A 57,671-nucleotide genomic window follows, 5' to 3' on the forward strand; every position below is an offset into this window, starting at 1 on the left:
CGCAGTGTTACGAAACGTTTCTCAGACTCAACCCAGAAACGGTGAGAGTGCAGGTTTGGCAAAAAACGACGTTTGGTCGCGTTTAATGCGTGTGAACGGTTGTTACCGCTCATTGGACGCTTGCCAGTAACTTGGCAGACTCGTGACATGTCTATTCTCCAAAAATCTAATCAGCTCGAGCTTTTTTGTTCTGGGTATGGCCGCCTCGTCAGGCTTAGGAGCCCATCTCAGCAAACTTTCATTGACTGAAAAAACCGTTGATACCTAAATAAAGATTTACTTTACTAAAACGTAAAAATTTACTGAGATAGGCCCTTCTCGCCAAACCCAAGATCCTTAAAGGTGGCGTAGTATACGCTTTCCATCGTTTTCACTCAAGCCCAACGCAAAGAAAGTTGTCATTTTTTAGGCAAAAAAATAATTTTATAGCCATCCTCGCTCCACAAATGACACACATTGCTTATGGCCAACGACAAAATGGTCAAGCAGTTTAATCCCCATAATAGTACAAGCACGTTGGATACGCTCTGTCACTTGCCTGTCTGCTACGCTTGGTTCCGGGTTACCTGATGGATGGTTATGGGCGAGTATAATCCCGTTTGCGTTCATTTTTATGGCAAAGCGAATGATTTCTCTGGGGTGAACTTCAACTTTGTTTAAAGTACCTTTAAACAACTCTTCATGACAAATAATTTGATTTTTATTATTTAAAAATATCACGACAAAAACTTCACGCTCTTGCCCTGCAAATAAATCCAACAACTTTGCTTTCAACTGCTCAGGCCCAGTCATCACATCTTCATGTAAAAATTGTTCAGAGAAAAAACGGCGAGCTAATTCACTCACCGCCTGTAATTGGGTAAATTTACAACTCCCCATTCCTTTACATTGCTTGAGTTTTTCGTAGTCTGCTTGTAGAAGCAAATATACTGAACCAAACTCCTGTATTAAACGCTTCGCAAGCTGTAAAACGGGTTCGCCTTGACTCCCTGTACGCAGAAAAATAGCGAGCAGCTCAGCATCAGATAACGCAGCAGCCCCGTATGCGAGTAGCTTTTCTCTTGGTGGTAGGTCTAGATGTTCACTCATCATATTCTTTGTCCCTAAATCTCTTGCTTCCTTTTTATCTAGGCTAAAAAACATTCACAACCGCTCTTATGAGGGTTTGCGTAGCGCTTCGCAAAAATAGTACTGTGATGAAAAATCGAGCGCGCCACCTCTCGCTTCTCTGTGGTAATATGCCTCCCATGTTGACCGAATTGGATAAAAATAATGAATCAACTGTCACTATTAGGTAAGCAGATAGTTATTGGTATTAGTGGGGGCATTGCTGCATACAAAATCCCTGAACTCACCCGCCGTTTGCGCGATAAAGGTGCGATTGTGCGTATTGTGATGACTCAAGGTGCAAAAGCCTTTATTACGCCTTTAACCTTGCAAGCCGTTTCAGGACATCCTGTTTCTGATGACCTGCTAGACCCAGCCGCTGAGGCGGCTATGGGACATATTGAACTGGCTAAATGGGCTGACCTTATTATTCTAGCGCCTGCTACTGCGGATTTAATTGCTCGCCTCAGTGCAGGAATGGCAAATGACTTACTCACAACAGTTTGCCTTGCTTCCGCAGCACCGATTGCACTTGTGCCAGCAATGAACCAACAAATGTACCGAGCAAAAGCAACTCAAGAAAATTTAATCAAACTGCAACAACGCCAATGTATGATTTGGGGGCCAGATGCAGGCAGCCAAGCCTGTGGTGATATTGGCCCTGGTCGCATGATTGACCCACTAGAAATTGTTCGTCTAGCCAGTGAGTTTTTTACCCCTAAACTCGACTTACAAGGCATCAAATTAATGATCACTGCTGGCCCAACAAGGGAAGCGCTAGACCCAGTTCGCTTTATTAGTAACCATAGTTCGGGGAAAATGGGTTTTGCCATTGCTAAAGCAGCCAGTCAACGTGGTGCCGACGTCACTTTGATTGCGGGCCCTGTAAATATTGAAACACCAGAAGGGGTTAACCGGATTGATGTCATGAGTGGCTTAGAGATGTATGAACAAGTGCATCAAACCATTGCTGAACAAAATATTTTTATTGGTTGCGCTGCAGTTGCAGATTATCGCGCAAAAAACATTGCTGAAAATAAAATAAAAAAACAAGGTGATGAAGTTTCGATTACACTTATCAAAAATCCAGATATCGTGGCTAGTGTCGGAAACCTAAAACACAATAGGCCATATGTTGTTGGGTTTGCAGCTGAAACCCAAAATGTGGAAGAATATGCACGCCAAAAACGACAACAAAAGCAACTCGACCTCATTTGTGCCAATGACGTCTCACTAGCAGATAACGGATTTAATAGCGATAACAACGCGTTACATCTTTTTGATGCTAACGGTGATATCCGTTTGCCTCACTGTAATAAAAACGAATTAAGCCACTATTTACTTGACGAGATACTTCAACGTTATGAAAAAAATTGACCTAAAAATCCTTGATAGCCGTATCGGTAATGAATTTCCTCTACCAGCCTATGCCACCACTGGTTCTGCTGGTTTAGACCTACGTGCATGCCTTGATGCACCAATCGATTTGGCACCAGGTCAAACAGAGCTTATTCCAACAGGTTTAGCCATTCACATTGCAGATGAAAGTCTTGCTGCGGTCATCTTACCTCGTTCCGGTTTAGGTCATAAACATGGCGTTGTACTGGGCAACCTCGTTGGCCTCATTGATTCCGATTATCAAGGCCAGCTCATGGTGTCTGTCTGGAACCGGAGTGACAAAGCTTTTACCATTGAACCTGGCGAACGCATGGCACAAATGGTGTTTGTCCCGGTTGTTCAGGCGGAATTTAATATTGTTGATAATTTTGACGCAACTGAGCGTGGAGCTGGCGGTTTCGGTCATTCTGGCCGTCAATAAATAGAACATCCTGATAACTAATATGCTAGATAGAACCTAAATTAGGTTCTATCTTTATGAATAAAAACAATCAGCCGCATATTTTCTTTCAGGAAGCTTGCTCAACATTACTTATATTTTAAACATTTTTTAAATCCATTTTGCTTCGAAACTCTCTTTACTAAGAGCAAAATTTTGGATAGTTTGTTTTGCTGTTTTAGCAGGGGTCTTATTAGACATGGCAGAAAAAGCGATAACACAAAAACGTAACAGACGTGATGAGATTTTACAGGCTCTTGCGTTAATGTTAGAAAGTAGTGATGGCAGCCAACGTATTACAACAGCAAAACTTGCTGCTACGGTTGGTGTATCAGAAGCTGCGCTATATCGTCATTTTCCGAGTAAAATGAAAATGTTCGATAGTCTTATTGGGTTTATTGAAGACTCATTGGTTTCGCGTATTAATCTGATTTTAACTGATGAAAAAGATACGATAATTAGAATTAAACTAATACTTGCCCTAATACTTGGGTTTTCTGAGAAAAACCCTGGGCTAACGCGTATAATGACAGGCCATGCTCTAATGTTTGAGCAAGATAGGCTGCAAGATCGTATTAACCAATTATTTGAACGTATAGAATCACAATTACGGCAGGTGTTAAAAGAGAAAAAAATACGTGATGGCCATGGGTTTATTCATGATGAGTCACTACTTGCTTCTCAGTTACTAGCTTTTTGTGAAGGGATGCTCTCTCGTTTTGTACGTTCTGAGTTTCGTTATCGGCCAACCGTCGAGTTTGAATCGCGCTGGCCTTTAATTCTAGCTCAGTTACAATAACCGATTATTTATACTACTCACCCCGCCCATCATTGGGCGAGGGCTTTTTTTATTCAATTCCGTATTGTTCGCGATAAGCCTTCATAGCCGCTAAATGTTCCTGCATACCTTCCTTTTCAGCAAGATAGGTGATTAAATCGTTCATGGTAATAATTGAGTAAACTTTACAACCATAATCACGCTCAACCTCTTGTACTGCTGAAATTTCACCTTTCCCTTTTTCTTGGCGATCAAGGCATAGCAGAACACCATTCAACGTGGCTTGTTGTTGTTTAATAATTTCCATTGATTCACGAATTGCCGTCCCTGCGGTAATCACATCATCAACTACTACAACACGCCCTTGTAAAGGACTTCCTACTAACACGCCACCTTCCCCATGGTCTTTAGCTTCTTTGCGGTTGAAGCAGTATGGCATATCGATGTCATGGTGCTCAGAAAGTGCTACCGCTGTCGTCGTTGCGATGGGGATCCCTTTATACGCGGGACCAAAAATGACATCACACTCAATTGCGCTATCTTGTAATGCTTGTGCATAAAAACGACCGACAAGTGCCAGATCACGCCCTGTATTAAATAACCCCGCATTAAAAAAATAAGGGCTTTTACGACCTGATTTCAGCGTAAACTCACCAAATTTAAGTACCTGTTTTTTCATGGCAAGTTCAATAAAATCGCGCTGATAGGCTTTCATTGATCATTCTCCTCGTTGATGATTATTTATCTATTCTCAAAGCTGGCACACTCGTTGATGAACCAGCAGGCATAAAAAAGGCGACTTTTCAGCCGCCTAATTAATGATTAACTTACTTCAGCGCTTCTCGCTGAGCTTCAAAAATGGTATTTAAACCTGTTTTAGCTAACGCCAATAGGGCTAATAACTCTTCATGACTAAACGGTTCGCCTTCTGCAGTGCCCTGCACTTCAATCATTCGGCCATCATCCATCATGACAACATTCATATCGGTTTCCGCTGCAGAATCTTCAATATACTCAAGGTCACATAGAGCCTCTTGGTTTACAATTCCAACCGAAACGGCAGCAACCATTGATTTTAGTGGGCTTTTTGCAATTTTACCTTGTTCAACCATGTTATTCAGCGCATCAACAAGTGCCACACAAGCACCAGAAATCGCGGCTGTACGTGTACCGCCATCCGCTTGAATAACATCACAGTCTAAAGTAATGGTGTATTCACCTAATTTTTTAAGGTCAACCGCTGCACGCAAAGAACGAGCAATTAACCGTTGGATTTCCATCGTACGGCCTGTTTGTTTTCCTCGTGCAGCTTCACGCTGATTACGTGAGTTTGTTGCGCGCGGTAACATGCCATACTCCGCTGTAACCCAACCTTGCCCCTGCCCTTTTAAAAAGCGAGGAACCCCTTCTTCAACAGTTGCATTACATAACACCTTCGTGTCGCCAAACTCAATAAGAACAGAGCCTTCTGCATGCTTAGTATAGTTGCGCGTGATGGTAATCGGGCGCATTTGGTCTGCTTGTCTATCTGCTGGGCGCATGGTGTTATCTCCATTATCAACTCAAATTGGGACGCATTATACGTTGTTCAAGCGATAATGCCTATCCTGTCATCCTGCATAGCGTTATAATCCCCTAAATCTTTACGATAATGGGAACGAATTATGATCCGTAGTATGACCGCTTTTGCCCGTCGGGATATCAAGGGTGAATGGGGGAATGCGGCCTGGGAGCTGCGTTCCGTGAACCAACGTTATTTAGAAACGTATATTCGCTTACCTGAGCAATTCAGAAGCCTTGAGCCCGTCATTCGCGAACGTCTGCGTTCTCGCCTAACACGTGGAAAGGTAGAATGTAGTCTACGCTTTGAGTTAGACGGTGCAAATCGTGGTGAATTAATCCTAAATGAACAATTAGCACGCCAATTAATCAGTGCTGCGAATTGGGTTAAAAATTACAGCCATGAAGGTGAAATAAACCCATTAGAAATTTTGCGTTGGCCGGGTGTGATGTCAGCAGGCGAACAAGATTTAGATATCATCAGCGAGCAATTACTGGCGGGCTTAGATGAAGCTATTGATGCTTTCATTCAAAGCCGTGAAGCTGAAGGTGCTTCATTGCATGCGCTCATCGAACAACGCCTTGATGGCGTCTTAGTTGAAGTCGCAAAAGTGCGTCAACATATGCCAGAAATTTTACAGTGGCAACGTGAACGCTTACAAAATAAGTTAGAAGAAGCTGATATTCAAGTGGATAACAACCGTCTGGAACAAGAACTTATTCTATTGGCTCAACGTGTTGATGTTGCAGAAGAACTGGATAGACTAGAAGCTCATGTTAAAGAAACGCGTAATATCTTGAAGAAAAAAGAGGCAACTGGTCGCCGCCTTGACTTTATGATGCAAGAATTCAACCGCGAAGCTAATACGTTAGCGTCAAAATCAATTAATAGCGAAGTTACAACCTCTGCAGTTGAACTCAAAGTATTAATCGAGCAAATGAGAGAACAAATTCAGAATATTGAATAATCACTCTTTGACGATTTTAATCCATAAAAAGCCAATCGACCTTAATTATCGTTTGGCTTTTTTTTGGAGATATTCTCAAATTAACTCGAAATAGGTGCTAGTTATCACGATTTTTGAAGCTATATTCCACAACACCCCTTCGAAGATATGAAAAAATTTTTACCGAAGCAGTATTAATTATTCTTTCTCAAATAATTAGTAACGTCGATTAAATCGTTTTCTTCCCCAAAAAAATAATAACAAGTTGATTTTTAACCATAAAATTTATTATCTGTCTATTTTCCTAAAAATAAGATCTCGCTCATAAATTAATCAAATGTTTTGAGTTCAGTCACAGATAACAAAACAGATCTTTGACACCTCAATAACTGCTTATTAACATCCATCTTGTATACAAGTTGAATTCAATATAAATACAATAAGGTTGATTACCTCGACAAACCAATAAAAAGGTAACTCTATGTCACATAATGATTCTGTTGTAACACCAACAACGAAAGACTCACCAGGGCGTTTACGTTGGGGATTAGCAGCAATATTTTTTATTATCGGTTTGATTGCATATATGGACCGCGCCAATATTTCCATTGTGGCCGAACATATGATGACCGATTTAGGAATGAGCAAAGTTCAATTTGGCTTTTTGGGGGCATTATTTTCTCTTGGCTATGCACTAGCCCAAATCCCAAGCGGTATACTTGCAGAACGGTTTGGTAGCAGACTGATCGCGACTATTAGCCTCTATATTTGGTCTGCATTTACCATCTTAACTGTCGTGGCTCCTACCTATATTTGGCTATGCATCGTACGCTTCCTATTCGGCGTTGGAGAAGCGCCGCTCTACCCTGCAAATGCCGTTTTTAATACATGGTGGTTTCGCCAAAATGAAAAGGCACGAGCTGCTAGCTTCTTACTTGCCGGTTCCTATTTTGGGCCTGTGATTGCCCCCACCCTTACCGTATTTATTATGATTTCATTCGGGTGGCATGCCGTTTTCTATATATTTGGTGTGATTGGCATTCTTATCGGCATGGTTTGGTATTTCTTTGCCAGAAATAAGCCTGAGCAACACCCTAAAATTTCTCAAAGTGAAATCGCATTCATCCATGAAGGCCGAACAATTAGTGAGCAAGGCGGTACTGATGTTAAAGCCCCTTGGCGCAAATTTATGAAAGAACGTCCTTTCTGGGCTGTTGGCTTCCAATATTTTTTTGTTGCCTATATGACCACTTTATTCATGATTTGGTTACCCACCTACTTACAAGAAGCGCGAGGCTTTTCATTAACCCAAATGGGCGTAGCCGCCAGTTTTCCTTGGTTAGCAATTTGTATCGCAGTACTCACTGCAGGTTCAATTTCTGATTGGTTACTCAACAAAGGGTACTCGCAGTTAGTCGCTAGGGGCTATATCGCGATTGCTGGTTTTATTCTATTTATCGTGGGGATTTGCGGTGCTGCTCAAACTGAAAGTGCCATCGCCAGTGTTGCATGGCTAACTCTTGCGCTCGGCTCTCTAGGATTACCAGTTGTGACCTCTTGGGCAATCGCAGCGGATAAAGGCCGCCAATATGCTGGCTCTGTCAGTGGATGGATGAACTTGTGGGGTAATCTCGGTGGTGTTATTTCCCCTATTTTATGTGGCTGGCTTGCACAGCATTTTGGTTGGACCGTCGCTTTACTTTTCAATGTGATACCTATCAGTTTAGCGATTGTTTGCTGGTTTTTCATTCAGCCTGATAAACCTTTAGCTGCTGCCGTTAATCCTGACTAATTTTTACCCAAAACACATTATATTCAATAAATAAAGGTGTCCCTATGTTTACATTAAATCCTCGAGTTGCCTGTTTTAGCCCAGAAGTTATCGAAAGTTGCCGTGATGTTTGCCCGTCAACTATTGGACACATGACTGACTTCGGTTTTCTCAAAACATTACGCCCACAAATTGAACAATGCCAATTTATTGGTAATGCTGTAACCGTACGTATTCCACATATGGATTCATCTGCTGTACATAAGGTTTTCGACATCGTGCAAGAAGGCGATGTTGTCTGTATCGATATGTCTGGGGATTATGATCGTGCTTGTTGGGGCGAAATGGTTTCTTACATGGCACGGGCAAAGAAAATTGCTGGCGCAGTTATTGATGGTTGTGTCACTGATATCAAAGCATTACGTGAGATTGGTGTTCCTATTTATGCACGTAAAGTGAGCCCGTTGACGACGCGAATCTTAGGTATTGAAGGCGCAATTAATGTGCCAATTAGTATAGATGGTGTAACGATTCACCCTGGTAATTTAATCATCGCAGATGGTGATGGCATTTTAGTCGCCGATGAGGTTACCCTGCAAGAATATCGCCAACGAGCCCTTAATGCTCAGCATGCTGAAATTGATGTTAAAAAACGTATTGATGCTGGTGAAACATTAGCAGCGATTTCAGGTGCAACTAAATTTTTTGAATAAGGAGACTCCATGAAAATTGCAATTGCTCAGCTTGCCAGTAGCCCAGATAAAGCTCTAAATTTAAAAAAGGCCTGTGACGCTATACAAAAAGCCGCTCAAGGTGGTGCCGACCTCGTCCTATTGCCGGAAATGTTTATGGCATTCGTTCCTGCAGATAGCGGTATTAGCTATGCCGATGTCGCAGAGTCTGTTGATGGTCCTTTTGTCTCTGAGTTAGCAAAAACCGCTAAACAATGCGGTATTTATGTGACTTGTGGAATTTATGAAAGTGCCCCGAATGAGCCGAAAAGAGCATTCAACACAACAATTATGTTGAACCGCCAAGGTGAGCTTATCTATCATTACCAAAAAACACACCTGTACGATGCCTTCTCATATCAGGAATCCCTCAACATTATTCAAAGTAATAATGCGTTAAAACCTGTGGAAACTGAATTTGGCAAAATTGGCGTTTTAGTCTGTTATGAGTTGCGTTTCCCAGAAGTTGCTCGAAAACTAACCTTAGCTGGCGCAGACCTTATACTCGTTCCTACGGCATGGGTAAGTGGGCCACTTAAAGAGGAGCATTACCAAACATTAGTTAAAGCACGCGCTTTGGAGAACACAATTCCTGTCTGTGCATGTGACCAAACTGGTAACATTTTTATTGGCCGCAGCCTTGTTTGTGATGCGCTTGGCGTAACCATTGCCTCTGCTGGCTACGATGAAACACTATTTTTTGCTGAAATATCAACGCAGCATACGGCAGAAACACGAGAAAAATTACCTTGCATGCAAAACCGGCGCCCTGAACTGTATTAGTCTAAAAAACTGGCAAGGATGCTGGTTTATTCAACAAGTTAAGTTCAATTACCCACCAAAATTTAACAGCGCCCTAAATAATATAAAACTAGTGCATTACTTGTATACCAGTCTATTCCTTTCTATACTCACTAAAATTTCTATTATTAACACAAGATCCTGATGAAAGATAAACCACTAAGCCAACAAGCCTATACCGCAATTAAGCATAAAATTCTCAGTAAGCAATTTGGAGAGGAAAGTTATACCTCTGAAAATAGCTTAGTTGAAGAACTCGGTATGAGCCGTACCCCAATTCGCGAAGCCTTATATCAATTGCAAAATGAAGGCTTAGTCAAAATTATCCCTCGAAAAGGTGTTTTTATTCAGAAACTATCGTTAAAAGAGACTCGAGATAATTATGATTTACGCTTAGCAATTGAGTCTCATGCAATTAAATTAGTGTGTGAATATTTAACTAATGAGCATTTTTCTATTTTAGAGGCCATTATTGAGCAGCAAAATGAATTATTGAAGGAAAATGACTATCAAGGTTGGATAAAAGAAGATGAACGATTCCACCGTTTCTTCTTAGAATTATTGGATAACTCAGTTTTCTTAGATTTAGCGGACAATATTCGCCAGCGAGTCTATTTTCAGCCCGACCCTATTTATCGCAATGAATATTATTATGAATCTACACGCCAACATCAGCAATTGGTTGAGCAACTCAAAGCAAAAGAATTTACCCTTGCGGAAGAAACGCTGACTGAGCATATTTTACGCGGTAAACGTAATTATGTTTAATGTTAAAACTAACAAAAAAGAGAAAACCAAATTTATGGTTTTCTCTTAAATTGAATATTATTTATAACGATTTATCTTAGCTAGATTTGGCTTCTTTCAATGCTGCGTCTTTATCATGGTGATAATGGAACGTAAATTGGAAGATTATTGCTAATACAACAGTATAAGAAGCAAAAACTAACCAAATCATTTGCCAATCTTTAATACCATCCACTGTGTAATAGTCGACAACCAACCCACTTAATATCGCTCCAAAATAGGCCCCAACACCGTTAACCATCGTCATGAATAAGCCTTGGGCACTCGCGCGCATACGCGTATCCACTTCTCTTTCAATAAAGATAGAGCCTGAAATATTAAAGAAATCAAATGCGCAGCCATAAACAATCATCGACATGATCAAGAACATCAAACCAATGGCTGATGGGTCGCCAAACGCAAAGAAACCAAAGCGTAGTGTCCAAGCGAACATACTTAATAACATGACCGTTTTAATGCCATAGCGTTTCAAGAAAAATGGAATTGCTAAGATAAAACACACTTCAGCCATCTGAGAGATCGATAATAATATCGATGGATACTGTACCACCAAACTATCTTGGTATAGCGGGTTCAGGCCGAAGTCATGCAAGAATGGATTACCAAACGTATTGGTAATTTGTAAAACGGCGCCAAGTAACATAGCGAATAAGAAAAATACCGTCATAATGGGCTTTTTGAATAACACCAAAGCATCTAAACCTAGCTTACTGATCCAGCTACTTGAAATCGCTTTTTTATTAACTTCAATTTTTGGCAAAGTTAGTGAATAAAGCGCTAAAAGCAATGAACAACCACCTGCAATATAAAGCTGCATACTACTTAGCTCAAATTTCAATAAGCTAATGCTCCACATTGCAACAATAAAGCCTACCGTACCAAACACACGAATAGGTGGGAAGTTACTCACTGAATCGAGCTGATATTGACTTAATGATGAATAACTAATGCTATTTGAGAGTGCAATTGTTGGCATAAAGGCCATTGCATTAATTAACATCACCCAGAACATGATAGTTGAACTTGTGACTGTTGCGGCATAAAACAATGCAGCAGCCCCAATCAAATGGCAAATCATATATAAACGATTTGCTGGAATATATTTATCTGCAATGATTCCGATAAGCCCAGGCATTAAAATGGCAGCAATACCCTTTGAGCTATACACCATACCGACTTCTGCACCTGAAAAACTCAATGTTTTCATCATGTACGAGCCGAGTGTAACTAACCAACTTCCCCAAACAAAATATTGCAGGAAAAGCATGATTTTCAAGCGGGATTTAATATTCATACAAGGCTCCGTTTGGAGTTATATTTATTTGTTTTTATTTTCAACTCAGCAATGGCAACACCCATAAGGATGACAGCAACACCAACAAACTGAATGAATTCAAGAGGTAAATGCAATACTGTTACGGATAATAAAATCGTGACAGGTAACTGCATTGAGCTAACAATGGTCGCTAAACTGGTACCGATCAGTGGAGTACCTTTGGCAAACATCCACATACCGAAGAAAGAACCAAAGAAAGCCAGAGGTAATCCATATGAGAAAAATAGAGATTGAAACGTTGATGCGCTCAATAAGAATGTTGGCGGAACAACAATTGATGTCAAAATTGCGCCCCCTGTTACCATAATTGCAGAACGCATCATAGGATCTGTTTTAACCGCTAATGCTCCACTGACGTAAACACGAATAGCGTTCGATAATGCTGCACATAATCCTAATAGCACACCAAGCCAGTGAAACACGATCCCTGAGCTGTTTAACAAACCTGTCGCTAATACTGTCCCAATTAATATCACCACAACTGACACCATGGTCATTACGGGAGGAATTTTGCGGTCAATAAATGCGTTAATTGCAACCCCCATCCATGTAAATTGCAAAAAGAGTACGACACCAAGTGCAGGGGATAAATATTGCAATGATGCATAATACAAAAGCCCGGTTAACCCGGTTGTCGTCCCAGTGAGTAACATTAATAGGCCTTGCCGGCGTGTTGGCCATACTAGACGTACTTTTTTAACTAATGCGCCTGCGACAACAAAAAACCACAGTAAAATCGCACCTAATACCGTTTGGCTACCGATGACATCACTCAAGGAATACCCTGCGCGGTAGGCCAACACGACGAGTGTTGAAAGGATGCCATAACTACAAGCGCCTAAAGAAACTAAAATTAGACCTTTAAATTTCATTTCAATATTCACCTTATTTAGCGTCATGGCCATCTTTATATTATTTTGATAAAAAGAGTCTAAAAAACTAGAAGCGCTCAATCACACCTGTTACTAATTTCAAGAAGGTCGCTTTAACTTTCTCTGCTGTTTCAATAACTTCATCATGGCTAAGAGGCTGTTCTAAAATACCGCAAGCCATATTGGTTAAGCAGGAAATGCCCACTGTTTTAATTTGTGAATGGTGAGCGACCAGAGCTTCTGGTACGGTAGACATACCAACAGCATCTGCGCCTAAGGTTCTGATCATACGAATTTCGGCAGGAGTTTCGTAAGTTGGGCCTGTCCACCATGCATAAACACCTTCACGGACAGAAACACCTTGTTCAGCCGCTACATCCTTGATTGTTTGGCGTAATTCTTTGTTATACACCTCACTGACATCCAAGAAACGCACCCCTAATTCAGGGTTATTTGGCCCCATCAGTGGGTTATTTGCAGTTAAATTAATATGATCGGTAATAATCATCAGATCACCTGGGTTGAAGTCGGTATTTACCGCACCGCAGGCATTGGTGATAATCAATTTTTCGACACCCAACGCTTTCATCAAACGTACAGGGAAAGTGACCTGGTCAAGGGTAAAGCCTTCGTAGTAGTGGAAACGGCCTTTCATGGCAACCACATTTTTACCTGCGATGGTACCGATCACCAATTCATTGGCATGCCCTACTGCTTCAGATTTGGCAAAGTGTGGAATTTCGCTATAAGGAATATGCACTGCATTTTCTAATGTATCCGCGAATGGGCCGAGTCCTGAACCCAGAATAATACCCACTGTTGGTTTAATATCTGTACGAGACTGAATAAAACTCAAGCTTTCTAGAATATCTTTTGTATGATGCATGGTTGTCTCCAAATTGACATCGACTAAAAATTGTTAAAATCGATCATAAAGCAATTTAGAAACAGAACAGCGATCTTAATCTCATTTTAATAAAAAGTATTTCGATATGATGTGTCACATAAAGCAGAATCTTATGCGTATATTTGCTAGTCTTTATCGATAGAGTCGGAATGAAAAGGAGTGAGGCGCTTGTTACATACACTATTAAATGAATTTCGCACCTCAAAAAATTCAAAAACACAAAAACTCAAAACTCTTTACCGGTTAATTTTAAACCACGGCCCCATTAGGGCAGAGACGTTGACATCACTCGCTAGCATGAAGCCAGCAACCTGTGCTCGGTTACTCGACGAATTGGGGAAAAATCACTTAATTTCGACTTCTGAGCTCGGAGAGTCGACTGGTGGACGTAAACCAATCCTCTATAATATTAATGCCGCAGATGGTTATCTTGTTGGCATTGAAATGAGTGATATATATTCAACGATTGTTTTGCAAAACCTAAAATTGGACATTTTAGGTATGGTAAAAGTGAAATATGAGCATCTAGAAACCGCAGAAAACATGATAGTTCATCTGCTCAACAAATTAGATATTTTATTAGCTGAACATGGACTTAGCGTAGAAAGCTTGTTGGGTATCGGCATCGCCATCGACCATATTTTAGAACGTGATAAACTGCCATATCATCAATACCACGCAAGAATAAAAGAACTTCACGACTACATTTCCAGTAAAGTTCCTTGCTTTGTGTTACTCGGAAGTGGGATTAGTTTTGCGGCTTTTGCTGAGTATCGTTTGCGCTATACCTCTGATAGTCAACGATTTTTATTCACAACTTGTGATACTGATATTCGCAGTTGCACCATTATCAATAACCAATACGCTCCGGCCCCCATTAGTACAGCTCAAGCCTTTGGCCATACAACGATTGATATTAATGGCCAGCGCTGTGAATGTGGGTCATTTGGCTGTTTAAAGCAATATAGTTCACTGTCTGCGATTAAATCACGAGTGATCCAGCAACTCAGGCTGGGTAAAAATTCAATAATCAATGAATTAGTTAATAATGAGTCTGAAATTAGCTACCATACTATTTTCCAAGCTCTCACATTGGACGATGCCCTGTGCCTCGAAGCGCTGGGTGAAGCTGCCTATTATTATGGTATCGCCATCGCTAATGCTATTTTAACGACGCAAGCCGATGTGGTGGTGTGCGGCGGCACCCTAACACCTAAAAATCATTTTTTTGAGATGACCAAAAAGTCGATTGACGAAAAACTCGCTATTTTTCCTCATATTAAGACACGCATTTATCCCGCCAATGATTCATATGAAATTGTTGCTCAGGGTGCTGGTGGAATGGTAATGGAGAAGTACCTTGCTGATTAAGCGGTTCTTTCATTAGAACAGATAGAGTGTAGAATAAATCAACAAACCTATACTCTATCACTATTAATGAGGGGATCATGTTAAAATTTGAACACATCAGTAACACGACAAAATCACTGGTACTACAGCAACTTAATTCTCAATCCCCTCTTGTTCATTGCATGACAAACGATGTTGTTCAGACCTTCACTGCCAATGTCCTATTAGCACTCGGCTGCTCCCCTGCCATGGTGATTGAACCCGAAGAAGCTGAGCAGTTTGCCGCTATCGCACATGGCTTACTCATTAATGTGGGCACATTAACAACAGAGCGTCGATATGCGATGAAATGTGCGGTTAACAGTGCCAATCAAGCACAAAAACCTTGGGTACTTGACCCTGTCGCTGCAGGTGCGCTCAGCTTTCGTACACATTTTTGCCATGAATTGTTGACACTCAAGCCTGCCGCTATTCGCGGTAATGCCTCTGAAATTATGGCGTTAGCAGGAAGTAGTGCAGGTGGCAGAGGCGTTGATTCCCTTAACTCCACTGATGATGCACTCCCCGCAGCACAATTATTAGCGAGACAAGCTAAGACTATTGTTGCGATAAGCGGTGAAGTGGATTATATCACCGATGGAACACGCTCCTTTGCGGTGACTGGCGGCCATATTTTAATGACTCGGGTGGTCGGTACGGGATGCGCTCTTTCTGCGGTGGTTGCTGCCTGTTGTGCTCTACCTGGTGATAGGCTGCAAAATGTTGCCGCTGCTTGCGCTATCATGAAGCAAGCCGGAGAAACCGCAACTCAGCGCTGCCATGGGACAGGCAGTTTTATCCCTGAATTTTTAGATGCGCTTTATCAATAGCTTTGTTGTCATTGATAACTATATTGTGATGAAAACTTGGCATAGCGCACTAAAGCCGAGTTTTTTTTCCTCTTATTTTTCTTGACCAATGGCGAAAGTTATCTCTAAAACGAATAAAACGATAAGCAAAATTTTTGCTATCGGGCTCGATATCATAAAAACGCTGTAATGCAATTAAATCATTAGCTTTGCAAATAGCAAAATTACCATAGTCTGATAAATCAATAACCTTTAACCCCTCATTGGTGACAACAAAGTTCCCTGCATGGATATCATTAGAAGATAAACCATAGTTATGTAATTGGTTAATGACAGACTTCATTTCTGCATAGTAAGGCGTAATATCATCCAGTTCAGATAAAACCGTTCCTTCCACATATTCCGCAATAATCCATGTTTCTACTGACTCACGACCGACCATTTTTTCAGCAACGAAATAGATGTCATTGGTTACCATACAACCTTTATTTTGAGCAGAGACTAATCGCATTAATAACTGAGAGTAAAAAGGGCCTGAAACAATGCGCATTAACCGTTTTTCAATGCGCTTATCACGTTCTTTCTCACATTTAATAATATAGTTTTGCCCATTTACATGAATACGAGCAACACTCCTATCAATATTTCCGCTGCTTAAATTCTTACCCGTGACATTCCCATCAATATAATCTTTAACAATTTGCCAAAAATCTATCTCGCCTTCTTTTTGAAAGGTGAGAAAACCGTCTCTTTGTTTTTTTATGATATTCTGCATAACAAAATAGCCAATTTTTAATCAATTGACGGATGCTAGCAAATGGCAAACGACATTTCTTAGCGATTGTTGCAAAATGGCGTCTAAAAATAGGTAAGTTGTGCGATATACCACAAAATTGGTAAGGTTTTAGAAAAGCTGTACAGCTCTATCTATGAGAGCAAGTCACCATAGTGCCAACTTACTCTCATAAAAACCGCTTAGTCGTTACCGAATAAATCGCGGGTATAGACTTTCCCTGCCACATCTTCCAGCTCAGGCACCATCCGGTTGGCTAAAATAATGTCGCTTTCTGCTTTGAAAGTCTCTAAGTCACGAATAACTTTAGAGCGGAAGAACTCTTCTTCTTTTAAGACTGGCTCATACACCACCACTTCGATACCTTTCGCTTTGATGCGTTTCATCACACCCTGTACCGCAGAGGCGCGAAAATTATCAGAGCCTGCTTTCATGACTAAGCGATAAACACCGACTTTACGTGGTGCTTTAGCGATAATCGCATCCGAAATAAAGTCTTTGCGGGTACGGTTTGATTCCACGATGGCGTTAATCAAGTTATTTGGCACGTCATCGTAGTTAGCTAACAGTTGCTTGGTATCTTTTGGTAAACAATAACCACCGTAACCGAATGAAGGGTTGTTATAATGGCTGCCAATACGTGGGTCTAAAGATACCCCTTCAATAATTTGGCGTGCATTTAAACCACGGCTTTCTGCATAGGTATCGAGCTCATTAAAGTATGCCACACGCATCGCTAAATAGGTGTTGGCAAACAGCTTAATGGCTTCGGCTTCGGTGCCATCCGTAAATAATACGGGAACGTCTTTTTTAATCGCACCTTCAAGCAGTAAATCCGCAAAAATTTTCGCGCGCTCTGAACGCTCTCCCACCACGATACGGGAAGGATGCAAGTTATCCCACAAAGCGCGGCCTTCACGTAAAAATTCAGGGGAGAAAATCACGTTGGTATAACCAAATTCTTCACGTAAACGTGCAGTAAAGCCCACCGGAATAGTGGATTTCACGATGATCGTCGCTTCAGGGTTAATGCCATTCACGTCATGAATAACAGATTCAACTGACTGGGTGTTAAAATAATTGGTTTTGGGGTCATAGTCAGTTGGTGTCGCCACAATCACGTACTGAGCCCCTGTGTAGGCTTCTGTTTTATCTTCTGTAGCACGAAAATTGAGGGTCTTTTCCGTTAAAAACTGCTCAATTTCTGCATCAACAATCGGTGATTGATGGTTGTTTAACATCGCCACTTTTTCAGGGATGATGTCCACGGCGACCACTTCGTGGTTTTGTGACAGCAACATGGCGTTAGATAGGCCGACGTAGCCGGTTCCTGCGATTGCTATTTTCAAACTTGCCTCTCAAATCCTGCTAAGGATGTTACAGCTTATTGATATTATTGGTGGTAATAAGAACGATACCAATCCACAAATGCTTGAACACCCTGCTCAATAGAAACTTGTGGGCGATAACCTGTTACATTAAACAAGTCTTCTGTATCCGCCCAAGTGGTGTACACATCACCCGCTTGCATAGGTAAAAAGTTTTTAATCGCTTCTTTACCCAGTGCTTTTTCCAGTGCAGAAATAAATTCAATCAACTTAACGGGCTGCCCATTACCAATATTATAGATTCGATATGGCGCGCTGCTTTCTGCTGGTGATGCCGAAGAGTTATTCGGGTTTGCTTGTGGAATTATATCTGAAATACGGATCACACCTTCGACAATATCATCAACAAAAGTGAAATCACGGCTGAGATTGCCGTTATTATAGACATCGATAGGCTCGCCCGCCAAAATAGCTTTCGTAAATTTGAATAAAGCCATGTCTGGGCGCCCCCATGGGCCATAAACCGTAAAGAAGCGCAGCCCTGTAGTCGGCAACTGATATAAATGTGAATATGAGTGCGCCATTAATTCATTGGCTTTCTTTGTTGCAGCATACAGTGAGATAGGGTGATCGGTTGCCATGTCCGTGGTAAATGGCGTCTTATCGGTTACGCCGTACACCGAACTTGAAGAGGCATAGACCAAATGCTTCACTTTTGCCTGACGGCAGCCTTCTAAAATAGCGAGATGGCCGGTCAAATTGCTATCTGCATAAGCAAATGGGTTTTCCAACGAGTAACGAACACCCGCTTGTGCCGCTAAGTGAATGACTCGGTCAAATTGTTCTTGGGTACACAATACCCGAACGGTTTCACGGTCAGTGAGGTCAAGATGAATAAAGCGAAATAAAGGGAACTGCTCCAATAAATGTAAACGGGATTGTTTAAGCCCCTGATCATAATACGCATTTAAGTTATCAATTCCGACAACTTCATGCCCATTCTCTAATAAACGCTGGCAAAGCGTAAAACCAATAAAACCCGCACTTCCCGTAACCAAATATTTCATATTGATTGTCTTCTAGCGTTAAACCATTCTAAAGCTCTAAATGAGCACCTAATTCACAGAAAAATTAACTAAAATTAAGACAAAAAAAATAACAAATGGTTTTGTTATGAAAACCAAAAATCGTAAAAAATAATAAATTTTAAGAAAATATTAATATTCTAGGTGGGGAATCATAAAAAGAAGGTATCAGCCGTAAATATCTACGGCTGATAATCACATACTAATGAATATCGCCTTTATTGGCATTGGCTGCATCTAAAATTTTATAAACATAGTTACGGTAGCTATCCAGTAACTTCTGGTCTTCACAATCATTCAGCTTGCCATCACATAAGTGACGCATCTTGATGTTGGCCTCATAAAATGGGGAAATTTTTAAATTTGCCCTTTCCAATAAGATACCGCCTAAGAAGGAAATATCAGTTAACTGGCCCGTTTTTATCACCGCGCCTGATTTCAAATTATCCCGTAAGGTAAATTGTGTTAAATAAGCGGGGGATGAAAATGAAGAATTATACTGATTTAAACTAATGCCTGGTTGATGGTCACCAAAATATAAGAACATCAACGGACGCTCACGTTTTTCAATAAAGTCTGCAAAATCACGTATTGATGCATCTGAAGTTACGATTTTGTCCATGTAATGGCTAAATTCACCTGCAGCATCTGGATTTTTAATTTTATCTTTTATGCCATAGTCATCACTATGACTCTCTTTATAGGGGCCATGTTCATACATGGTAAGAGAGAAAATAAATACAGGTTTATCTGTTTCTTGAGCTAAGATTTCTTTTACGTATTTCAGCATATCATCGGTGCTGATCGTCCATAAGTTATCTTGTAATTTTCCTGGGTAACCAAGTTCTTGTGGTTGAATAATTCTATCAACCCCAAGCGTTTCATAGGCATGGCCGGAATGGTATGCACCTTTATTAAAGGGGGTAAGTACCACGGTATAATAACCGTTGGCCTTCATTTCTTTGAATAAGCTATTTTTAAGGTGGTCAACGATAAAATAAAATACACCGCTTTTTTGCGCACCGAAATCATCGCTATTTAAGCCTGTTAGGGCGGAGAATTCAGATAACCAAGTTCCCCCACCAAAAGTTTGCACCCGCATCTGACTATGCGCGCTTACGCCATTATCTTGCTGGAACATAAATAAATCGGGAAGTTTGGTTCCTTCAGGTAAATCATAAATATGTGGGTCAACCGTAGATTCTTGTAGTAATAAAACGATGTCTGGTTTTTCTGATACCGCATTATTTTCTAGGGAGATAGTGGCCGCTTTTTCCACAAAGTAATCGGCTGAACCGGCAAATTCAGGGGATTGATAACTCGCATTTTGTGCTGACATAATAATATTGGTCACTGTCCCCCGGCCTTTTGGCAACGTCTGGGACCATCTGTCATAATAATGTGAGCTTGTGAAGTTAATACCAAAGTAACCTGCAATAATAAGAACGACACCAATAAAGCGAGTCATTTTTGATTTGCTTGGTTTGATCAACCGCCAGCTAATAACCCCATTAATGATTAATAAAATAAGGAACCCAACCAATGCGACACCCGCTAACCAGTAATGGCCCAAGGTGCCCATATTGGAAGTGTCCGTCATGATATTGATATCACTAAAGAAGAGTTGTTCTTTGTAATAATGAACTTTTAACTGGTTCAGGAATTTAATAATGATAAATAATGTACTGGTAATAATCGCAGAAAATAACCAGCGGGCTGTTAGCACCATTAAAATACCGAATAAAACGGCATATACACTGACCGATATGAGTGCAGGATAAATTACACTACCTTTTTCAAAGACTAAGAAAAGGGAGCCAATAAAGATCAATGCCAGATAAAAGCCTGCAAATAACTTTTTCTTCATTAGTTTTACCACAAGTTTAATATTGGAGGTTGCTATGAGGCACTACTATAACGGATTAAAACACTCAATTTATTCAACGAAAATGCCTTTATCTCGTAAATGGTGACCATCGCCTTTACGACGAGTAAAACCGCTTTTATCAAAAAACTCAAGAATTTGAATCGCGAGTTTTCGGCCAATCCCTAATTCGTTACGAAAATCAGCCGCAAAAATAGCTTCATTTTCCAAGCAATAACGATGAATAAGTGAAGCAAAATAATTAATTTGTTCATGACTATAATAGCGGTCACGAACTATTGCCGTAATTAACCCCATTTGTGCCGCCTTTTTTAACACGCGGCGCATCGTGTCTTCTTCATAACCACTTTCTAATGCTAAATCACGCACCCACCACGCCTCATTACGTGAAAACAGTGGGTATATTTGTTGCCAAATCAACTGCTGTTGCACATCAAACACCAACCCATGTTGAGGCATATGTAGCCAGCCACGTGTTTGCTTAATAACATTGTCAGTAATTAGGTCATCAATGAATTTAAAGGCTAATGCCTCACTCATTGAAGGCAGAGCCATACGTTTTAAACGTGCTTTGCCAACACCAATTTGGTCACTGTGTATTTCATTAAATTTTTCAAGAGTTTGAACGATATGTTCTTTCGCTATTTGCGTTTTAAACATGGATAAAACGTGATTGCCAACCCGTTCCACATCCGTTTTTGCTAATAAATTATCTAATGCTTCATGGGTGAGCTGCCGCGCCCAACTGTAATCCCGTAAATTAAGTTCACCTTGTGGAAGTTGTAACTTAAAGTGAGCCAGTTCGTCTTGTTCTCGGCAAAGCTTAGATAACCAATCCAAAAACTCTGGGAGCCTTTTACCTCGGCGTGGGGAAACCAAACGTATCACTCGAGCCCCACCTAACGTTTGGCGAGCGCTAATATCACGAATGATTAACCGGTCATTCTCTACTAACCATAATGGGGTATCTAAAATTAATTCTGCGAGAACAGGGGTTTCTCCTTGCTCCACTAATAATGATACTCGGCCAGTGATATGGCTTGCACCATGATAGAGATGCACAGGCTGCCAGTGCTTAATTAATGTATCGCATTCCAATTCGACAATAACCCGTGTCGCAATAAACGCAGGTTGCTCTGCAAGTAACCAATCACCTCGAGTGATATTTTCTTTATCAATATCACCTGTCAAGTTTAAAGCCACACGGTCCCCCGCGACAGCGAATTCAGATAGTTGGTTTTGCCGATGAATACCTCTGACACGAACTTGCTTATCCGCCCCAGTCACCCAAAGTGATTCGCCAACTTGAATTTTTCCCGCTAACGCGGTACCAGTCACCACAATCCCTGCACCTTTAACCAAAAAAACGCGGTCAATGGCTAAACGAAAACGACGTTGGATATTGGGATGTGAACCACTTTGCTGATGAAGCTGTTGCAGATATATCCGCAGCGCATCAATGCCACGCCCATCTTCGATAGACGTAATAAATAGTTTTGCATCTGGCCAACCTTGCTGAGCCAACTCAGAGGTAACTTGCTTCGTAACCTGCTCAATTCGCGAATGGTCAACTCGGTCAGCCTTCGTCAGTATGACACTGACATTTTCACAGCCCGCTAGTCTTAAAATAGAAAGGTGTTCAAGGGTTTGCGCCATCACACCATCATCACAAGCGACAACCAAAAGCGCATGATTTATGCCGCCAATCCCAGCCAACATATTGGCTAAAAATTTTTCATGTCCTGGAACGTCGATAAAACCAATCGAGCTACCATCTGGCTGCGGCCAGTAGGCATACCCTAGGTCAATGGTCATTCCGCGCTTTTTTTCCTCGGGGAGGTGTGCGGTATTTACGCCAGTAATAGCTTGAATTAATGAGGTTTTACCATGGTCAACATGGCCTGCAGTCGCAAAAATCATGAAAGTAAAGCCTGTAATAACGCATGTTCATCATCAAGACAGCGCAGGTCAAGCCACAATTTACCTTCTTTCATACGCCCAATCACGGGTTGAGGTAACTGACGCCATTGCGTAGCGAGTTGCTCTAATGCGCTACCTTTTCCATTTAACGGTGTAAAGGTTACCGCAAAGCTAGGAAGACGGTCGATAGGAAGTGAGCCGCTACCTATTTGTGAGAGGCAATGCTCAACTTCAACAATGAATTTGTCCCCGTAAAAGGCTTGTAGGGCAACAACGATACTTTCTGCGCTATCACGAATAGTTTCAGGATCTCGTGTTAGCCAACGTAGTGTGGGTAATTCTGTTGTGAGTTTTTCGGGCGTTAAATACAGTTTTAGCGTTGCTTCAAGTGCAGCTAAAACCATTTTATCAACCCGTAAAGCACGTTTTAATGGATGTTTTTGAATTGCATCAATCCATTTCTTCTTCCCTAAAATAATCCCTGCTTGTGGGCCACCGAGAAGTTTATCCCCAGAAATTGAAACCAAATCAATGCCTTGAGAAAGATAATTTTGTGGCATGGGCTCTGCGGGTAGCCCATAAGCCGTCATATCAATCATCGAACCACTGCCTAAATCAATTGCCGTTGGTAATTGGTGCTTTCTACCTAGCTCTGCAAGCTCTTCACCTTCAACTTCAGCAGTAAATCCTTCAATACTGTAATTGCTGGTATGCACTTTCATTAATAGTGCCGTTTGATCATTAATCGCATTCTCATAGTCACGTAAGTGGGTCCGATTTGTTGTTCCCACTTCAACTAATTGGCAGCCAGCCTGAGCCATGACATCAGGCACTCGAAAAGCCCCGCCAATCTCAACTAATTCACCACGAGAAACAATAACTTGCTGGCCATTCGCAACCGTTGCTAACAATAATAAAACTGCAGCAGCATTATTATTAACAATACACGCATCTTCTGCGCCAGTAAGCTCACACAGTAAATCAGCAATCGCACGGTCACGATGCCCTCGCATCGCGCCATCTAGAGAATATTCTAATGTGATAGGCGAACTCATCACTTGGCTAACCGCATTCACGGCTGTGGTCGACATTACCGCACGGCCTAAATTGGTATGTAACACCGTACCGGTCAAGTTAAACACGTTTTTTAGGGCACTTTGCCCTAAATCTTGATGGCGTTGAACTAACTCTTTTACCCAATCTTCCTGCCAGGCAGGTAATTTCCCTGCCTGTGCAATACAGGTTCGAGCTTGCTCTTGCATCTCACGTAAACATGCAGTGACCCAGTGAGCCCCTGATTGTTCAATCAATATTTGCACTTCATCGAGTTGCAATAATTTATCAATCGCAGGAAGTTGGCGATATAAAACCAAGTCTGATTCAGCCATAGTCACGATTCTCTTTTACCGCTTATTTTTCACCAGGGAACAAGAACGGATTAATACTGCTACGTGCAAAACCTTCTTCTTCCATGCGAGCATCTAAAATAATTGACGCTAAATCATCAGCGACAGCTTCAACTTTAGCTTCTTTTTCTTGATAAAGGATTTTCAGATAGCTACCACAATCACCACAGCTTTCAGCTTTAACTGCTGCATTTTCATCATCTAATGACCAATAATTCAATTTACCCGTTTGCTCACAGTTACTGCATTTTACGCGCACCATATGCCATTCAGTTTCACATAAATTACAGTGCAAATAACGTAAACCTTGTGATGTACCAATTTGCACAATACTCGACACTGGCATGCTATTACATACAGGACAGAAATGACGATGGTCACCATGTTCTGCACGCGCTTTACCCGGGATATTTGCTGCCATTTGTGCCCAATACACCGATAATGCAGCCCAAATAAACATCGATTTATCCGCAGGCACTTTTTCAAATTCTTCATTTAGCAGCGCAGTTGCCATGGCTTCGAGTTCTGTTTCAGACGCTTTATTCAGGTTTTCTAACGCAGGGCGTACAGACTCAGGCACGACTGGCATTAATTCGGCAATAATTGCCGTCAATAATTTGTGCCAATGTGTTGTGCGTGGAAATGTTTTTGCATCCAATGGCGAATTATTGGTATTTGTTGAACGCTCAAGGATAGATGCCATATCCATTTCTAATGGATTATCATGCTGTGCATTATGTTGCGCGGTTGCCACTTCAGCGGCAAAATTCAGATAATCTGCAAAAGGATGTTCTCCCGCACCAAGTTCTTTAAGTCGCTCAGCACGGCGCTGATATAAGCTTTTTAAGTTAGGAAACAGAACTGGTGGAATAAAACCAATTCCTTTTTCTTTCAATCTTTCTTGTCCTAACTCTTCTTTAGGAACGATACGAATACCCATTGCGTTCTCTCTTTTCTATTTTTTTATAACGACAATTCCCGAGAAAAGGCTATTTATTTTCTCGAAAGCGTTTTTGCTCATCATATTTATATCCGCGAAAGCGGTTCTCTAATGTTCAGGATAAAACAAAAGTCATCTTGAGGCTACTCTAGCCCCTGAATTATCCCTTCCATTAACCCGGAGTAGATCAAGGTAAATGTAAATCAGGATGATGATTGTTTTATTTGATATAAATAAATTGTTATCACTAGGATAAAAATTCTGAAGTTATGGTTTGAAGTGGTTATGACTACAAGCTTATGCTGCAAGCAGCCTTCTATTTGCAACAGGAATAGGTATTTCACTCTTATCTCAAGGTGTTTTTTATTGCCGTTCTTCAATAAGAAATAAATAAAAACATAAATATATTTAATATCATATCTACTGTACCTTTTAGATAAAAATAAATATAAAAAGCATTTATGGTCAATAGAATACGCGACCAAATACTATTCGGTCGCGTAACAATGAAATAACAGTTTTGCTTCTTTAAGGGTATAACAGTCCCTTTGGTATCATCAAAATACCAAATAAAAAGCCAATATTGTTAACAACGAATTAGGTTTTAGATTTTCAGTAATTCAGGGTAATACATACGCTTAATTGCAAGCTCTAAACCTCTAACTTCCGCTAAACCTTTTAAGCGCCCAATAGCGGAATAGCCTGGGTTGGTCACTTTTTTCAAATCATCTAAAATTTGGTGGCCATGGTCTGGTCTCATTGGAATGGGTGCAAGCCCCGCAGCATAGCGTTTCTGTTCAACCGCTAAAATGGCTTTGACCACTTCAAACATATCAACATCACCTGCAATATGATTGCCTTCATGGAAGGTATTTGGGTTATTTTCTCTCACTGTTGAACGTAAATGTGTGAAATGAATGCGATCACCAAATTCATTAATCATTTTTACTAGGTCGTTATCGGCTCGTACACCATAAGAACCTGTGCACATAGTAAACCCATTATGAATACTATCGCAGCTTTGCTTAATAAACCGCATATCTTCAATGGTAGAAACAATACGTGGCAGGCCTAAAATTGGGCGTGGAGGGTCATCCGGGTGAATAGCTAAAACCACATTTTCTTCTTCACAGACAGGAACGATTTTCTGCAAGAAATAACGTAAATTCTCACGTAACTGATTTTCATCAATATTATTATACAGCGCCAAGCGCTCACGGAATTGGTCTAATGTATAACCTTCTTCCGCACCTGGTAGCCCTGCGATGATGGTTTTAATCAGATTTTCAATGTCATCAGATGACATATTGGCATAATACTCAGCTGCTTCTTTAACTTCTTGTTCTGAATAACTCGCTGCCGCATTTTCACGCTTTAAAATATGAATTTCAAACGCAGCAAAAGCAATATTATCGAACCGTAACGCTTTGGAGCCATCCGGTAGCGTGTAAGCAAGGTCAGTACGCGTCCAATCTAGAATTGGCATAAAATTATAGCAAATGGTCTTAATACCACAGGATGCTAAATTACGAATACTCTGTTGGTAATTTTGAATATAGAGATCAAAATTACCTTGTTGAGTTTTAATATCTTCGTGAACAGGAATACTTTCCACGACAGACCAAACTAACCCAGCATCTTCAATGATAGCCTTACGCTTTAAAATCTCCTCGACACTCCAAACTTCACCGTTAGGAATATGGTGGAGCGCAGAGACGATACCTGTCGCCTCTGCTTGCCTAGCATCACTTAAAGAAACAGGGTCATTAGGACCGTACCAACGCCACGTATGCTCCATGAGTACTTCTCCTTCGATTATTCAAAAATAGTCTGATAAGGAATTGTTTCAAATAGGTAACCATCAAAATTGGGGTCATCAAAATCAGAAAGCTGCATTAGCGTATTTTTGACATTCTCTAAATGCTGCCACATCTCTTTTTTAGCCAACTCCGGATCACGTTTTTGTAGTGCATTTAAAATATTTTCATGATCAACCAACCACTTCTTTCGGTAAGTTGTGTTGTCAATATGTTCGTGAAGCTTATCCCACATAGGGCTTTGTAACCGCACAGCCCAGATATCATCAATAATCTTCGCCATCATGTCATTCTTGCTTGCGCGAGCAATTAACACGTGGAACTTATGATCATTAGCATCGTCACTTTCATTATTTGCGACTTTAATTCGCTCATCTTCTAATAATGCGCGGATCTCTTGGATATCAGCTTTTGTTGCTGACAAAGCAGCGCATGCAGCTATCGCACTTTCAATCACTTGGCGAGCTTGCAGTATTTCAAAAGGGCCATGATCTAAACTTTTAATTTCATCAATCAATAGGTCTGGATGATTAATGACATAAACTCCAGAACCTTTCTTGATAGAAACCAATTTTTCAATTTCCAACATGATGAGTGCTTCACGTACCAATGAGCGACTAACATCATATTTTTTAGCGATCTCACGCTCTGGCATTAAACGACTTCCTATCGGATATTCACCAGATGCAATGAGCTCTTTTAACTGCTGACCTAGGTATTGGTACGAGCGGTATTGAGTTTTCATATATATGTACAACGCGTTGTCGAATTAAATTTAGTTCTTCCATTGTAGATTATCGTCCCTCATTACAATGGTCAACCAATTTATCCACTATTTCCGCAAAATTAGTTAACCAATTTGTGATCAGATTCACTTATTGTCGTCTTTTTAGTCATTGTTTTTTAATTTACCGATTGATAGAGTGAAAAAAAGAGAATTTGGTCAACCAATAAATAAACCACTTTGAGTATTTTACGGTAATTTGGTTGATCAGTTGGTTAACACGTAATAGGGATTCGGGCCAAAATGAAAATCATAAAAGCAGAAGTCTTTGTATGTAGCCCCGGTCGTAATTTTGTCACATTAAAAATTACGACCGATGAAGGCGTATATGGATTAGGTGATGCCACCCTTAACGGGAGAGAGCTCTCTGTAGCATCCTATCTTCAAGATCACCTCTGTCCTCAGCTAATAGGCCGTGACCCACATAAAATTGAAGATATTTATCAGTTCTTCTATAAGGGAGCTTACTGGCGTAGAGGCCCAGTTACGATGTCCGCCATTTCTGCGATTGATATGGCACTGTGGGATATTAAAGGCAAAATTGCCAACCTTCCGGTCTATCAGTTACTCGGTGGCGCTTCTCGTGAAGGAGTGATGGTTTATTGCCACACCACGGGTACCGATATTGCTGAAACACTAGATAACTACGCAAAATATAAAGAAAAAGGTTTTAAAGCGATCCGTGTGCAATGTGGCATTCCAGGAATGGCAACCACCTATGGACAGAGTAAAGGAAAAAACCTTGCTTATGAACCTGCCACAAAAGGCCATCACCCTGAAGAACAACTTTGGTCAACCGAAAAATACCTGGACTTTATGCCCAAACTGTTTGAAGCCGTTCGGGACAAATATGGCTTCAATGAGCACCTTTTACACGATATGCACCATCGCTTGACCCCTATTGAAGCGGCTCGCTTCGGTAAAAGTATTGAAGATTATCGATTATTTTGGATGGAAGACCCAACACCAGCGGAAAACCAAGCTTGTTTTAGATTAATTCGTCAACATACCGTCACCCCAATCGCCGTAGGTGAAGTTTTTAATAGCATTTGGGATTGTAAACAATTGATTGAAGAGCAACTCATCGATTATATCCGCACCACAATCACGCATGCTGGTGGGATCACGGGAATGCGCCGAATTGCTGATTTTGCTTCACTTTACCAAGTCAGAACTGGTTCTCATGGTCCATCTGACTTATCCCCAATTTGCCATGCTGCCGCCTTACACTTTGACCTTTGGGTACCCAATTTCGGCGTTCAAGAGTTTATGGGCTATTCAGAAGAAATGTTGTCCGTATTTACGACCAACTGGACGTTCAACGATGGTTATATGCACCCAAGTGATAAGCCCGGTTTAGGTATCGATTTTAATGAAAAACTGGCAGCGAAATACCCGTACAACCCAGCTTATCTTCCAGTCGCTCGTCTCGAAGACGGCACGTTGTGGAACTGGTAATTTTTATTTTATTCGGAGTCAAATATGAAAGCTGTAAAATCGGTAGTAATTAAAGAACCCAATACGTTATTGATTGAAGAACGTTCAGTTCCTGAACCGGCTGAAAATCAAGTACAAATAAAAGTTCGCTTAGCCGGTATTTGTGGTTCTGACAGCCATATCTACCGTGGCCATAACCCATTTGCAAAATATCCACGTGTGATTGGCCATGAATTTTTCGGTGTCATTGAAAAAGTGGGTTCAGACGTAGACAGTAAACGCGTTGGTGAACGTGTCTCTATCGACCCAGTCCTTAGCTGTGGTCATTGTTACCCATGCTCAATTGGTAAACCAAATGTGTGTGAAACACTAGAAGTATTGGGTGTTCATACTGATGGCGGGTTCACTGAATATGTCAATGTCCCTGCGGCCAATGCTTATACTATTCCTGATTCAATCAGCGATGAATGTGCCGTTACCGTTGAGCCATACTCTATTGCCGCCAACGTGACTTCGCATGTTCACCCAACTCAAGATGACATCGCATTAGTCTATGGTGCGGGTACGATTGGGTTAACCTGCGCACAGGTTCTCAAAGGGGTTTATCAAGTCAAAACCTTGATTATGGTTGACCGTGTGGCTGAACGTTTAGCAAGAGCAAAAGATTGTGGTGCTGATATTGTCATTGATAACTCACAAACCCCACTACCAGAGCAACTCAAAGCACTGGGGCTTCGCCCAACGTTAGTACTTGATGCCGCTTGCCATCCCGCTATCTTACAAGAAGCCATCTTGATTGCTTCCCCCGCAGCAAGAGTTTCTATTATGGGCTTTTCAAGTGAAGCAAGTGCCGTTACACAGCAAAGTATCACCAGCAAAGAGATTTCATTGTTTTCTTCACGTTTGAATGCCAAAAAATTCCCTGAGGTGATTAGCTGGATAGAATCTAAAAAAATTGACCCAACGAAAATCTTGACGCATCAGTTCCCATTCACTGAAGCACAAGAGGCAATCTTAACCTTTGAAAAAGACCAGAAAACCTGCTGTAAAATTCTTTTAACCTTTTAATTTAATTAAAAAAAATAAATCCAATTTGGATACTACCCTACGTGATTAATAGGATAATAATATGAATACTCAGTCAATTGACCCATCAGGGAAAGTGGAACGCAGTTCTGGCGATCTAACCAAAGCTGCAGTTTCAGGCTGGCTAGGAACCGCTCTAGAGTTTATGGATTTCCAGCTTTACTCGTTAGGTGCAGCACTTGTTTTCCATGAAATATTTTTCCCTGAACAATCCGCTTCAATGGCATTAATTCTTGCGATGGGAACTTATGGTGCCGGATATGTCGCACGTATTGTTGGTGCGATTTTCTTTGGTCAAATGGGCGACCGAATCGGTCGTAAAAAAGTACTCTTTATCACCATCACTATGATGGGGGTGTGTACTACATTAATCGGGGTATTACCAACCTACGCACAGGTAGGTATCCTCGCACCGCTGTTATTAGTTCTCTTGCGAATTATTCAAGGCTTAGGGGCAGGCGCTGAAATTTCAGGCGCAGGTACCATGCTGGCAGAATATGCACCAAAAGGCCGCCGTGGTATTGTGGCCTCATTAGTGGGTCTGGGAACAAACTGTGGCACATTAAGCGCAACTGCGATTTGGGCAGTCATGTTCTTCTGGTTAGATAAGTCAGACTTACTGGCTTGGGGCTGGCGTGTACCGTTCTTGGCAAGCTTCGTGGTAATGCTGTTTGCTGTATGGTTACGACTGAATCTGAAAGAAAGCCCTGTATTTGAGAAAGTGCAAAATACGGAAGAACAAGAAGCCAAAGTTGCAGTACAAACACCACCGAAAGAAAGTTTCTTTGCCATGTTTAAATCTAAAGCATTTTGGTTAGCGACTGGCATTCGTTTCGGTCAAGCAGGTAACTCTGGGTTAATTCAAACTTTCTTAGCAGGATATTTGGTTCAAAGCCTATTGTTTGATAAGAGTATTCCAACTGATGCGATCATGATCAGCTCCGTTGTCGGTTTCCTAACTATTCCTGTGATTGGTCTGATATCCGATAAATTTGGTCGTCGTATTCCTTATATTATTCTTAGTTTATCTGCCATGTTGCTCGCCTACCCGATGTTATCTGTCATCGTCGATGGTGCGAACAGCGTTAGCTTAATTACCATCTGTATTATTATCGTTCATAACTGTTCAGTACTCGGATTATTTGCCTTAGAAAATATTACGATGGCTGAAATGTTCAACTCACGTAACCGCTTCACCGGTATGGCTGTGGCCAAAGAAATTGGTGGCTTAATTGCCTCTGGCTTAGGCCCAGTTCTAGCAGGTATTTTCTGTAGCGTCACCGGAAGCTGGTGGCCAATTGCCATCATGATCATCATTTACTCTGCCATTTCATTAATCAGCGCCATCATTATGCCTGAAGTGAAAGATCGTGATTTAACCAGTACGTTGGATGCTGTTGAAGAGGCTGAACAACAAAAAGGTAAAGTGAAATATGCAACTGTCAACCAATAACCTAAACCAATTACCTGCGACTATCAAAGTACCAAGCTATGATAGGGAGCAGATAAAGGTAAAAATGCTTCACTTAGGTTTCGGCGCGTTCCATCGCGCCCACCAAGCCATCTTTGCGGATATTTTAGCTACAGAACAGCAGAGTAATTGGGGTTTTTGCGAAGTCAATTTAGTCGGTGGCGAGCAACAAATTGAAGATTTACTCGCTCAAGATTGCCTTTATAACGTAGTTGAAATGCAAGGCGATAATTGGCAAACCCGTACGGTGGGGGTGGTAAAAGAAGCATTACACCCAACCATTCACGGAATTGATGCTGTTATCAATCGCATGTTAGACCCTAACATTGCCATCGTTTCCATGACTGTTACTGAAAAAGGTTATTGCTATGTACCCGCGACAGGCTCGATTGATTTTTCTAACCCCGCTATCGCACATGATTTAGCCTCACCAGATACCCCTAAATCATTGCCGGGCCTGATTGTTGAGGCGTTAAAACGCCGTAAAGCACTAGGTATTGCGCCATTTACAGTCATGTCCTGTGATAATATGCCTGAAAATGGCCATATTACGAAAAATGTCATTTTAGCGATGGCCGCAAAACAGGATGTCACACTGGCCAATTGGATTGAAGCCAACGTCACTTTTCCATCTACCATGGTGGATAGAATTGTACCTGCCATGACACCAGACACTGCAGAGAAAATTCAATCTCAACTGGGCCCTATCGTCGATAAAGTCGCCATTGCCTGTGAGCCATTTCGCCAGTGGGTGATTGAAGACAATTTTGTCGCGGGCCGTCCTGAGTGGGAAAAAGCGGGCGCTCAATTAGTGACAGATGTCATTCCATTTGAAGAAATGAAACTGCGCATGTTAAATGGTAGCCACTCATTTCTTGCATATTTAGGTTATTTGGCTGGTTACCAATACATTAATGAGTGCATGCAGGATAGCGCTTATGAAAAAGCGGCTTATCACCTGATGGTCAATGAGCAAGCACCAACGTTATCCATCAAAAATGTGGATTTACCCGCCTATGCTAATGCCCTGATTGAGCGTTTCAAAAATACGGGGTTGAAACATCGTACTTGGCAAATCGCGATGGATGGAACGCTGAAATTATCTCAACGTTTACTCGACTCTATCCAAATTCATCTTAAAAACGGCCAATCATTTGATTATTTAGCCTTAGCGGTTGCGGGATGGATGCGTTATGTCAGCGGAAAAGATGATCATGGCGCAGAAATTCAAGTCAGCGACCCACAGGCTGTAAAATTGGCTGAGCTAGTTGCAAACAGCACTGATGATGAAAGCCGTGTTCGCGCACTGCTTTCTCTCAACAGTTTGTTTACCGACGAACTGGTTAATAATTCGTTATTTACTGAAAAGGTGACTGCATTCTACCTTTCACTACGTGATAACGGTGCCAAAAAAACAGTTGAAGCGCTCAACCACCAGCACGACCTATAACAACATCTTAGCAGGCGGGGCTTCCCCGCCTCTTTCATCCAAACTAGTTTGAATCTATTGGCATTCCTTTATTTTCTTTCGAAAACTGATGTCCAAAGAAAAATATCAAACACAATGGAATTAGTGTGGCAAATAAAGCATATTCCTTTGCATAATCAGCTAATAACACCATCATGAAAGCCCCGCCAGCAAAGCCCAATAGTGTCAGAAAATAACAATAACTTTTATATAATGCACTTTTTCTTTCTTGACCTTTAAATGCAATAGACTCTGCCAATGAACTAAAGCCCAGTTGCACATTCAAGGTCACCGCAATATTGCCATATAGCATGCCATTAATCTTATGAAACGCATTACCTTGCATTCCCGCAATAAAAGAAAGAGCCCAAACAGCATGAAATCCATTTGACTGCACGTTAAATAAGAAAATATAAATAATAAGTAATAATAAAAGGACAATTTCCAATGACAATAACGTAAATGTCCAGGTTTTTTCATCAGTATTATAGCGATAACGGATCCATGCCAACAGCATTGCTCCCGCACCAAAGGAAATAATAGAAATAATATAAGGCATCACTGCGGTTAGGCCGTGCTTAGCAAACTCATAACCTAACATAATAATATTGCCTGACTGAAAAGTAGCGAATGATTTAGTCGTAAAAAAGGCATACCCATCAAGCATTCCTGATGCAATAGCTAATAAAAATGCGATCGTGGGTAACTGCATAAAAGGGACTTTAGGAGAGGAAATCATAGTTTACTTACCTGTCTTGATGATTCTTTTTCTGACTGACTTAGTCGACTAATAATCGAGGTGATGTATACCGTAAAAATAGGAAAAACCGTCATACCAGTAGCCGCCAGAATAGTGGTAATGACTTTACCAGCACTCGTCACTGGGATAATATTTGAACCCAATGTGGTGACAGTCATTGCCGCCCACCAAATGGCATCCCCATACGTTTTAACATCAACATTAAGACCCCGTTCGAAAATGTAGAAAATTAAGCTAATAAAATAGACCGTTGAAAATAACAAAATCATATAAGATAAAAATAATGCTGTCGTATTTCGTTTTACAACCATCATCATAAGCATGACAAACGCTGCACCACCACGAAATAAGGGGATAAACCGAATAAGATAAATTTGCTCCTCAGTAAATTTTATCGATGTGTAATCCAATATGGTTAAATACGGAACAGATAACAAAACGATAATCGCGTATTTTTTGACAAATTTTTTTTTATTTTTTGAAATAAATAAAAAAATAAAAAAATCACATGTAAAATAAATGCAGATCCAAAATTGAATATCAAAATAAATTGACCGCTTGAGAAAGGGGTCATGATTAAAGGTTTCAATAGAAATACTCGCTATTAAAACCAACGAGGCCACAATCCCTAAAAAATGAAGTGTTTTAATCCACGTTTCTTGACTACCAAACTGTCGAAAAGTCAGCATATTAATAATCTAATTATTGAAGCCATTAATAGGGCTTTTATTCATGATAAGATCCCGTTGCTATTTTTCTAACAACAACGGGAAAATATAAACATTACTGTGTTAACGGGGGAAACCAAATAGCTTGCTGGCCACTCACCAATCGTTCTTGGTTAATCCACGTAAAAGGAGCAGGTACCTGAGCTTGCAAACGTACATCTTCAGCCCCTCGTTGTGCGGTTAAGGTTGGAGTAAGCACGACAGGCTCTGGCCCATAAATAGCCGCTGACGTCGAATCACGTTCGTTTCGTCCTCCACAAACCACCCATAATTGGTTTAATGTCGCGATGGCATAAGGGATAAAATCGGCACGTCCTGTCGGCGGCTCTTCAACCGAAAAAAGATGGCTATCAATTTCTACTTTTAAATCACTCGGGATACCGGCTGGTGCAGCAAGGATATCAGCGCGTAACGTACTGTATAACCCCCCTAATTCAGGAACATCTAATTCATGTGCAGCCGCCAGTGCAATACGCCCAATTGGCGTTGCTGTCACACTCACAGAACTACCCGCTGTTGCCCAGCCACTATCTCGCTCATTAAGATGTGTAACGCGATAGCGCGCTAATATTTCCCCTAATGGCCCTGCAAGCACCACCGTATGGAACAATTTATCCGTTTCAATTTCAGGGTAGCTTCCAACAATATACCCTTTCCCCTTTTGAGCCGCCTGACTCAATGTTTGCTCAAAAGTGCCCCCTTGTTGTTCGGCATAAGACAAAATAATGTTGGGATCGTTGGTATAAGGTAGCGCAGAAAGCTCAGGAAGAACCAGCAACTCATTTTCTCCCACTAGGACTGAGTTTAGCTTAGAAAGCGATTTTTCCCACTGCGCCGCAATCAGCGTTGTTTGCGTTATTGTTGATGTGGCATTGATATCTGTCGGGCTACGATGAAAAGCAAGCATTGGGAAATATAATTCAGGCCGACGCTTCGCCAGTAATGCATCGCGCTGTTTATCCGCTTCATCTAAGTCAATCATCGCACTGTATATGCCATTTAATCCCGGTTCTAACTCTAATGGGCTAAGCACTGGAGATTGAGCCACTTTATGTCCTGATGGTGCCCATACGCTCGAACCACCATTATAATAGAGCTGCCCTTTGGTAATTGGGTTAGTTTCAATTCCACTGCGTGTTGCACAAATTACCCAGACACCATTGAAAGTACTCATATGCTGTACATGCGCAACGGTTGAGTGATCCCCAAGCATTTCAGCAGGACTCGCGTTAGGCATCATACGGTCGGATACTGAATGCCAACCAATGATTTGTGCCCCTTCTAATGCGGCTAAACGTACATATTGCCAGTAGGTATCATCATAACAAATTAGTAATGCAATACGGCCAATCGGTGTTTCAAAGGTTTTGACGCCGGTATTACCCGGAGCAAACACTTTTTGATCTTGAGAATTTAGGCCTATTTTACGATATTTACCAATAATGCCTTCCGGCCCCATCAAAACGGCTGAATTATAAGCCAGCCCAGTTTCGCTATCGCGCTCCGCGATACCCACACTCATATACATTCCTGTTCGAGCCAGTACGGGTAGTATTGCAGCGGTCGTTTTGCCAGGGATAGTATCTAAATAAGGCGCTAATTCTGTAGAGTCCGAAAATAAATAACCACTCACAGCCGTTTCTGGAAATACGGCATAATTTATCCCTTGAGCGGCCACTTTTTCTGCCGCTTCAACTAAACGTTGAATATTTCCATTTAAATCTCCCCATGCAGGAATAAAATCAACGGCTGCCACCTTACTACTTTTTTTTATTTCAGCAATACTCATACAATAATCCTTATTCAAAGAATTTATTAGTAAATAAATAATTTTTGCTATTAATAAAAATAAATATTAAACAGGAAGAATATTTCTATAATTCCAAATAATTTAGGTAATAATAGCTTGAGTGCAGCGGCTATATTTGAGTACATCGAGTATCTAAATATAGCCGCTAATATTAATTTTCTTTTTTAGAGAATCATATTAAGAGCGAATTTAATGTTATTAATTAAATAACATTATTTTTTTTCATTTCCATAATTTGTTCATCACTATAACCAAGCTCTTTTAACACTTCGTTATTATGTTCCCCTAGCAATGGAGCACTTTTAATTTCAGGGATAAACGCTGAAAACTTCATTGGGCAACCCACCGTTAAATATGAGCCTCGTTTTGGTTGCTGAACCTCGACAATTGAGCCACTACGACGCAAAGAAGGGTCTTCCATAATTTCTTTCATACTTAATACTGCGGAACATGGCACATCAAACTGATCAAAATAGTCGGTTAGTGCATGTTTATCTTTGTCTTTGGCGATTTCTTCGATTGCATCCCATACATCTTGGATATGGCTTGCACGTGCCTGTGTAGTAGCAAAAGCAGGGTCAGTTTTCCATTCTGGGCGCCCAATTGCATCACAGGTATTTTCCCAATTATGATCTTGATTAATAAAATAAATATAGGCATTTGGATCAACATCACTGCCTTTACATTTGAGCATCGTGCCCGGCTGGCCCCCCCCACTCGCATTTCCCCCACGGGGAACCGCATCACCAAATGTTCCGTTGGGATATTGAGGATACTCCTCTAAGAAACCGAGTTTTTCTAAACGTTGTTGATCACGTAATTTCACACGACATAAATTAAGCACCGCATCTTGCATCGACATCGTAACACGTTGCCCTTTACCTGTTTTTTCACGGTGTAATAATGCTGTCAGTATGCCTATCAATAAATGCATACCCGTATTACTGCCCCCCAATGCCGCAGCGCTTACCGTTGGAGGGCCATCCGGAAAGCCTGTCGTTGATGCGGAACCTCCCGCAGATTGAGCAACATTTTCATAGGCCTTAACGTTCGCATAGGGCGAATTTTCATTAAACCCTTTAATCGAGCCAAAAATTAACCGTGGATTAAGTTCTTGAATGTACTCCCATGTGAACCCCATATGGTCGATAGCCCCCGGATGAAAATTTTCAATTAATACATCAGACTGACGTATTAATTTCTCCATCACGGCTTTTCCCTCTGGGGTTTTGGTATTGAGCTCTAAAGAGCGTTTATTACTATTTAACATCGTAAAATATAACGCATCGACATCTGGAATATCTCGTAATTGGTTACGAGTCACATCCCCAACCCCTGGGCGTTCAATTTTGATCACATCAGCACCGAACCAAGCAAGCATTTGTGTACAAGATGGGCCTGACTGGACTCCCGTAAAATCAAGAACACGTATCCCATCAAGCGGTTTTGAAGAAGTCATAATTCACCTTTTTACAAAACAGCCATGGCGTCATTTCTCACGCCATGGCAACTCATTTTGACCCGTTTATTCTTTCTATGAAACAAGTCGAGAGATGTAGATCCACGCTGGAGCTGCGATGATAAAACCAAGCACACTCACGGCCAGCGATGCTGTTCCTGTTCGGGTATACAGATTAAAGCGACTTGCAATAATTATTCCAGAGAACGCTGGTGGTAACGCCCCGGCTAATACCATCATTTGCAGTTGCTCTGTACCCATATTAAACATCATACCCGCCAGCAACATTAACCCTGGCATTAACACTAGCTTTAATAACGTGTTATAGACAATCTCACCATCGAACTCGAACTTATTCGCGGCTAATGTCAGACCCGCAGCAAATACCGCAACACCGGAGTTTGCTTTCGCAATTAAATCAAATGTCGGGTCCCAAACAGTTGGAATTTTCACACCAACTAGTACCAGTGCAGTCGCGAGTACCGGAGCCCATACGACAGGTTCTTTAAAGGCTGAGATTAATGCATCCATACCGCCGCCGCCTTTTTTCCCTTCTGCATCAGATGGGTTCAGTAAGAACAAGCCGATAGGAATTGTAATGGCATTAACGATGATGGATATAATGGCAACAACTAATCCCGTTGAAACGGTTTCACCATAAATAGGGTCTAGAACCGCAAACCCTAAGAAACCAATTGTCGGAGAACCTGCAATTAATGCACATACCGCAGCTTCGCCACGACTATGTTTAAAAATATATTTACAGCTAAAGAAAGAGAAAAAGAAACAAACGAGCAAGACCACAAATGAAATAATAGTCAATTTAGCGTCTGCAAATATCATTTCTCGATTAGCACGCGCGATAGACACAAATAATGCAGCAGGTAATGCGTAATTTAATACCAACTTATTAAATGCTTTCGCTTGGTCACTGGTAAACACATTTCGTTTACCACTCACATAACCTAATACCATAATAATAATGATAGGTAATAGGTCGCTCATAAAAATCTTATACATAAAATCAGCCATAAGACCCACCTATTTTGGCAATAAGATTCCGTACGCAACTCATTAAAAATGAGCCGCGTAAGGTAATCTTTGTTAGTTAACGTGATACTGCGTTAATTTTTCACTACAGACTTCGGATTTAAATTACCAATATGGCCACTTTCCGTTCCAACTGCAGGGTCAATAACGACATTTATCAAGGTTGGATGACCCGATGTTAAACCTGCCTTCAAGGCTTCCTGTATCTCTGCTGGCGTTGTTGCTTGATAACCAATGCCACCAAAAGCCTCGATCATTTTGTCATAACGCGCTCCACCCATTAAAACTGTAGGGGAAGGGTCTTGGTCACCATGGAGATTTACGCCATCACCACGGTAAATCCCACCATTATTGAAAATCAAAATAGTGACAGGCAATTTGTAACGACAAATCGTTTCAATTTCCATACCACTAAAGCCGAATGCACTATCGCCTTCAATCGCTACAACAGGCTTACCACTGGTTACAGCTGCACCAACTGCATAGCCCATTCCAACGCCCATTACGCCCCAGGTTCCACAATCTAAGCGTTTACGTGGTTGGTACATATCAATAATATTTCGTCCGTTATCAAGCGTGTTAGCACCTTCATTAACGACATAAACATCTTGGTGATCGACCAGCACATCGCGGATTGCGCGTAAGGCGTTAAAGTAATTCATAGGAGAAGTGTCAGTGTTTAACTTAGCTGCCATTTTCTCGACATTAATTTTCTTGTGCTCATCAATACTAGCGAGCCATTCCGTTGGAGATTTAACGGGGATTGATTTGAGCCCTGCCAATAAAGACTCGATACTTGAGTAAATATCACCAACAACAGGTGCGGTTATTGGGCGGTTACTATCAATTTCAGAAGGTTCAATATCTAACTGAATGAATTGAGTTTCTGGTGACCAGTGTTTACCTTTACCATGATCAAGCAACCAATTAAGGCGAGCTCCCATTAACACCACAACATCCGCACTGGATAAGGCATATGAGCGAGCAGATGCCGCTGACTGAGGATGCGTATCTGGTAACAGCCCTTTTGCCATTGACATCGGTAAATAAGGGATGCCCGTCGTTTCAATAAATTGACGAATATTGTCATCCGCTTGAGCATAAGCGGCGCCTTTACCCAAAATAATTAATGGCCGCTTAGCTGAGGCGAGCAGCTTAAGGGCTTTATTCACTGAATCGGGTGATGGAATTTGTCTTGGCGCAGGGTCTTCTACTGTAAAAATGGTTTTATCCGCCGCGTCTTTATCCATCACGGCAGACAACACTTCCGTTGTTAAATCAAGATAAACTCCACCTGGACGGCCTGATACCGAAGCGCGGATTGCTCGCGCGAGTGCGATACCAAGGTCTTCGGGTTTATTCACACGGTAAGACGCTTTTACAAAGGGTTTTGCCGTGTTCATTTGGTCTAATTCTTCGTAATCACCCTGCTGCAAATCAATTATCGCTCTGTCGCTCGAACCACTGATTTGAATCATTGGAAAACCGTTGGTGGTTGCATTAGCCAGCGCCACCATACCATTTAAAAAACCTGGCGCCGAAACCGTTAAGCAGATACCCGGTTTTTGGGTGATAAAACCACTAATTGCAGCCGCATTACCCGCGGATTGTTCATGGCGAAATCCAATATAGCGAATACCTTCAGCTTGTGCATGCCTTGCCATGTCAGTCACTGGAATTCCAACAACACCGTAGATTGTATCAATGCCATTTTTTTTAAGCGCATCGACAATAATATGCATACCATCAGTCAGGTTTTGGGTTTGATCAGCAGACATGTCTACCTCATAATTAACTGATTAAAAGATTAAAGGGAGTGATAAGTCACTCCCCATTTTTAAAATTAGATCGCTTTGTTCGCGCGCATTGCTGCAATTTCATCTGCGCTATAACCTAATTCAGTTAGGACTTGATCTGTGTGCTCACCCAACAATGGCGCGCTTTTGATATCGGGTGTAAATGAGGAGAATTTCATCGGACAACCTACCGTCAAGTAAGTCCCGCGTTTTGGCTGTTCAACTTCAACAATACTTCCGCTCTTACGCAGCGATTGGTCTCGTGCAATTTCACGCATACTGAGTACAGGGGCGCAAGGTACACCATATTTACTCAAATATTCGACCGCTTCATGTTTATCTTTATCTGCTAAGAATTTTTCAATTTCAGCAAAAATATCAAAGATATGAGGTTGACGAGCCTTTGGTGTATTGTAAGCAGGGTCAGTTGCCCATTCAGGCTTACCAATAGCGACACAGGTTTGCTCCCAGTCCTGTTCTTGGATAGTAAAATAAATATAAGCATTTGGGTCAGTTTCCCAGCCTTTACATTTTAAAATCCAACCTGGCTGGCCGCCGCCACCAGCATTACCGCCACGAGGAACAGCATCACCAAACGTACCATTTGGATATTGCGGGTATTCTTCAAGGTAGCCAATTTTCTCTAATCGTTGCTGGTCACGAAGTTTGACTCGGCACAAGTTGAGTACAGCATCTTGCATCGACATAGTCACTCGCTGACCTTTGCCTGTTTTCTCGCGGTGTAATAGCGCTGCAAGTAAGCCTATGAGCAAGTGCATACCCGTATTGCTATCACCTAACGCTGCGGCACTCACTAATGGTGGGCCATCCCAAAAACCTGTCGTGGAGGCAGCACCACCTGCGGCTTGGGCAACGTTCTCGTAGGCTTTAACATCGGCATAAGGAGAGTCTTCATCAAAACCTTTGATGGAACCGAAAATCAAACGAGGATTTAATTCTTGAATGTGTTCCCAAGTGAAACCCATATGGTCAATTGCACCTGGATGAAAGTTCTCAACGAGGACGTCGGCTTGCTTAATCAGCCGCTCCATCACCTCTTTACCTTCTGGTGTTTTAGTATTTAATTCTACTGAGCGCTTATTACTATTAAGCATTGTGAAATACAGCGCATCCACATCAGGAATATCCCTTAATTGATTGCGCGTGACATCTCCAACTCCCGGACGTTCAATCTTAATAACATCCGCGCCGAACCACGCTAACATTTGAGTACAAGATGGCCCTGATTGTACACCGGTGAAATCCAGTACCTTAATACCTTGTAAAGGAAGATCCATGTGTTACCTCTTTATTTAGCTGTCGTAAAAGGAATGTAAGACGGTTCAATTATTTAGCTGCGTTAAAAAGATATTTATATATATGATGGTTTTTATATTTATTACTAACTACATGACTATTTTTATTAAATAATATCACCAATGTCCAGTAATTAATTCCATTAATATATGTAAACCATAACATTCTTAAAACAACTCAACGCCAGCATATTAATTCAACTTAAACTTGCAATTAGAAACAAAATATCGAATTAATCAATAATGCCCATTTAAGATAGCTATTTATTGATCTAATATCAATATTCAATAGCTATTCACAAAGAAATAACAATTATAAAAATAGTTTATTATCAATAAGTTGAATGGTTAGCATCTTTTTTTCACATAAAATAAAAACGAATAAATGTTTATTTGTTTATTCTTGGTTTAAAAATAATGTAAATTATACGCGAAATAAGAGCATCCATATTTGATGAGTGTTTTTATTAATCTTATTTTGATTAACTATAATGATAATAAATCGTAAACAGGTCATCTAATAAATATATCTAATTTTCTTTCTTTCAAATAAATTGAATGTTTATATTTTTTAGATATAAAAAACCCACAAATAACATTAGTCATTTGTGGGTTTGATAACAACAATAATAATAAAACTTAGTTTTTCTCTTGTTGCTGTTTTTGCTGTTTTTCTTTTTCCAAAAGCTGGCGGTACCACAATGGATGGTGCTTTCTAGCCCAACCACGAGTCACCCAACCTTCAACCATCGCACGCACTGAACCTTTCACCCAAATCGCGGCATAAGCGTGGACCACAATCATAATGATCAGCGCAATCGCAGAGAGCGAGTGAATAAGAATCGCTGCGCGATAAACAGGGATTGGGAAGTAATCTGCGAAATAAGGACGCCACATAATCACTCCCGTGACCACCAGCGCTAATAAGCAAATAGTCACCACCCAATACACCCCTTTTTGACCGAGGTTATATTGGCCGACATCACCAGCTTCTTCGTTTTTCAGCACCTTACCGATATTTTTTGCCCACTTGATATCTTCTTTATTAATGAAGTTATGGTGGAAATAGCGGAAGAACATAAATACGAACAGCAAGAACATCGCCGTACCCACAAATGGATGCAAAATTCGCGACAGTTGTGGCGTGCCTAAAATGTTCATAAACCAGTTGAGGGATGGGAAAAAGAACCCAAGCCCACTGATTGCAGTGAACAAGAAGCAAATCACAACCGCCCAGTGATTGATCCTTTCAATCGGTTTATGGCGGATAATTTTGTCGTTATCATCTGGCATCATTTCTGATCCTCCCCTTCTTTTGATTTCGAAGTGTCAGATGACATTGCATTATGCAAATCTTCTAAAGCCTCTTCTTCATCTTTTTTGGAGACGCGGTTCGGACCAATACCCACATAGTGGAAGATGGCCGCCGCAAATGTCGCAGCAAAACCAACCGCTGCTAACGGCTTCCAGATACCTTTCCAGAAAGTAACGGTAGGGCTGATTGTCGGGTTTTCCGGCAATCCGTGATACAACTGCGGTTTATCTGCATGGTGTAAAACGTACATCACGTGCGTACCACCAACCCCTTCAGGGTCATATAAACCTGCGTTTGCATAACCACGGGTTTTCAGCTCTTCAACACGCTCACCTGCCATGTTAATCATGTCTTCTTTGCTACCAAAATGGATAGCGCCGGTTGGACACGTTTTCACACACGCAGGCTCTTGACCAACTTCAACACGGTCAACACACAGCGTACATTTGTAGGCGCGGTTATCTTCTGGGTTGATGCGCGGTACATCAAACGGGCAACCCGCAATACAATAGCCACAACCAATACAATGTTCCGATTGGAAATCAACGATACCGTTTTTGTACTGTACTATCGCGCCTTCCGAAGGGCATGCCTTCAAACAGCCTGGGTCAGCACAGTGCATACAGCCATCTTTACGGATCAGCCATTCAAATTTATCGTTCTCTTCCACTTCAGAGAAGCGCATTACCGTCCATGATTTAGCGGTTAAATCGGTTGGGTTATCATATACCCCAACGTTAGTCCCGATTTTGTCACGGATATCGTTCCATTCGGAACACGCGACCTGACAAGCTTTACAGCCGATACAGGTCGTCACATCGATAAGCTTTGCAACTTCTTCCTTATAGTCCCGCACCTGAGGTGCGGGAGTCAGGGAATTGGTGGCAGAGCGACGAATAATGTCCTGAGATTGCATTGACATAATTTATCTCCTTACACCTTTTCCACATTGACAAGGAACGATTTAAATTCCGGTGTCTGAGTATTCGCATCACCCACATACGGCGTTAACGTGTTAGCAATAAAGCCTTTCACAGCCAAGCCTTCAAAGCCCCAGTGAATAGGGATACCGATGGTATCGATATCTTTACCCGCCACTTTCAGCGTATGAATACGTTTGGTCACCACAGCTTTCGCTTTGATATAACCGCGTTTAGAGCTGACTTTCACCGTATCACCTTGTTTGATACCTTTTTCATTCGCCAGACGTTCACCAATTTCAATGAACTGTTGCGGCTGAATGATGGCATTTAACAAGGCATGCTTTGTCCAATAGTGGAAATGTTCAGTCAAGCGATAAGTCGTTCCAACATAAGGGAATTCTGTCGCTTTACCCATTTGCGCCCAGTCATCTTTAAACACACGAGCTGCAGGGTTTGATACGACTTTTGGATGTAATGGGTTGGTATCCAACGGCGTTTCAATTGGTTCGTAGTGCTCTGGGAATGGGCCTTCAGCCATTTTATCCAGTGCGAATAGACGTCCCATACCTTCTGGCTGCATGATAAACGGACCAACACCACTTCCCGGTGCGGCATTGCTATAGTCAGGAATATCCATCCCTATCCACTTGCTGCCATCCCACTCAAGGATTTGACGTTTCGGATCCCAAGGTTTACCCATTGGGTCTGCTGATGCACGGTTATAAATCACACGGCGGTTCAGAGGCCACGCCCATGCCCAACCTAATGTGTTCCCCAGACCCGTTGGGTCAGAGTTATCACGGTTAGCCATTTGGTTGCCTTTTGGCGTCCAACTACCTGCAAATATCCAGCAGCCACTCGCAGTGGTACCGTCATCACGTAACTGGGCAAACGAGCTCAGCAGTTCGCCTTTTTTCACCAGAACGTTGCCATCAGCGTCTTTCAAGTCAACTAAAGCATAACCATTGTTTTCTTGAGCGACTTCTTCTGGCGTTGGATTATCTCGGTCGAAGTAATTCCAAGTCATACTTAGAACTTGTTCAGGTACCGCACCGCCTTCAGAGGCATACAGTTGACGTAGACGATGGAAAATACCAGACAGAATTTCACCATCACTGATCGCTTCACCTGGGGCATCCGCACCTTTCCAGTGCCACTGCAACCAACGTGCCGAGTTAACAATCGAACCATTTTCTTCAGCAAAACAGCAAGATGGCAGGCGGAATACCGTAGTTTGGATTTCTTCCGGATTCACATCATTCATTTCGCCGTGATTTTGCCAGAAATTCGACGTTTCCGTATTCAGTGGGTCAACGGTAATCAAAAATTTCAGTTTTGACAGCGACTTAACGACTTTGTTTTTATTCGGGAATGACGCTAATGGGTTAAAGCCTTGGCAGATATAGCCGTTAACTTCCCCTTTATCCATCATCTCAAAATAGCGCAATACATCGTAACCTTGATCCCATTTAGGTAATAAATCAAAACCCCAATTATTTTCTTTCTGCGCTTTATCTCCGTAGAAAGTCTTCATCAAACTGACAAAGAATTTCGGGTAGTTACCCCAATAGTTAACTTGACCCTCAACCGTTGCTTTTGGCGTGTTTGCAGCTAAGTAACTTTCTAATGTGGTTTGTTTGTCTGATGGTAAGGTTAAATAACCCGGTAAGCTTTGCGACAGTAAACCTAAGTCAGTTAAACCTTGGATATTGGAGTGACCACGCAGTGCGTTTACACCACCGCCTAACATCCCCATATTACCCAGCAGTAATTGGATCATCGCCATGGTACGAATATTTTGCGCACCCACGGTGTGTTGAGTCCAACCTAATGCATATAAGAACGATGCTGTTTTATCTTTAGCACTCGTTTCTACAAGGTACTCACAGACTTGCAAGAAATCTTTAATTGGCGTACCACAGATGTTATTCACCACTTCAGGTGTATAACGGCTGACGTGTTCTTTTAATAGATTTAACACACAACGTGGGTGTTTTAGAGTTGGATCGCGCAGCGCAAGGCCGTTTTCATCCATCTCATAGTTCCACGTGGTTTTGTCGTATTGACGTTTTTCTTCGTCATAACCTGTAAACAGTCCGTCATCAAAACCATAATCTTCACGAATAACTAAACTGGCGTTGGTATACGCTTCCACGTATTCACGCTGAATTTTTTCATTATCCAGTAAGTATTTGATAACACCTGATAAGAACGCGATATCTGTACCCGAACGGATAGGCGTGTAAAAATCCGCCACTGCCGCAGTACGGGTAAAGCGTGGGTCAATAACAATTAATTTGGCTTTATTATGGATTTTAGCTTCCATCGCCCAGCGGAAACCGACTGGATGCGCTTCTGCCGCATTACCACCCATAACGACAACTAGGTTTGCATTTTTAATGTCAACCCAGTGGTTGGTCATCGCACCGCGACCAAATGTTGGAGCAAGACTTGCTACCGTTGGTCCGTGTCAGACACGCGCTTGGTTATCAACGGCAAGCATGCCGAGAGCGCGGGTGAATTTTTGTGTTACAAAGCCGCTTTCGTTACTTCCCGCCGATGCGCAAAGCATACCGGTGGTTAGCCAACGGTTAACCGTCACACCGTCTTTATTTTTCTCAATAAAGTTCGCATCGCGGTCTTCTTTCATTAACTTAGCGATACGATCAAATGCGTCGTTCCAAGTGATACGCTTCCACTCATTAGTCCCCGGCTCACGTACTTCAGGGTATTTCAAGCGGCTTTCACTGTGGATGAAATCGATAAGTCCAGCACCTTTCGGACAAAGTGCACCACGGTTTACCGGATGATCCGGGTCCCCTTCAATATGGAAAATGCTCTCTTTTGCATTTTTCGCGCCATCACCGAGGCTGTACATTAACAGCCCACAGCCGACAGAACAGTAGGTACAGGTATTTCTGGTCTCTTTCGCACGCAGTAATTTATACTGGCGCGTTGACGCTAACGCGGTGGCGGGTGCAAAACCCAAGGCCGCTGCCGTCGTACCTGCCATACCGCCAGCGCAGATCTTAAAGAACTGCCTTCTGCTGACTTGCATGGGGATCTCCTCATTTACATTGCTCATGTTTACCTAACGCCAATTGCGATAATCAGGTAAACTGTTTTTATTCAACGTCTTCCTTACGTCCCAGGTTCATTGCCCGGCAAATGGTGTAAATTCTTTTTACCCATAATTAATATTATGTATCATTAATGCTAGGAATTCATCTAATGTATGAAACAAATACTACAAATGACTCCAAATTAACCAAAATGATTGGCTTAAATCACACAACCGTGCAACAAAAAGGCAACCTAAATTTACCCGTAAATGACTATGTAGCAGAAGAATCTCCTGTCGCTTTAGTCTTCAATGGCATATCCCATGTGGTAATGATGGCAACGCCAAAAGATCTTGAGGATTTTGCAGTTGGCTTCGCACTTTCTGAAGGGATAATACAGTCAGATGATGAAATTCGTGGAATTGATATCGTGGAAGGCTGCAACCGCGGAATTGAAGTGCATGTTGAATTATCTAGCCGTCGGTTTATGGAACTCAAAGAACGTCGCCGTAATTTAGCAGGGCGTACAGGCTGTGGTATTTGTGGCACTGAGCAACTCGATGAAATTTTCAAACCGATCGCCCCACTACCTTTCACCCAAACCTTCTCTCTCTCGCATCTCGATAATGCATTACATGAATTGAAAAAAGTGCAAGAAATTGGTGCACTGACCGGTTGTACCCATGCGGCCGCATGGATTTCACCAGAAGGGCAATTAGTCGGTGGATGTGAAGATGTCGGCCGTCATGTGGCTCTGGATAAACTTTTAGGTATGAAACATCGTAACCAATGGCAACAAGGCGCAGTACTGGTTTCTAGCCGTGCTAGCTATGAAATGGTACAAAAAGCCGCCAGTTGCGGTGCAGAAATTCTATTTGCTGTTTCCGCCGCCACTGCACTCGCTATTGAAGTCGCAGAAAAAGCCAATTTGACCTTAGTCGGTTTTTGTCGTCAAGGTAAAGCGACGGTGTTTACGCACGGGAGTCGGGTAAGGGATTAACTTTCCAACTGAAGATAATCATTTTAGATTAAGAGAAGTCAGAATAGCTTAATAGCGAATTAAAGCAGGAAAAATGAAGGGACTACCGATAAAACAAACCTACACGGTATGACGTGTAGGTTTTAGGCGATACCGTATTACTTCCCAATACAAAAGCTTGAAAAAATACGGCCTAATAAATCATCGGAAGTAAATTCACCGGTAATTTCGCTGAGCTCTAACTGAGCTAAACGTAATTCTTCCGCTAATAACTCACCGGAGCGAGCATTCACTAACTGGTCATAGCCCTGTTCTAAGTGAACAGCGGCTGCATTCAGTGCTTGTAAATGGCGACTACGAGCAAGGAAACCACCTTCTGTATTGCTATTAAAGCCTATGGTTTCTTTCAGGTGATCGCGCAGCAAATCGATGCCTTTTTCCTCGCGTGCAGATAAACGAATTAACGGATAACGCGTATCATTGATGAATTCCACCGGTTCGCCTGTCATATCTGCTTTATTACGAATTACGGTGACCGGAAGTTCATCAGGTAAGCGCGCCATAAATTCAGGCCAAATCTCTTGTGGCTCCGTGGCATTGGTTGTGGTGCTATCAACCATAAACAGCACATGGTCCGCTTGTTCAATCTCTTTCCATGCACGCTCAATACCAATTCGCTCAACTTCATCACTGGCTTCGCGTAGGCCTGCGGTATCAATGATATGCAATGGCATACCATCAATATGAATATGTTCACGTAATACATCACGCGTCGTTCCCGCGATATCCGTGACAATCGCAGCCTCACGTCCCGCCAATGCATTTAGCAAGCTCGATTTTCCTGCATTTGGGCGCCCTGCAATTACCACTTTCATTCCTTCACGCAATAAACTACCTTGGCGCGCTTGGGAGCGAACTTGTTCTAAATCTGCCACGACTTCGTTGAGTTTAGCTTCAATTTTCCCGTCAGACAGGAAGTCAATTTCTTCATCTGGGAAATCGATAGCTGCTTCCACATAGATGCGCAAGTGAGTGAGTGCTTCCACCAATTGGTGAATATGAGAAGAAAATGCGCCCTGTAAAGAATTCATCGCTGAACGCGCTGCTTGTTCAGAACTCGCATCAATCAAATCGGCGATTGCTTCCGCTTGGGCTAAATCGAGCTTATCGTTTAAAAATGCCCGCTCAGAAAACTCACCCGGATTGGCAATACGAATACCATCAATCGTCAATATTCTTCTGAGTAATAAATCAAGAATGACTGGGCCACCGTGTCCTTGTAATTCAAGCACATCTTCACCCGTAAATGAATTTGGGCCAGGAAAATAAAGAGCGATGCCTTGGTCAAGAACAGAACCATCCTCATCACGAAATGGCAAGTAATCCGCATAACGTGGTTTAGGAAGTTTTCCTAGCACGATTTCAGCAACTTGTGCCGCTTTCGGGCCAGATACACGTAAAATACCGACACCACCACGACCGGGAGGTGTTGCCTGTGCGACGATAGTATCGTTGATTTGCATGATGTTTCTCTGTCATTCCTATAAAAAATTAAGGCGGTCATTAAATGGCCGCCTTAATATTATATCGATAGCTGAGCAGAAGGCTCACCTAAAATTCAATTTATTTCTTTTCTTTCTTATCGCGACTATGTAGACCACGTTTTTCCAAACCACGGTAAATCACTTGTTGCTGGATGATGGTGACTAAGTTACTCACGATATAATACAGAACCAGACCTGATGGGAACCACAGGAAGAAGATAGTGAACACGACTGGCATGTACGTCATAATCTTCTGCTGCATTGGGTCAGTCACAGCGGTAGGTGACATTTTCTGAATCACAAACATCGTCACACCCATCAGTACTGGCAGGATGTAGTACGGGTCTTGTGCAGACAAGTCTTGTATCCAACCAAAGAACGGTGCGTGACGCAGTTCAACAGAACCCATCAACATGTAGTAAAGTGCAAGGAAGATAGGCATTTGAATCAGCAGAGGTAAACAACCACCCAGTGGGTTTACTTTTTCTGCTTTATACATCGCCATCATTTCTTGGCTCATACGTTGTTTATCATCACCAATACGCTCACGCATTGCAGCCAGTTTAGGTTGCAGTAAACGCATTTTCGCCATCGAGGTGTACTGTGCTTTAGTCAGCGGGTACATAATACCACGAACGATAAAGGTGATAACGATGATGGCAATACCCCAGTTACCCACAAAACCGTGAATGAATTTCAGCAGTTTAAACAGTGGCTGAGAGATAAACCATAACCAACCATAATCAACGGTTAAGTCTAAATGTGGTGCAACTGCAGCCATTTCAGACTGAATTTCAGGACCAACCCATAACGTTGATGAATAAGTACCTGCACCATAAGCTGCAATGGTCATTGGTTCACTTTTATAACCAATAATGGCAGACTTTTTATCAAGGTCAATGGTGTAGAAAGTACTCTTTTCCGCACTTGCCGGGATCCACGCCGTTGCAAAATACTGTTGCAACATCGCTACCCAGCCACCTTTGGTGGTTAAGTCGAGGTTTTTATCTTCGATGTCACCAAAGCTATATTTTTTATAGTTGTTTTCATCAGAAGAATACGCCGCACCACGATAGGTATGCAGAGCAAAATTGCTGCTGCCAGTGTCACGCTCTTTAGGTAACTCGATAGTTTGTTTTAACTGACCGAAGAAAGCGAGACTCAGTGGTTGAGCGGTTGGGTTTTGAATACTGTATTCAACTTCAACAGTATATTGGCCACGTTTAACAATGTACGTTTTCTGATACACAACACCGTTGTTATCAGTAAATGTCATTGGTACGCGCAAGACGTCTTGGCCTTTCTCTAATGTGAAAGTTGTAGAATCTGCGCTATACAGCGGACGTTCGCCATTATTATTTGCTGGGTTGTCTGGACCATGAAGACCAATCAAACCACTCTGTGCCTGGTAGACAAAGCCTGGATTAGTTTCCAGTAAACGGAAAGGGCTTTCCGAATGAAGGGTCGCAGGATAGGCTAACAGGTCAGCCTCATCGATATCACCACCACGAGTATTGATGCGAATATCCAGTACATCAGTTTTGACTGTGATGAGCTTACCTTGCCCACTGCCAGTTACGGCTTGAGCATCACTGCTTGGCATATCCGCTTGTTGCGAAGTTTGAACAGTTTTAACGTCCTGAGCAACTTTATCGCTCTCCCAGGCCTGCCAAACTAAGAACGACACGAACAACAAAGCGATGAGTAGAAGATTGCGTTGCGAATCCATCGTTATAATTCTCTATTATCATCAGTTTTTCTAGGTGGGACAGGATCATCTCCACCAGCGTGTAAAGGGTGGCATTTTAATACGCGTTTCGCCGTTAACCAACTCCCTTTTAGCATACCAAACCTGCGCAATGCCTCAATTCCGTAATTTGAACAAGTAGGATTGAAGCGACAACGAGGCCCTAACAACGGGCTAATTGCCAGTTGGTAGCCTCTGATCAACATGATCAGGATTTTTGAGCCAAGCGACGGTGACGACGCCATAACTTATCCAATGCTTCCGTGATCTGTTGATTGTCGAGATTAGCGACCCCTTTCCTTACCAATACCACAAAGTCCATTGAAGGCAACTCATGTTGATGCAGACGAAAATATTCACGCGCTAACCGCTTAATGCGATTTCGCTCATGGGCTCGTTTGACATTTTTTTTGGCGATGGTAAGACCGATGCGGGGATGCCCCAGCTCGTTTAGGCGACCAAGGATTGTTATCTCTGGGGAACTCGCCCTCTGCGGCTGCTTAAAGACATTATCGAAATGCCTGGGAGTTAACAAACGTAACTCCCGGGTAAAAGCGAGCGTAACCACTTGAATAGAGGGCTAGCTTTATTACTTAGATGAAACGGTCAGACGAGCGCGGCCTTTAGCACGACGGCGAGCCAGAACCTGACGACCATTTTTAGTGGCCATACGAGCACGGAAACCGTGTGAACGGTTGCGCTTCAGTACGGACGGTTGAAAAGTGCGTTTCATAACGATTTCTACCTAACTTTTAAATTTATTACTGATTCAGTAAACGCGTTGGCAACCAGTGGAAACTGATTTACACCTGTGCCTCTATCGCAACAATATAGAAAGAGGCAGGATTGTAATAAAACATAGGGGGTCACGTCAATGAAATGACGCAATCAAACCACTTTTATTTATAGCCTGGCTGACCGGTTTGCCGACATATGTTGTGACAGCCGACGAATGATTACATTCGCATACTGGCTGAAAACCTGTTTTTGCCCCGCTCCACCTAACATTAACGTTAAAATAAAGCGATATAGCCCAACAAGTTTACCTCAGTTTCGTGTAAAAATCACATCTGTACTGTACACAGGGAGGAAGATTATACGGACTCCGACCCAAAGCGCAAGGATCTTCAAGAGATCTAAAAATATTTTTTGATCATACAGAATATTTACTGTAAATCGTCTAAAGTTATCCCCAGCATGTGGAAAAATGACGATAAATTTAGGTAGCCCAGTCTATTTCTTCTTTATAAGAGGGGCCTTATCACATTTACCTGTGGATAAAAAGCATAAAAACTGTGTAAAAGAATGGAGATCTCTGACTAATTTTGCGGTATGATCGCTGGTCTATTTCTGATCCATCGATCGGTAATATGCAGTAAGTAAGCGTTAATCTAAAATATTTTTGGGTCATAGCACTAAGAATGAGCCCGAGAAACTCTTTGTTTACATCCGTACTTCTTGTTCCATTGACCTTGTTTAGGGGAGTCCAACGTGTCACTTTCGCTTTGGCAGCAATGTCTTGCCCGATTGCAGGATGAACTACCTGCCACAGAATTCAGTATGTGGATACGACCCCTTCAAGCTGAATTAAACGACAATACGCTGGCACTTTATGCCCCAAATCGTTTCGTTCTCGACTGGGTTAGAGACAAGTACATCAATAATATTAATGAATTATTGAATGACTTTTGTGGAACTGACGCGCCTGCACTACACTTTGAGGTAGGCAACAAACCGATTACAGTCGCACCGGCAGCAACACAAGCACGTACAACTCAACAAGTACCTGCGTTTGCCGTTCCGTCAGCCCCAATTAAACCGAGTTGGGACAACTCAGCCAAAGTACAACCAGAGGTTGCTTATCGTTCTAATGTAAACCCTAAGCACACTTTTGATAACTTTGTTGAAGGTAAATCGAACCAATTGGCTCGCGCCGCAGCGAGGCAAGTGGCAGAAAATCCAGGCGGTGCCTACAACCCATTGTTTCTTTATGGTGGAACGGGTCTAGGTAAAACCCACTTATTACATGCTGTCGGCAATAGTATTATGCAGCATAAAGCCAACGCTCGCGTGGTTTATATGCACTCTGAACGTTTTGTTCAAGATATGGTCAAAGCTCTACAGAACAACGCGATTGAAGAATTCAAACGTTATTACCGTTCTGTAGATGCACTGCTCATTGATGATATCCAGTTTTTTGCTAACAAAGAGCGCTCGCAAGAAGAATTTTTCCATACTTTTAATGCGCTACTAGAAGGCAATCAGCAAATTATTTTGACCTCTGACCGTTACCCAAAAGAGATTAACGGGGTGGAAGATCGCTTAAAATCGCGTTTTGGTTGGGGTCTAACCGTTGCAATCGAACCACCAGAGTTAGAAACTCGCGTGGCGATTTTAATGAAAAAAGCAGATGAAAATGAGATTCAACTTCCGGGTGAAGTGGCCTTTTTCATCGCCAAACGCCTTCGCTCGAACGTTCGTGAGTTAGAAGGGGCGTTAAATCGTGTGATTGCCAACGCAAACTTTACTGGCCGCGCGATTACTATCGATTTTGTCAGAGAAGCACTGCGTGACCTATTAGCACTACAAGAAAAGCTGGTAACTATTGATAATATTCAAAAAACAGTTGCTGAATATTATAAAATTAAGGTTGCAGATTTACTGTCTAAGCGTCGTTCCCGTTCTGTCGCACGTCCGCGTCAGATGGCAATGGCACTGGCAAAAGAGCTGACTAACCATAGTTTACCTGAAATCGGGGATGCCTTTGGCGGCCGTGACCATACCACGGTGTTACATGCTTGCCGTAAAATTGAACAATTACGGGAAGAAAGCCATGACATCAAAGAAGATTTTTCTAATTTAATCAGAACATTATCATCTTAATTGCTATGAAATTTACAATAGAACGCGAGCAGTTATTAAAACCGTTACAACAGGTTAGTGGTCCTTTAGGTGGGCGTCCAACTCTGCCTATTTTAGGTAACCTTTTATTACAGGTAAAAGAAGGCACCCTCCAACTCACTGGGACCGACCTTGAAATGGAGATGATGGCCAATGTTGCCCTAACAGGGGAGCACGAAATTGGTGCAACCACCGTGCCCGCACGCAAATTTTTTGATATCTGGCGTGGGTTACCTGAAGGTTCTGAAATTCATGTAGAGCTGAATGATGACAGACTGCTCGTCCGTTCTGGGCGTAGCCGCTTTTCATTATCCACGTTGCCAGCCGCTGACTTTCCAAACTTGGATGACTGGCAAAGTGAAGTGGAGTTTTCTCTTCCGCAATCAATACTGAAACGTTTAATTGAAGCCACTCAGTTTTCAATGGCGCACCAAGATGTCCGTTATTACCTTAACGGTATGCTATTTGAAACCGAAGACCAAATGCTCAGAACCGTTTCCACTGATGGTCACAGGCTTGCCGTGTGTGCAATGGATATTGGTCAATCGCTACCCTCTCATTCAGTGATAGTGCCTCGTAAAGGGGTAATTGAGTTAATGCGCTTGTTAGATGGTGGTGATACCCCTCTACAACTGCAAATCGGCAGTAATAATATTCGTGCTCACGTTGGGGATTTTATCTTTACCTCTAAATTGGTTGATGGCCGTTTCCCTGATTACCGCCGAGTACTACCGAAAAATCCAAACAAAACCTTAGAAGCACGCTGTGATTTACTCAAGCAAGCCTTTTCTCGTGCTGCAATTTTATCGAATGAGAAATTCCGCGGTGTGCGTTTATATTTCAGCGAAAACCAACTGCGTATTACTGCCAATAACCCAGAACAAGAAGAAGCTGAAGAAATTGTTGATGTTAGCTATCAAGGTACTGAGATGGAAATTGGCTTTAACGTCAGCTACATCTTAGATGTCTTAAATGCACTAAAAAGTGAAAATGTGCAACTTCTGTTAACCGATGCCGTTTCCAGTGTGCAGATTGAAGATGCTGATAGCAAAGCAGCGGTGTATGTTGTCATGCCAATGCGTTTGTAATCGGTATTTATGATCCTTTCGCGTTTATTGATCCGTGATTTTCGAAATATTGAAAACGCGGATCTCTCCCTTGCTAATGGGTTCAATTTTTTAATTGGCCCCAATGGGAGCGGTAAAACCAGTATATTGGAAGCCATATATACACTCGGCCATGGTCGTGCATTTCGCAGTATTCAAGCGAACCGGGTTATTCGTCATGAGCAAGAGCAATTCATTCTTCATGGTAAACTTAGTCATTTAGATGAACAGCGAAACGACCTTTCACTAGGTTTAAGAAAAAACCGTGATGGTGACAGTAAAGTTCGAATAGACGGTACTGATGGCCATAAAATTGCAGAGCTAGCAAAATTATTGCCAATGCAACTGATTACCCCTGAAGGGTTTACTTTGCTAAATGGCGGTCCTAAATATCGACGTGCTTTTATTGACTGGGGTTGTTTTCACAATGACCCGCTGTTTTTTTCAGTATGGTCAGATTTAAAACGGTTATTAAAACAACGCAATGCCGCTTTACGGCAAGTTACGCGTTATGAGCAAATTCGTCATTGGGATAAACAACTGGCACCGCTTTCAGAGCAAATAAGCCAATGGCGCCATGACTATATTGCAGGTATTGCCGAAAATATCGAGCAAACTTGCCAACAATTTTTACCCGAATTTTCACTCTCAGTATCCTTTCAACGCGGTTGGGATAAAGAAATTGATTATTCAGAACAATTAGAGCGCCAATTTGAGCGTGATAGAGCGCTAACCTATACCGCTTCAGGGCCACATAAAGCTGATTTGCGTATTCGAGCAAATGGAACACCTGTTGAAGATATGCTTTCACGGGGTCAATTAAAGCTACTTATGTGTGCATTAAGATTAGCGCAGGGTGAGTTTTTCACCCATCAGAGCGGGCAACAATGCCTGTATCTACTGGATGATTTTGCTTCTGAACTTGATGCAGGCCGTCGCCAATTACTGGCAGCCCGCCTCAAAGCTACACAAGCACAAGTGTTTGTCAGTGCCATTACACCTGAGCAAGTTAATGATATGATAGATGCAAATAGCAAGATGTTTAGTGTAGAACATGGCAAAATAGAAGTTCAACCTCAGGAATAGAAAGAGCAGGAAACGTTGATGTCGAATACATATGACTCCTCAAGTATCAAGGTATTAAAAGGACTGGATGCGGTGCGTAAGCGCCCGGGCATGTATATCGGTGATACAGACGATGGAACAGGTCTTCATCACATGGTTTTCGAGGTTGTCGACAACGCTATCGACGAAGCCCTCGCAGGCTTTTGTGATGATATCGTGATCACTATCCATGCCGATAACTCTATCTCCGTACAGGATGATGGACGTGGTATCCCTACAGGTATCCACGAAGAAGAAGGCGTCTCTGCCGCAGAGGTTATCATGACCGTTCTGCACGCAGGCGGAAAATTTGATGACAACTCCTATAAAGTCTCCGGTGGTTTACACGGTGTTGGGGTTTCAGTTGTTAACGCCTTATCTGAAAAATTAGAATTAGTTATCCGTCGCGACGGCAAAGTCCACGAACAAATCTACAAACACGGTGAGCCTCAAGGGCCTCTGACTGTTGTCGGTGAAACTGACCAAACAGGAACACGCGTTCGTTTTTGGCCAAGCATGGACACCTTTAAAGGTGTGACTGAGTTTGAATATGACATCTTAGCAAAACGTTTACGTGAGTTATCGTTCCTAAACTCAGGCGTTTCGATTAAGCTCGTCGATAAACGCGATGGCAAAGAAGACCATTTCCATTATGAAGGCGGTATCAAAGCCTTTGTTGAGTATTTAAGCCGTAATAAAACCCCTATCCACCCTTCTGTCTTTTATTTTTCAACTGAAAAAGACGGTATTGGCGTTGAAGTTTCAATGCAGTGGAATGATGGGTTCCAAGAAAATGTATACTGCTTCACCAATAACATTCCTCAGCGCGATGGAGGTACTCACCTCGCAGGTTTCCGTGCAGCAATGACACGCACATTGAATAACTACATGGAAAAAGAAGGTTATCAGAAGAAAAGCAAAGTCAACGCAACCGGTGACGATGCTCGTGAAGGCCTGATTGCAGTTATTTCAGTAAAAGTTCCCGATCCTAAATTCTCA

General features: G+C 41.9%; 50 protein-coding genes (2 of these 50 running past the window's edge). 19 read left to right on the plus strand and 31 right to left on the minus strand.

Going from position 1 to position 57,671, the window contains the following annotated elements; all coding sequences use genetic code 11:
- Together rpmB and radC are read right to left on the minus strand one after the other, a co-directional pair.
- Positions 1-149 carry the 5' portion of a 50S ribosomal protein L28 gene (gene rpmB, locus PSF09_RS17245; RefSeq protein ID WP_004265123.1) on the minus strand. It extends 88 nt beyond the left edge of the window, so the window shows 149 of its 237 coding nt (coding positions 1-149); it begins with the start codon at positions 147-149; the stop codon falls past the left edge of the window.
- Positions 150-423: 274 nt separating this feature from the next.
- Positions 424-1,092 (minus strand): RadC family protein, encoded by a 669-nt coding sequence (gene radC, locus PSF09_RS17250; RefSeq protein WP_004906900.1) that lies wholly within the window; start codon positions 1,090-1,092, stop codon positions 424-426.
- A gap of 180 nt (positions 1,093-1,272) precedes the next feature.
- Here radC and coaBC point away from each other — a divergent pair, with 180 nt between their 5' ends.
- The 3 genes from coaBC to slmA all read left to right on the plus strand — a co-directional run bounded on the left by coaBC (position 1,273) and on the right by slmA (position 3,743).
- Positions 1,273-2,484 carry a bifunctional phosphopantothenoylcysteine decarboxylase/phosphopantothenate--cysteine ligase CoaBC gene (coaBC, locus tag PSF09_RS17255; RefSeq protein ID WP_272666365.1) on the plus strand — a complete coding sequence of 404 codons (1,212 nt, stop codon included), beginning with the start codon at positions 1,273-1,275 and terminating at the stop codon, positions 2,482-2,484.
- Positions 2,471-2,926 carry a dUTP diphosphatase gene (dut, locus tag PSF09_RS17260; protein ID WP_272666366.1) on the plus strand — a complete coding sequence of 152 codons (456 nt, stop codon included), beginning with the start codon at positions 2,471-2,473 and terminating at the stop codon, positions 2,924-2,926. Before coaBC ends, dut begins: the two co-directional genes overlap by 14 nt.
- A 217-nt stretch (positions 2,927-3,143) precedes the next feature.
- A complete protein-coding gene (gene slmA / locus PSF09_RS17265) occupies positions 3,144-3,743 on the plus strand; it encodes a nucleoid occlusion factor SlmA (RefSeq protein ID WP_004906897.1) in 600 nt (199 codons plus the stop codon).
- A 49-nt stretch (positions 3,744-3,792) separates the two neighbouring features.
- Here slmA and pyrE read toward each other — a convergent pair whose 3' ends face one another.
- Both pyrE and rph read right to left on the minus strand, forming a co-directional pair.
- Entirely contained in the window at positions 3,793-4,437 is a 645-nt protein-coding gene (gene pyrE, locus PSF09_RS17270; RefSeq protein WP_102140560.1) for an orotate phosphoribosyltransferase, read from the minus strand.
- A gap of 112 nt (positions 4,438-4,549) precedes the next feature.
- Positions 4,550-5,263, minus strand: coding sequence for a ribonuclease PH (gene rph / locus PSF09_RS17275; RefSeq protein WP_102140561.1), 714 nt, complete (start codon positions 5,261-5,263; stop codon positions 4,550-4,552).
- A gap of 123 nt (positions 5,264-5,386) precedes the next feature.
- Here rph and PSF09_RS17280 point away from each other — a divergent pair, with 123 nt between their 5' ends.
- The 5 genes from PSF09_RS17280 to PSF09_RS17300 all read left to right on the plus strand — a co-directional run bounded on the left by PSF09_RS17280 (position 5,387) and on the right by PSF09_RS17300 (position 10,300).
- A complete protein-coding gene (locus PSF09_RS17280) occupies positions 5,387-6,250 on the plus strand; it encodes a YicC/YloC family endoribonuclease (RefSeq protein WP_272666368.1) in 864 nt (287 codons plus the stop codon).
- 460 nt (positions 6,251-6,710) lie between these two features.
- Entirely contained in the window at positions 6,711-8,021 is a 1,311-nt protein-coding gene (locus tag PSF09_RS17285; protein WP_117162976.1) for an MFS transporter, read from the plus strand.
- Between the two features lie 44 nt (positions 8,022-8,065).
- A complete protein-coding gene (locus PSF09_RS17290; RefSeq protein WP_272684238.1) occupies positions 8,066-8,713 on the plus strand; it encodes an RraA family protein in 648 nt (215 codons plus the stop codon).
- A gap of 9 nt (positions 8,714-8,722) precedes the next feature.
- Entirely contained in the window at positions 8,723-9,514 is a 792-nt protein-coding gene (locus PSF09_RS17295) for a carbon-nitrogen hydrolase family protein (RefSeq protein WP_210836466.1), read from the plus strand.
- 162 nt (positions 9,515-9,676) lie between these two features.
- Complete coding sequence (locus tag PSF09_RS17300) at positions 9,677-10,300, plus strand: GntR family transcriptional regulator (RefSeq protein ID WP_272684239.1); 624 nt, start codon at positions 9,677-9,679, stop codon at positions 10,298-10,300.
- 76 nt (positions 10,301-10,376) lie between these two features.
- Here PSF09_RS17300 and PSF09_RS17305 read toward each other — a convergent pair whose 3' ends face one another.
- From PSF09_RS17305 to PSF09_RS17315, 3 genes are all read right to left on the minus strand, one after another.
- The gene (locus tag PSF09_RS17305) at positions 10,377-11,633 is read right to left on the minus strand and encodes a nucleoside permease (RefSeq protein ID WP_210836468.1); all 1,257 of its coding nucleotides are present in this window, start codon (positions 11,631-11,633) and stop codon (positions 10,377-10,379) included.
- Complete coding sequence (locus PSF09_RS17310) at positions 11,630-12,547, minus strand: DMT family transporter (protein WP_272666376.1); 918 nt, start codon at positions 12,545-12,547, stop codon at positions 11,630-11,632. Before PSF09_RS17310 ends, PSF09_RS17305 begins: the two co-directional genes overlap by 4 nt.
- A gap of 67 nt (positions 12,548-12,614) precedes the next feature.
- A complete protein-coding gene (locus PSF09_RS17315) occupies positions 12,615-13,433 on the minus strand; it encodes a purine-nucleoside phosphorylase (protein ID WP_210836471.1) in 819 nt (272 codons plus the stop codon).
- Between the two features lie 318 nt (positions 13,434-13,751).
- Between PSF09_RS17315 and PSF09_RS17320 the strand changes: the two genes are divergently transcribed.
- Positions 13,752-14,825 carry an ROK family protein gene (locus PSF09_RS17320; protein WP_272666413.1) on the plus strand — a complete coding sequence of 358 codons (1,074 nt, stop codon included), beginning with the start codon at positions 13,752-13,754 and terminating at the stop codon, positions 14,823-14,825.
- Positions 14,826-14,902: 77 nt separating this feature from the next.
- A complete protein-coding gene (gene thiM / locus PSF09_RS17325; RefSeq protein WP_272684240.1) occupies positions 14,903-15,673 on the plus strand; it encodes a hydroxyethylthiazole kinase in 771 nt (256 codons plus the stop codon).
- Between the two features lie 49 nt (positions 15,674-15,722).
- On the opposite strand, the gene PSF09_RS17330 is transcribed toward thiM, so the two are convergent.
- The 9 genes from PSF09_RS17330 to PSF09_RS17370 form a co-directional block, all read right to left on the minus strand.
- Positions 15,723-16,427, minus strand: coding sequence for a lipopolysaccharide core heptose(II) kinase RfaY (locus tag PSF09_RS17330; RefSeq protein WP_272666378.1), 705 nt, complete (start codon positions 16,425-16,427; stop codon positions 15,723-15,725).
- Between the two features lie 200 nt (positions 16,428-16,627).
- Positions 16,628-17,794, minus strand: coding sequence for a nucleotide sugar dehydrogenase (locus tag PSF09_RS17335; protein ID WP_272684241.1), 1,167 nt, complete (start codon positions 17,792-17,794; stop codon positions 16,628-16,630).
- Between the two features lie 44 nt (positions 17,795-17,838).
- Complete coding sequence (locus PSF09_RS17340) at positions 17,839-18,840, minus strand: NAD-dependent epimerase (RefSeq protein WP_272666380.1); 1,002 nt, start codon at positions 18,838-18,840, stop codon at positions 17,839-17,841.
- A 220-nt stretch (positions 18,841-19,060) separates the two neighbouring features.
- A complete protein-coding gene (locus PSF09_RS17345; protein WP_272666381.1) occupies positions 19,061-20,725 on the minus strand; it encodes an LTA synthase family protein in 1,665 nt (554 codons plus the stop codon).
- A 69-nt stretch (positions 20,726-20,794) separates the two neighbouring features.
- The gene (selB, locus tag PSF09_RS17350) at positions 20,795-22,663 is read right to left on the minus strand and encodes a selenocysteine-specific translation elongation factor (RefSeq protein ID WP_272684242.1); all 1,869 of its coding nucleotides are present in this window, start codon (positions 22,661-22,663) and stop codon (positions 20,795-20,797) included.
- Positions 22,660-24,051, minus strand: coding sequence for an L-seryl-tRNA(Sec) selenium transferase (selA, locus tag PSF09_RS17355; protein ID WP_272684243.1), 1,392 nt, complete (start codon positions 24,049-24,051; stop codon positions 22,660-22,662). The genes selB and selA overlap by 4 nt, the downstream gene beginning before the upstream one ends.
- 22 nt (positions 24,052-24,073) lie before the next feature.
- Positions 24,074-25,009: a formate dehydrogenase accessory protein FdhE gene (gene fdhE / locus PSF09_RS17360; RefSeq protein ID WP_004906186.1), complete on the minus strand. Its 936-nt coding sequence runs from the start codon at positions 25,007-25,009 to the stop codon at positions 24,074-24,076.
- Between the two features lie 604 nt (positions 25,010-25,613).
- Complete coding sequence (uxuA, locus tag PSF09_RS17365; protein WP_272666384.1) at positions 25,614-26,807, minus strand: mannonate dehydratase; 1,194 nt, start codon at positions 26,805-26,807, stop codon at positions 25,614-25,616.
- Between the two features lie 17 nt (positions 26,808-26,824).
- Entirely contained in the window at positions 26,825-27,571 is a 747-nt protein-coding gene (locus PSF09_RS17370) for an FCD domain-containing protein (protein ID WP_042851476.1), read from the minus strand.
- A gap of 282 nt (positions 27,572-27,853) precedes the next feature.
- On the opposite strand from PSF09_RS17370, the gene manD reads away from it, so the two are divergent.
- The 4 genes from manD to PSF09_RS17390 all read left to right on the plus strand — a co-directional run bounded on the left by manD (position 27,854) and on the right by PSF09_RS17390 (position 33,054).
- On the plus strand, positions 27,854-29,068 hold the full coding sequence (gene manD, locus PSF09_RS17375; protein WP_210836491.1) for a D-mannonate dehydratase ManD: 1,215 nt from the start codon (positions 27,854-27,856) through the stop codon (positions 29,066-29,068).
- A 24-nt stretch (positions 29,069-29,092) separates the two neighbouring features.
- A complete protein-coding gene (locus PSF09_RS17380; RefSeq protein WP_210836493.1) occupies positions 29,093-30,115 on the plus strand; it encodes a Zn-dependent oxidoreductase in 1,023 nt (340 codons plus the stop codon).
- Between the two features lie 61 nt (positions 30,116-30,176).
- Entirely contained in the window at positions 30,177-31,586 is a 1,410-nt protein-coding gene (locus PSF09_RS17385; RefSeq protein ID WP_004906844.1) for an MFS transporter, read from the plus strand.
- Positions 31,567-33,054, plus strand: coding sequence for a mannitol dehydrogenase family protein (locus PSF09_RS17390; protein ID WP_210836495.1), 1,488 nt, complete (start codon positions 31,567-31,569; stop codon positions 33,052-33,054). The genes PSF09_RS17385 and PSF09_RS17390 overlap by 20 nt, the downstream gene beginning before the upstream one ends.
- 43 nt (positions 33,055-33,097) lie before the next feature.
- On the opposite strand, the gene PSF09_RS17395 is transcribed toward PSF09_RS17390, so the two are convergent.
- The 10 genes from PSF09_RS17395 to fdnG form a co-directional block, all read right to left on the minus strand.
- The gene (locus tag PSF09_RS17395; RefSeq protein ID WP_210836497.1) at positions 33,098-33,811 is read right to left on the minus strand and encodes a YoaK family protein; all 714 of its coding nucleotides are present in this window, start codon (positions 33,809-33,811) and stop codon (positions 33,098-33,100) included.
- Positions 33,808-34,521, minus strand: coding sequence for a potassium channel family protein (locus tag PSF09_RS17400; protein WP_196718927.1), 714 nt, complete (start codon positions 34,519-34,521; stop codon positions 33,808-33,810). The genes PSF09_RS17395 and PSF09_RS17400 overlap by 4 nt, the downstream gene beginning before the upstream one ends.
- 94 nt (positions 34,522-34,615) lie before the next feature.
- Positions 34,616-36,349: a nitrilase-related carbon-nitrogen hydrolase gene (locus tag PSF09_RS17405; protein WP_272666386.1), complete on the minus strand. Its 1,734-nt coding sequence runs from the start codon at positions 36,347-36,349 to the stop codon at positions 34,616-34,618.
- A 223-nt stretch (positions 36,350-36,572) separates the two neighbouring features.
- A complete protein-coding gene (gene frc / locus PSF09_RS17410) occupies positions 36,573-37,829 on the minus strand; it encodes a formyl-CoA transferase (protein WP_272684244.1) in 1,257 nt (418 codons plus the stop codon).
- Positions 37,830-37,904: 75 nt separating this feature from the next.
- Positions 37,905-38,849: a transporter YfdV gene (yfdV, locus tag PSF09_RS17415; RefSeq protein ID WP_004906833.1), complete on the minus strand. Its 945-nt coding sequence runs from the start codon at positions 38,847-38,849 to the stop codon at positions 37,905-37,907.
- A 104-nt stretch (positions 38,850-38,953) separates the two neighbouring features.
- Positions 38,954-40,657 carry an oxalyl-CoA decarboxylase gene (gene oxc / locus PSF09_RS17420; protein WP_123382695.1) on the minus strand — a complete coding sequence of 568 codons (1,704 nt, stop codon included), beginning with the start codon at positions 40,655-40,657 and terminating at the stop codon, positions 38,954-38,956.
- Between the two features lie 65 nt (positions 40,658-40,722).
- Complete coding sequence (gene frc / locus PSF09_RS17425) at positions 40,723-41,973, minus strand: formyl-CoA transferase (protein WP_004264573.1); 1,251 nt, start codon at positions 41,971-41,973, stop codon at positions 40,723-40,725.
- 657 nt (positions 41,974-42,630) lie between these two features.
- Positions 42,631-43,287 carry a formate dehydrogenase cytochrome b556 subunit gene (gene fdoI, locus PSF09_RS17430; protein WP_094961977.1) on the minus strand — a complete coding sequence of 219 codons (657 nt, stop codon included), beginning with the start codon at positions 43,285-43,287 and terminating at the stop codon, positions 42,631-42,633.
- Positions 43,284-44,228, minus strand: coding sequence for a formate dehydrogenase subunit beta (gene fdxH, locus PSF09_RS17435; protein ID WP_004906826.1), 945 nt, complete (start codon positions 44,226-44,228; stop codon positions 43,284-43,286). Before fdxH ends, fdoI begins: the two co-directional genes overlap by 4 nt.
- An 11-nt stretch (positions 44,229-44,239) precedes the next feature.
- On the minus strand, positions 44,240-47,287 hold the full coding sequence (gene fdnG, locus PSF09_RS17440; protein WP_272684245.1) for a formate dehydrogenase-N subunit alpha: 3,048 nt from the start codon (positions 47,285-47,287) through the stop codon (positions 44,240-44,242).
- A gap of 173 nt (positions 47,288-47,460) precedes the next feature.
- Here fdnG and fdhD point away from each other — a divergent pair, with 173 nt between their 5' ends.
- On the plus strand, positions 47,461-48,291 hold the full coding sequence (gene fdhD / locus PSF09_RS17445; protein ID WP_272684246.1) for a formate dehydrogenase accessory sulfurtransferase FdhD: 831 nt from the start codon (positions 47,461-47,463) through the stop codon (positions 48,289-48,291).
- Between the two features lie 137 nt (positions 48,292-48,428).
- Here the strand turns inward: fdhD and mnmE are convergent, their stop codons facing one another.
- From mnmE to rpmH, 5 genes are all read right to left on the minus strand, one after another.
- Positions 48,429-49,793 (minus strand): tRNA uridine-5-carboxymethylaminomethyl(34) synthesis GTPase MnmE, encoded by a 1,365-nt coding sequence (gene mnmE / locus PSF09_RS17450; RefSeq protein WP_272684247.1) that lies wholly within the window; start codon positions 49,791-49,793, stop codon positions 48,429-48,431.
- Positions 49,794-49,893: 100 nt separating this feature from the next.
- Complete coding sequence (yidC, locus tag PSF09_RS17455; protein ID WP_272684248.1) at positions 49,894-51,543, minus strand: membrane protein insertase YidC; 1,650 nt, start codon at positions 51,541-51,543, stop codon at positions 49,894-49,896.
- Positions 51,544-51,545: 2 nt separating this feature from the next.
- On the minus strand, positions 51,546-51,806 hold the full coding sequence (gene yidD, locus PSF09_RS17460; RefSeq protein ID WP_036959180.1) for a membrane protein insertion efficiency factor YidD: 261 nt from the start codon (positions 51,804-51,806) through the stop codon (positions 51,546-51,548).
- Positions 51,770-52,129, minus strand: a complete 360-nt coding sequence (gene rnpA / locus PSF09_RS17465; RefSeq protein WP_004906229.1) for a ribonuclease P protein component — start codon at positions 52,127-52,129, stop codon at positions 51,770-51,772. Before rnpA ends, yidD begins: the two co-directional genes overlap by 37 nt.
- Positions 52,130-52,150: 21 nt before the next feature.
- On the minus strand, positions 52,151-52,294 hold the full coding sequence (gene rpmH / locus PSF09_RS17470) for a 50S ribosomal protein L34 (protein WP_004906236.1): 144 nt from the start codon (positions 52,292-52,294) through the stop codon (positions 52,151-52,153).
- Positions 52,295-53,052: 758 nt separating this feature from the next.
- On the opposite strand from rpmH, the gene dnaA reads away from it, so the two are divergent.
- The 4 genes in view from dnaA to gyrB are tightly spaced (at most 18 nt apart) and all read left to right on the plus strand, a layout consistent with a single transcriptional unit that may run on beyond the window.
- On the plus strand, positions 53,053-54,444 hold the full coding sequence (gene dnaA, locus PSF09_RS17475; RefSeq protein ID WP_109912543.1) for a chromosomal replication initiator protein DnaA: 1,392 nt from the start codon (positions 53,053-53,055) through the stop codon (positions 54,442-54,444).
- Between the two features lie 5 nt (positions 54,445-54,449).
- A complete protein-coding gene (gene dnaN / locus PSF09_RS17480) occupies positions 54,450-55,550 on the plus strand; it encodes a DNA polymerase III subunit beta (RefSeq protein ID WP_004906806.1) in 1,101 nt (366 codons plus the stop codon).
- 9 nt (positions 55,551-55,559) lie between these two features.
- Positions 55,560-56,654, plus strand: coding sequence for a DNA replication/repair protein RecF (recF, locus tag PSF09_RS17485; RefSeq protein ID WP_272684249.1), 1,095 nt, complete (start codon positions 55,560-55,562; stop codon positions 56,652-56,654).
- A gap of 18 nt (positions 56,655-56,672) precedes the next feature.
- A protein-coding gene (gyrB, locus tag PSF09_RS17490; RefSeq protein ID WP_210839148.1) for a DNA topoisomerase (ATP-hydrolyzing) subunit B crosses the window boundary here: on the plus strand, positions 56,673-57,671 show its 5' portion. 1,416 nt of this gene lie beyond the right edge of the window; only the first 999 of its 2,415 coding nucleotides appear in the window; its start codon is at positions 56,673-56,675; its stop codon lies beyond the right edge, outside the window.

It is taken from the genome of Providencia sp. PROV141, from assembly GCF_028481645.1.
Lineage (GTDB): Bacteria > Pseudomonadota > Gammaproteobacteria > Enterobacterales > Enterobacteriaceae > Providencia > Providencia rettgeri.

What these genes read in the sequence shown, in the direction of transcription:
- radC (WP_004906900.1), bottom strand. Translation starts at nt 1,092, where the DNA reads ATGATGAGTGAACATCTAGACCTACCACCAAGAGAAAAGCTACTCGCA.
- coaBC (WP_272666365.1), top strand. Translation starts at nt 1,273, where the DNA reads ATGAATCAACTGTCACTATTAGGTAAGCAGATAGTTATTGGTATTAGT.
- dut (WP_272666366.1), top strand. Translation starts at nt 2,471, where the DNA reads ATGAAAAAAATTGACCTAAAAATCCTTGATAGCCGTATCGGTAATGAA.
- slmA (WP_004906897.1), top strand. Translation starts at nt 3,144, where the DNA reads ATGGCAGAAAAAGCGATAACACAAAAACGTAACAGACGTGATGAGATT.
- pyrE (WP_102140560.1), bottom strand. Translation starts at nt 4,437, where the DNA reads ATGAAAGCCTATCAGCGCGATTTTATTGAACTTGCCATGAAAAAACAG.
- rph (WP_102140561.1), bottom strand. Translation starts at nt 5,263, where the DNA reads ATGCGCCCAGCAGATAGACAAGCAGACCAAATGCGCCCGATTACCATC.
- PSF09_RS17280 (WP_272666368.1), top strand. Translation starts at nt 5,387, where the DNA reads ATGATCCGTAGTATGACCGCTTTTGCCCGTCGGGATATCAAGGGTGAA.
- PSF09_RS17285 (WP_117162976.1), top strand. Translation starts at nt 6,711, where the DNA reads ATGTCACATAATGATTCTGTTGTAACACCAACAACGAAAGACTCACCA.
- PSF09_RS17290 (WP_272684238.1), top strand. Translation starts at nt 8,066, where the DNA reads ATGTTTACATTAAATCCTCGAGTTGCCTGTTTTAGCCCAGAAGTTATC.
- PSF09_RS17295 (WP_210836466.1), top strand. Translation starts at nt 8,723, where the DNA reads ATGAAAATTGCAATTGCTCAGCTTGCCAGTAGCCCAGATAAAGCTCTA.
- PSF09_RS17300 (WP_272684239.1), top strand. Translation starts at nt 9,677, where the DNA reads ATGAAAGATAAACCACTAAGCCAACAAGCCTATACCGCAATTAAGCAT.
- PSF09_RS17305 (WP_210836468.1), bottom strand. Translation starts at nt 11,633, where the DNA reads ATGAATATTAAATCCCGCTTGAAAATCATGCTTTTCCTGCAATATTTT.
- PSF09_RS17310 (WP_272666376.1), bottom strand. Translation starts at nt 12,547, where the DNA reads ATGAAATTTAAAGGTCTAATTTTAGTTTCTTTAGGCGCTTGTAGTTAT.
- PSF09_RS17315 (WP_210836471.1), bottom strand. Translation starts at nt 13,433, where the DNA reads ATGCATCATACAAAAGATATTCTAGAAAGCTTGAGTTTTATTCAGTCT.
- PSF09_RS17320 (WP_272666413.1), top strand. Translation starts at nt 13,752, where the DNA reads ATGAAGCCAGCAACCTGTGCTCGGTTACTCGACGAATTGGGGAAAAAT.
- thiM (WP_272684240.1), top strand. Translation starts at nt 14,903, where the DNA reads ATGTTAAAATTTGAACACATCAGTAACACGACAAAATCACTGGTACTA.
- PSF09_RS17330 (WP_272666378.1), bottom strand. Translation starts at nt 16,427, where the DNA reads ATGCAGAATATCATAAAAAAACAAAGAGACGGTTTTCTCACCTTTCAA.
- PSF09_RS17340 (WP_272666380.1), bottom strand. Translation starts at nt 18,840, where the DNA reads ATGAAATATTTGGTTACGGGAAGTGCGGGTTTTATTGGTTTTACGCTT.
- PSF09_RS17345 (WP_272666381.1), bottom strand. Translation starts at nt 20,725, where the DNA reads ATGAAGAAAAAGTTATTTGCAGGCTTTTATCTGGCATTGATCTTTATT.
- selB (WP_272684242.1), bottom strand. Translation starts at nt 22,663, where the DNA reads ATGATTTTTGCGACTGCAGGCCATGTTGACCATGGTAAAACCTCATTA.
- selA (WP_272684243.1), bottom strand. Translation starts at nt 24,051, where the DNA reads ATGGCTGAATCAGACTTGGTTTTATATCGCCAACTTCCTGCGATTGAT.
- fdhE (WP_004906186.1), bottom strand. Translation starts at nt 25,009, where the DNA reads ATGGGTATTCGTATCGTTCCTAAAGAAGAGTTAGGACAAGAAAGATTG.
- uxuA (WP_272666384.1), bottom strand. Translation starts at nt 26,807, where the DNA reads ATGGAGCATACGTGGCGTTGGTACGGTCCTAATGACCCTGTTTCTTTA.
- PSF09_RS17370 (WP_042851476.1), bottom strand. Translation starts at nt 27,571, where the DNA reads ATGAAAACTCAATACCGCTCGTACCAATACCTAGGTCAGCAGTTAAAA.
- manD (WP_210836491.1), top strand. Translation starts at nt 27,854, where the DNA reads ATGAAAATCATAAAAGCAGAAGTCTTTGTATGTAGCCCCGGTCGTAAT.
- PSF09_RS17380 (WP_210836493.1), top strand. Translation starts at nt 29,093, where the DNA reads ATGAAAGCTGTAAAATCGGTAGTAATTAAAGAACCCAATACGTTATTG.
- PSF09_RS17385 (WP_004906844.1), top strand. Translation starts at nt 30,177, where the DNA reads ATGAATACTCAGTCAATTGACCCATCAGGGAAAGTGGAACGCAGTTCT.
- PSF09_RS17390 (WP_210836495.1), top strand. Translation starts at nt 31,567, where the DNA reads ATGCAACTGTCAACCAATAACCTAAACCAATTACCTGCGACTATCAAA.
- PSF09_RS17395 (WP_210836497.1), bottom strand. Translation starts at nt 33,811, where the DNA reads ATGATTTCCTCTCCTAAAGTCCCTTTTATGCAGTTACCCACGATCGCA.
- PSF09_RS17400 (WP_196718927.1), bottom strand. Translation starts at nt 34,521, where the DNA reads ATGCTGACTTTTCGACAGTTTGGTAGTCAAGAAACGTGGATTAAAACA.
- PSF09_RS17405 (WP_272666386.1), bottom strand. Translation starts at nt 36,349, where the DNA reads ATGAGTATTGCTGAAATAAAAAAAAGTAGTAAGGTGGCAGCCGTTGAT.
- frc (WP_272684244.1), bottom strand. Translation starts at nt 37,829, where the DNA reads ATGACTTCTTCAAAACCGCTTGATGGGATACGTGTTCTTGATTTTACG.
- yfdV (WP_004906833.1), bottom strand. Translation starts at nt 38,849, where the DNA reads ATGTATAAGATTTTTATGAGCGACCTATTACCTATCATTATTATTATG.
- oxc (WP_123382695.1), bottom strand. Translation starts at nt 40,657, where the DNA reads ATGTCTGCTGATCAAACCCAAAACCTGACTGATGGTATGCATATTATT.
- frc (WP_004264573.1), bottom strand. Translation starts at nt 41,973, where the DNA reads ATGGATCTTCCTTTACAAGGTATTAAGGTACTGGATTTCACCGGTGTA.
- fdoI (WP_094961977.1), bottom strand. Translation starts at nt 43,287, where the DNA reads ATGATGCCAGATGATAACGACAAAATTATCCGCCATAAACCGATTGAA.
- fdxH (WP_004906826.1), bottom strand. Translation starts at nt 44,228, where the DNA reads ATGTCAATGCAATCTCAGGACATTATTCGTCGCTCTGCCACCAATTCC.
- fdhD (WP_272684246.1), top strand. Translation starts at nt 47,461, where the DNA reads ATGTATGAAACAAATACTACAAATGACTCCAAATTAACCAAAATGATT.
- mnmE (WP_272684247.1), bottom strand. Translation starts at nt 49,793, where the DNA reads ATGCAAATCAACGATACTATCGTCGCACAGGCAACACCTCCCGGTCGT.
- yidC (WP_272684248.1), bottom strand. Translation starts at nt 51,543, where the DNA reads ATGGATTCGCAACGCAATCTTCTACTCATCGCTTTGTTGTTCGTGTCG.
- yidD (WP_036959180.1), bottom strand. Translation starts at nt 51,806, where the DNA reads ATGGCGTCGTCACCGTCGCTTGGCTCAAAAATCCTGATCATGTTGATC.
- rpmH (WP_004906236.1), bottom strand. Translation starts at nt 52,294, where the DNA reads ATGAAACGCACTTTTCAACCGTCCGTACTGAAGCGCAACCGTTCACAC.
- dnaN (WP_004906806.1), top strand. Translation starts at nt 54,450, where the DNA reads ATGAAATTTACAATAGAACGCGAGCAGTTATTAAAACCGTTACAACAG.
- recF (WP_272684249.1), top strand. Translation starts at nt 55,560, where the DNA reads ATGATCCTTTCGCGTTTATTGATCCGTGATTTTCGAAATATTGAAAAC.